This is a genomic window from Enterobacter hormaechei ATCC 49162, from assembly GCF_001875655.1.
In the GTDB taxonomy this organism is placed as follows: Bacteria; Pseudomonadota; Gammaproteobacteria; order Enterobacterales; family Enterobacteriaceae; genus Enterobacter; species Enterobacter hormaechei.
Window position 1 is genome coordinate 3784764 of the sequence record NZ_MKEQ01000001.1, and the last position, 47157, is coordinate 3831920.

Below are 47157 nucleotides of genomic sequence, written 5' to 3' on the forward strand. Positions count from 1 at the left end.
GAGTTACCACACTATTCCCATGGTGGCTGACAGTACGTTAACGGAGCGCAGTGACACGCTGTATGACGCAGTCGTGTTGCCCGGTGGGCCGCAGGGGAGCATGAATCTCGCGGCTAACCGTGAGGTGATCCGCTTTGTTTCCACGCATGACGAACACGGCAAACTCATCTGCCCGATCTGCTCTGCGGCCGCGCGGGTGCTGGGCGGGAATGGATTACTGAAGGGGCGTCGCTACGTCTGTTCCGGCGATCTGTGGGAGACCGTTAATGACGGGGTTTATGTGGATGCGCCCGTCGTGGAGGATAAAAACCTCATCAGCGGCAAGGGTCTGGGGCACGCTTTTGATTTTGCGCTGACGATCTCTGCGCGTCTGTTGGGTGACGATGCCCCCGTGCGCGATCATGCTGAACACATCTATTATCCCTGGTAATTTTTCTGCCGGGCGCTAAGGCGTCCGGGTTACAGGGACTTCTTGGCTGACCTTATGGATAATTCTGCTTAATCCCTTCCCATTTGTAGGACAATTACGCCTTTTTTTATGTCATTTTTCGCTGAATTTATGTACGCAATTACTGTAATTCTGCGGTGTGATGTCGCTCTCTTATGGATGATTAATTTCCCGCTAAAACTATCTCCAGCAATAACGCTTATAACGAGGTAAGCGCTAATGCCTTGTTTTAAGTCCGATTAAATACGTTGTTCGCCATTATTCCCTACAGATAAGAATGCTAAAGCTGGAGTTTACCATGCACAAATTTACTAAAGCGCTGGCGGCCATCGGCCTGGCTGCCGTTATGTCACAATCCGCTATCGCTGAAAATTTAAAGCTCGGTTTTCTGGTTAAACAGCCTGAAGAGCCGTGGTTCCAGACCGAGTGGAAATTTGCTGATAAAGCCGGAAAAGATTTGGGATTTGAGGTAATTAAAATCGCCGTACCTGACGGCGAGAAAACGCTGAACGCCATTGATAGCCTGGCGGCCAGCGGCGCGAAAGGTTTCGTTATCTGTACCCCGGATCCAAAACTGGGTTCAGCTATTGCTGCAAAAGCGCGCGGTTACGACATGAAAGTCATCGCGGTGGACGATCAGTTCGTCAATGCCAAAGGTAAACCGATGGATACCGTTCCGCTGGTGATGATGGCGGCTACCAAAATCGGTGAGCGTCAGGGCCAGGAGCTTTATAAAGAGATGCAAAAACGCGGCTGGGATGTCAAAGAGACTGCCGTGATGGCTATAACCGCAGACGAGCTGGATACCGCCCGTCGTCGTACTACCGGATCCATGGACGCCCTGAAAGCGGCTGGCTTCCCGGAAAAACAGATCTACAAAGTCCCGACCAAATCCAACGATATTCCGGGCGCCTTTGATGCGGCCAACTCCATGCTCGTCCAGCATCCGGAAGTGAAGCACTGGCTGGTGGTGGGGATGAACGATAACACCGTGCTGGGCGGCGTGCGTGCAACGGAAGGTCAGGGCTTTAAAGCACCGGACGTGATCGGCATCGGCATCAACGGGGTCGACGCCGTGAGCGAACTGTCTAAAGCGCAGGCGACCGGCTTCTACGGCTCTCTGCTGCCAAGCCCGGATGTCCACGGCTATAAATCCAGCGAAATGCTCTACAACTGGGTGACCAAAGGGGTTGAGCCGCCGAAATTCACCGAAGTGACCGATGTGGTGCTGATCACCCGCGATAACTTCAAAGAGGAGCTGGCGAAAAAAGGACTGGGCGGTAAGTAATACGCGGTGATTGCGCCCCTCACTGACCGTGAGGGGCCAGATGTACACACTACAGGAATCACGGAGTCGTTATGCAACAGTCTGATCCGTATCTCTCTTTCCGCGGCATCGGTAAAACGTTCCCCGGTGTAAACGCGCTGACCGATATCAGCTTTGACTGCTATGCCGGCCAGGTTCACGCCCTGATGGGGGAGAACGGCGCGGGAAAATCCACGCTGCTTAAAATTCTCAGCGGCAACTACACGCCCACTACCGGCACGCTGGCCATTCGCGGCGAAGAGGTGGCCTTTGCCGATACCACGGCCGCGCTAAACGCGGGCGTCGCCATCATCTATCAGGAACTGCACCTTATTCCCGAGATGACCGTGGCGGAGAACATCTATCTGGGCCAGCTTCCGCATAAAAGCGGGGTGGTCAACCGCTCGCTGCTCAACTATGAAGCGGGCTTGCAGCTTAAGCATCTTGGGCTGGATGTCGATCCGCAAACGCCCCTTAAGTATCTCTCCATCGGCCAGTGGCAGATGGTGGAAATTGCTAAAGCACTGGCGCGCAACGCCAAAATTATCGCTTTTGACGAGCCAACCAGCTCGCTCTCGGCGCGTGAAATAGAAAATCTCTTTCGTGTCATCCGCGAACTGCGCAAAGAGGGCCGCATCATTCTGTACGTCTCTCACCGTATGGAAGAGATTTTTGCCCTAAGCGATGCCATCACCGTGTTTAAAGATGGCCGCTACGTGCGCACCTTCACCGATATGCAGCAGGTCAACCACGATCAGCTGGTACAGGCGATGGTTGGACGCGATCTGGGGGATATTTACCACTGGAAACCGCGCGAGTATGGCCCGGAGCGTTTGCGTCTGGATAACGTTAAAGCCCCAGGCGTCCGCACGCCCATTTCACTCTCGGTGCGCAGCGGCGAAATCGTCGGGCTGTTTGGTCTTGTAGGGGCAGGGCGCAGCGAGCTGATGAAAGGGCTGTTTGGCGGGACGCGCATTACCCAGGGCCAGGTCTTCGTCGACGGGAAAAAGGTTGATATTCAGAAGCCTGCCCAGGCGATTAACGCCGGTATCATGCTCTGCCCGGAAGATCGCAAGGCCGAAGGCATCATTCCGGTGCACTCGGTGCGCGACAACATCAACATCTCTGCCCGGCGCAAGTTCATCCGCGCGGGATGCCTGATTAACGACGGCTGGGAGGCGAGCAACGCGGATCACCATATCCGTTCGCTGAACATCAAAACCCCCGGTGCGGAACAGCTGATCATGAATCTGTCCGGCGGCAACCAGCAGAAGGCGATTCTGGGCCGCTGGCTGTCGGAAGATATGAAGGTCATTTTGCTGGATGAGCCAACGCGCGGTATCGACGTGGGGGCGAAACACGAAATCTATAACGTTATCTATGAGCTGGCAAAACGCGGCGTGGCGGTTCTGTTCGCCTCCAGCGATCTGCCCGAGGTGCTGGGCGTTGCCGACCGCATTGTTGTGATGCGTGAAGGTGAAATTGCCGGTGAATTGCTGCATGAACAGGCGAATGAACAACAGGCGTTGAGTCTCGCCATGCCTAAAGTTAGCCAGGCTGTCGCCTGAGTAAGGAGTCAATGATGTCCTCTGTTACTACATCCGGAGCGCCGAAGTCGGCTTTCAGTTTTGGCCGCATCTGGGACCAGTACGGCATGCTGGTGGTCTTTGCTGCCCTGTTCGTCGCCTGCGCGATTTTTGTGCCGAACTTCGCCACCTTCATCAATATGAAGGGGTTGGGGCTGGCCATCTCCATGTCCGGCATGGTGGCCTGTGGCATGCTTTTCTGCCTGGCCTCCGGCGATTTTGACCTGTCGGTCGCCTCGGTGATTGCCTGCGCTGGCGTCACCACCGCCGTGGTGATCAACATGACCGAAAGCCTGTGGATCGGCGTTCTGGCCGGGCTGATGCTCGGCGTGTTGAGTGGCCTGGTGAACGGGTTTGTCATTGCGCGCCTGAAGATCAACGCCCTGATCACAACGCTGGCAACCATGCAAATCGTGCGCGGTCTGGCCTATATCATCTCCGACGGTAAAGCGGTGGGGATTGAAGATGAGCGTTTCTTTACGCTGGGCTATGCCAACTGGCTGGGCCTGCCTGCACCAATCTGGCTGACGGTAGCCTGTTTGATCCTGTTCGGATTCCTGCTTAACCGCACCACCTTTGGCCGCAATACCCTGGCGATTGGCGGGAACGAGGAAGCGGCACGCCTGGCGGGTGTCCCGGTCGTGCGAACCAAGATCATTATCTTCGTACTTTCCGGGCTGGTATCGGCGGCGGCGGGGATTATTCTGGCGTCGCGTATGACCAGCGGTCAGCCAATGACCTCTATCGGTTATGAGCTGATTGTCATTTCAGCCTGCGTTTTGGGGGGCGTATCCCTCAAGGGCGGCATCGGAAAAATCTCATATGTGGTGGCGGGGATCCTGATTCTGGGGACCGTGGAGAACGCCATGAACCTGCTTAATATTTCTCCGTTCTCTCAGTACGTCGTACGAGGCCTGATCCTGCTGGCAGCGGTGATCTTCGACCGTTACAAGCAAAAAGCGAAGCGAACCGTCTGATTCATTTTCAACCACTAATATGCTCAACTATTAACCATAGTTGAGCCTCTGACCGGCCCGCCAGTTTTGCTGACGGGCCGGTTGCTAAATGGCGAGCACCGTCACACTGTCTATACTTACATGGCTGTTTTATTCACTGTAAGGAGGATTAGGGTGGCTGACTTGTTAACCGCACCGCCTGTACTGCCCGGAAAATTTGCTTTCTTTTTTGACCTCGACGGGACGCTCGCCGGGATTGAACCGCACCCGGATGACGTTGTTGTACCGGATACGGTGTTAGAGAATTTGCAGCAGCTCTCCCGACAGAACGAGGGGGCACTGGCATTGATTTCAGGGCGCTCAATGGCCGAGCTGGATGTGCTCGCCAGTCCTTATCACTTTCCGCTGGCCGGTGTGCACGGAGCGGAGCGCCGCGATATCCATGATCAACTGCATATAGTTTCACTCCCCGATACGCTGATTCAGGCGCTGCATGCGCAACTCTCTTCGGCTCTGGAAACGCTTCCCGGTACGGAACTGGAAGCCAAAGGCATGGCCTTTGCGCTGCACTACCGTCAGGCGCCCCATCATGAAGCGGCGATCTTTGCGGTAGCAAGAAGCGTGGCGGACGCCCATCCGGAGCTGGCCTTACAGCCGGGTAAATGTGTGGTTGAGATCAAACCGGCAGGAATTAATAAAGGCGCTGCCGTTGCAGCGTTTATGGCGGAAGCGCCGTTCAAAGGGCGTACACCCGTCTTTTTTGGGGATGACCTGACCGACGAGGCCGGGTTCAGGGTGGTAAACCAGGCCGGAGGCATGTCTGTCAAGGTTGGTCCTGGTGAAACCATTGCCGGATGGCGGCTGGAAAATGTCGCCAGCGTATGGCAGTGGATATCTGACGTCGCTAACCAGCAACAACAACAAATAGCGCAAAACAACGGGAGAAATCATTATGGGTCGCTTAGTCGTCGTCTCTAATCGCATCGCACCGCCGGATGATAAAAAAGCCAGTGCCGGTGGCCTGGCGGTCGGGGTATTAGGTGCCCTTAAAGCCGCGGGTGGTCTCTGGTTTGGCTGGAGCGGGGAAATCAGTAATGATGAGAAACCGCTAAAAAAGGTGTCACGGGGCAATATCACGTGGGCCTCCTTCGCACTCAGTGAGAAGGACTACGATGAATATTATTCCGAGTTCTCTAACGCCGTGCTGTGGCCAGCGTTTCACTATCGTCTGGATCTGGTGAAGTTCCAGCGTGAATCGTATGAAGGCTATATGCGCGTCAACGCGCTGTTGGCAGATAAACTGCTGCCGCTGATCGAAGAGGACGATATTTTATGGATCCACGATTACCATCTGCTGCCCTTCGCCAGGGAGCTGCGAAAACGAGGTGTGAATAACCGGATCGGCTTCTTCCTGCACATTCCGTTCCCGACGCCGGAGATTTTCACCGCGCTGCCGCAGCATGATGAAATTCTTGAAGCGTTGTCCGATTATGACCTGCTCGGGTTCCAGACGGAAAATGACAGGCTGGCCTTCCTCGACAGCGTGTCGGGTAAAACCCGGCTGGTCACGCACGGCGGGAAATCGCACACCGCGTGGGGACGAAACTTCCATACCGAAGTCTACCCGATTGGTATTGAGCCAGACGAAATTGCCGAGCAGGCCTCCGGTCCGCTGCCACCGAAGCTTGCCCAGCTCAAGGATGAACTCAAGCACGTTAAAAATATCTTTTCGGTTGAACGGCTGGATTATTCCAAAGGTCTGCCGGAGCGGTTCCTCGCTTACGAAACCCTGCTGGATAAATTCCCGCAGCATCACGGCAAGATCCGCTATACCCAGATTGCGCCGACCTCACGCGGCGAGGTTCAGGCCTATCAGGATATTCGTCACCAGCTGGAGACCGAAGCAGGGCGCATCAACGGGCGCTACGGGCAGCTCGGCTGGACCCCGCTTTTCTATCTGAATCAGCACTTTGAGCGCAAAATTCTGATGAAGGTGTTCCGCTATGCGGACGTCGGGCTGGTCACGCCGCTGCGCGACGGGATGAACCTGGTGGCAAAAGAGTATGTTGCAGCACAAGATCCTGCTGACCCGGGCGTGCTGGTGCTGTCGCAATTTGCCGGTGCGGCAAACGAGCTAACCTCAGCGCTGATTGTTAACCCTTACGATCGCGATGACGTGGCCAATGCCCTGAACCGCGCGTTAACCATGCCGCTTGCGGAACGTATTTCACGTCATTCGGAAATGATGGAGACCATCGTTAAGAATGATATCAACCACTGGCAGGCACGTTTTATTGACGATTTACGCGCGATCCAGCCGCAAAGTCAGGAAGGTAACCTGCAAAAAAAGATCGCGACATTCCCTAAACTCGCCTGATTTTCTCCGGGGGCATTATTTGCCCCCGAGAGGCACCAGCAGGACATCAACCTGGCTTGACGAAACGATAGTTTTTGCCGAGCACGCCGCACGAGAAAAAAAGCTCTGGTTATGATTGCCGCAAATCACCAGGTCAATATTCTGTTTCTGGCACATGTCGAGAATATGTCCACTTAATTCCCCCGTGGCAATCACCGTCTGATGGACAGGATAGTTTGCCCGCTCAACCAGTTCGCGCAGAAATTGCTGCGTTTCCTCCTGAAGAACCTCACGAATATCTTCCAGCATCGGCGCTGCCAGTTGATTATACATCTCGGGTTCAGCGGCCAGGGTGATCAGACTAATGCGGGCGTTGTTCGGGCGGGCAATTGACACGGCACGGGCGACGAGTTGATGGCTTTCTGGGGAAACAGCAACAGAAACAAGAAGATGGGAGTAACTCATCACACACTCCTTTGATGTCAGAATGACTCGTTTCTCAAGCTTTACCGCGAATCTGCCGCTTCTGCAAGAGGTGCATGCGACAATAGTGTGAACCTTATCATAATTATTCATTAATTATTCTTATAAGAAGAATAACGAAAAGCGGGCGGCAAATGAAAATAATTAACAACTTAACGTAAATCACACATTTAGCCTTCCGTGCTGTTAAATCGTGTTAACCGATCGTCAACGCAAGCGTGACGGTTACGCAGCGAAACTTCTTTTACGAAAGGAAAAGATAACCTGCTGTTTTTACTTAATTAACTCCGGCTCTATCCTGACGTAAGTGTGCTTTGTCACACGCAAGGACAGTGCTTTTTCGAGTTAGCAATTTGCATACCCGATCCCCTCATCCTTCTGCATGAGTATTCGTCCCATAAGAATATAAACCAGCTTTGCTTGGTCAATAAATAGCCAAATTACAAGTCACGCTGATGGATTTATGGGTTACATTCGCGTAAATTATGTGACGAAGATCACATTTATTTTAAATTTCAGGGGGGGCTGCATTGTATGTGTCAAAACTGACGAGTAGAGTTTGCGTCGAATTAGGAAAAATCTTAGTTATTTGTAAGAAAAGATAAAATGTGTAACCGACATTTTGGCCATGTTAACCGGTCACGCGCTTTACGACGTACAAACCTAAATTCAACTATGCATTTGGCCTTTTCTTTTTATACCGGGTGATTTCCCGGCGACATCACGGGGTGCGGTCTTTCCGCATAAAAATAATAGTTGGTTATTCTGGATGGGAAAAATGCATACATCCGAGTTGCTAAAACATATTTATGACATCAATTTGTCGTATTTATTGCTCGCGCAGCGTTTGATTAGTCAGGACAAACCGTCAGCGATGTTTCGTCTGGGTGTTAACGAAGAGATGGCAACCATGCTGGGTGGATTAACACTTCCGCAAATGGTCAAGCTGGCTGAAACCAACCAACTTGTCTGCCAGTTCCGTTTTGATAACCCGCAGACCATTACGCGTCTGACTCAGGAATCCCGCGTGGACGATCTGCAACAGATCCACACCGGTATTCTTCTCTCCACCCGCCTGCTCAACGAAATCAGCCAGCCTGATGACGTAGCCCGGAAGAAAAGGGCTTAACAATGAGCGAAAAAAGCATTGTTCAGGAAGCCCGTGATATCCAGCTGGCAATGGAACTCATCACGCTGGGCGCGCGTTTACAAATGCTGGAAAGCGAGACGCAGCTGAGCCGTGGTCGTCTGATCAAGCTGTACAAAGAATTGCGTGGTAGCCCGCCGCCAAAAGGCATGCTGCCGTTTTCGACTGACTGGTTCATGACCTGGGAGCAGAACATCCATGCTTCCATGTTCTGTAACGCCTGGCAGTACCTGCTTAAAACGGGCTTATGCAGCGGCGTTGATGCTGTGATCAAAGCCTACAAACTTTACCTTGAGCAATGCCCGCAACAGGAAGAGGGACCCCTGCTGGCGCTGACCCGCGCCTGGACGCTGGTGCGTTTTGTTGAAAGCGGAATGCTCGAATTGTCGCGCTGCAACTGCTGTGACGGTAATTTTATAACCCACGCGCACCAGCCTGCGGGCAGCTTCGCCTGTAGTTTGTGCCAGCCTCCATCCCGAGCCGTAAAAAGACGTAAACTTTCCCGGGATGCTGCCGATATTATTCCACAACTGCTGGATGAACAGATCGAACACGCTGTTTAACCCGAACCTGTGGGCAAGATTCCAGCAGCGGTAAGCGATTACCGCTGCTTTTTTTTACCCTGCGTTCCGGTCACGCGCTCGAAATGAACGTCCTGCCATAGTCACTAGCGGAAGGATGATGTCGTGCTTATCTTATTAGGTTACCTGGTAGTTCTCGGTACAGTTTTCGGCGGTTACATGATGACCGGCGGGCACCTTGGAGCACTCTATCAACCGGCTGAACTTGTCATCATCGGCGGGGCAGGGGTAGGGGCTTTTATCGTTGGTAACAACGGTAAATCGATCAAGGGCACGCTGAAGGCGATTCCGCTGCTGTTTCGTCGCTCAAAATACACCAAAAGCATGTATATGGATCTGCTGGCGCTGCTCTATCGCCTGATGGCGAAGTCACGTCAGCAGGGGATGTTCTCGCTGGAGCGGGACATCGAAAACCCGAAAGAGAGCGAAATTTTCGCCAGCTACCCGCGTATTCTGGCCGACGCGATGATGCTCGATTTTATCGTCGATTACCTGCGCCTGATCATCAGCGGCAACATGAACACCTTCGAAATTGAAGCCCTGATGGACGAAGAGATCGAAACCCACGAGAGCGAATCTGAAGTGCCGGCTAACAGCCTGGCGCTGGTGGGTGACTCGCTTCCGGCCTTCGGGATCGTGGCGGCGGTCATGGGCGTGGTGCATGCCCTGGCCTCGGCGGATCGCCCGGCGGCTGAACTGGGCGCGCTGATTGCCCACGCGATGGTGGGGACGTTCCTCGGTATTTTACTGGCCTACGGCTTTATCTCCCCGCTGGCGAGCGTGCTGCGCCAGAAGAGCGCCGAAACCACCAAAATGATGCAGTGCGTGAAAATTACGTTGCTCTCAAACCTCAACGGTTACGCGCCACCGATCGCCGTCGAATTTGGTCGTAAGACGCTCTATTCCAGCGAACGTCCGTCGTTTATCGAACTGGAAGAGCACGTGCGTGCGGTGAAAAACCCAAACCAACAGACGACAACTGAGGACGCATGAAAAACCAGTCCCATCCGATCGTCATCGTAAAAAAGCGCAAGCATAAGGGGCACGGGCACGGTTCTCACGGCTCCTGGAAGATCGCGTACGCCGACTTTATGACCGCCATGATGGCCTTCTTTCTGGTGATGTGGCTGATCTCCATCTCCAGCCCGAAAGAGCTTATTCAGATTGCGGAATATTTCAGAACGCCGCTGGCGACGGCGGTCACCGGCGGGCCACGCATTTCGAACAGCGACAGCCCGATCCCTGGCGGCGGTGATGATTACACCCAGCAGCAGGGCGAAGTCAAAAAACAGCCAAACATCGACGAGCTGAAAAAACGGATGGAGCAGGCGCGCCTGAAAAAACTGCGCGGTGACCTGGATCAGCTGATTGAAGCGGACCCGAAACTGCGCGCGCTGCGCCCGCATCTGAAGATCGACCTCGTGCAGGAAGGGCTGCGAATTCAGATCATCGACAGCCAGAACCGACCGATGTTTAAAACCGGTAGCGCCGACGTGGAGCCTTATATGCGCGATATTCTGCGTGCGATTGCACCGGTGCTGAACGGTATTCCTAACCGCATTAGCCTGTCCGGACACACGGATGATTTCCCGTACGCCACGGGAGAAAAGGGATACAGCAACTGGGAGCTTTCTGCCGATCGCGCCAACGCCTCGCGTCGCGAGCTGGTGGCGGGTGGGCTTGATGATGGCAAGGTCCTGCGCGTGGTCGGCATGGCTGCAACCATGCGCCTTACCGACCGCGGGCCGGATGACGCCATCAACCGTCGTATCAGTCTTTTAGTGCTGAACCAGCAGGCGGAGCAGGCCATCCTGCATGAAAACGCCGAAAGTCAGAATGAGTCACTGGACGATTTAAAACAGCCTGGGGCCGTCCCTTCGGCTGCCGTTCCAACATCGCCACCAGCCAATCCGAGGTGATAGCGTGAGCATGGATATTACCGATTTTTACCAGACATTCTTTGATGAAGCCGACGAATTGTTGGCCGATATGGAGCAACACTTGCTGGATCTGGTGCCCGAGGCACCGGACTCAGAACAGCTCAATGCCATCTTCCGTGCGGCGCATTCCATTAAAGGCGGCGCCGGCACGTTTGGATTTACCATTTTGCAGGAAACCACCCATTTAATGGAAAACCTGCTGGATGAAGCACGACGCGGTGAGATGCAGCTCAATACCGACATTATCAACCTGTTTTTGGAAACGAAAGATATTATGCAGGAACAGCTCGACGCCTATAAAAGTTCGGCAGAGCCTGATGCCGCCAGCTTTGAATACATCTGCAACGCGCTGCGTCAGTTAGCGCTGGAAGCCAAAGGTGAGGCGTCTGCGCCCGTTGTCCCTGCGGCAAAACTGAGCGTTGTTGACGCCGTAGCCGAACCCGATACGGCGCCTGATGCGCCCGCAGGTAAACTGCGTGTGGTGCTGTCACGTCTGAAAGAGAACGAGGTCGACCTGCTGGAAGAGGAGCTGGGTAATCTGGCGACGCTCAGCAACGTGGTGAAGGGCAAAGACAGCCTGGCCGCGACGCTCGACGACGGGATCGGCCAGGATGACATCGTGGCGGTGCTGTGCTTCGTGATTGAAGCGGATCAGATTGCGTTTGAAACTGAAGCAGCGACCGCAGAAGCGCAAGCGCCTGCTCCGGCAGAAAAAGCTCCGGCGGTGGTCCCTGCTGCCCCTGCACTGAAAGCCGTGCCTAAAGAGTCGGCTGCTCCGGCCCGCGGTGAAAAACCGGCGGCGCGTTCCAGCGAATCCACGAGCATTCGCGTGGCGGTAGAGAAAGTGGATCAGCTGATCAACCTGGTCGGTGAACTGGTGATCACCCAGTCAATGCTGGCCCAGCGATCCAACGAACTGGACCCGGTCACCCACGGCGATCTCATCACCAGCATGGGCCAGTTACAACGTAACGCCCGCGATTTGCAGGAATCGGTGATGTCCATCCGCATGATGCCGATGGAATATGTCTTCAGCCGCTTCCCGCGTCTGGTGCGCGACCTGGCCGGTAAGCTCAACAAGCAGATCGAACTGACGCTAATGGGCAGCTCTACCGAGCTGGACAAGAGCCTGATTGAACGCATTATCGACCCGTTAACGCACTTGGTGCGTAACAGTCTCGACCACGGTATCGAGCTGCCGGAAAACCGCGTGGCTGCCGGTAAATCACCGGTGGGGAACCTGATCCTGTCAGCGGAACATCAGGGCGGCAACATCTGCATCGAAGTGACCGATGACGGCGCGGGGCTGAACCGCGAGCGCATCCTGGCGAAGGCGATTTCGCAGGGGATGGCGGTCAACGAAAACATGACCGACGAAGAAGTGGGCATGCTGATTTTTGCCCCGGGCTTCTCAACCGCAGAGCAGGTCACCGACGTTTCTGGTCGTGGCGTGGGCATGGACGTGGTGAAACGTAACATTCAGGAGATGGGCGGTCACGTTGAGATCCAGTCTAAGCAGGGCGCGGGCACCACAATTCGTATCCTGCTGCCGCTGACGCTGGCGATCCTCGACGGCATGTCCGTTAAAGTGGCGGACGAAGTCTTTATTCTGCCGCTGAACGCGGTGATGGAATCGCTCCAGCCGCGCGAAGAAGATCTGCACCCGCTGGCGGGCGGCGAGCGCGTACTTGAAGTGCGTGGCGAATATCTGCCGCTGGTGGAACTGTGGAAAGTGTTCGAAGTGGACGGGGCAAAAACCGAGGCCACGCAGGGTATCGTTGTGATCCTGCAAAGCGCCGGACGCCGCTACGCGTTGCTGGTCGATCAGCTGATTGGTCAGCATCAGGTGGTGGTTAAGAACCTGGAAAGTAACTACCGCAAAGTGCCGGGGATCTCTGCTGCCACCATCCTGGGTGATGGTAGCGTCGCGCTGATCGTCGATGTATCGGCACTTCAGGGATTAAATCGTGAACAACGTGTGGCGAACACAGCCGCCTGATTAAGTAAAAGGTAATAACATGACCGGTATGAGTAACGTAACGAAACTGGCGGGCGAGCCATCTGGGCAGGAATTCCTGGTTTTCACTTTAGGTGATGAAGAGTACGGTATCGACATCCTGAAAGTGCAGGAAATCCGTGGTTACGACCAGGTAACGCGCATCGCGAACACGCCAGCGTTTATCAAGGGTGTGACCAACCTGCGCGGTGTGATTGTGCCTATCGTGGATCTGCGCGTGAAGTTCAGCCAGGGCGATGTGGAGTACAACGATAACACGGTGGTGATTGTCCTGAATCTGGGGCAGCGCGTGGTGGGGATCGTCGTGGACGGCGTGTCTGACGTGCTGTCACTGACAGCCGATCAAATCCGTCCTGCGCCGGAGTTTGCGGTCACGCTGTCGACGGAATACCTGACGGGGCTGGGTGCGCTCGGCGAGCGTATGCTGATTCTGGTAAATATTGAGAAGCTGCTGAACAGCGAAGAGATGGCGCTGCTGGATATCGCGGCGAATCACGTGGCATAAAACAAAGCCGGGTGGCGCTGACGCTTACCCGGCCTACGTGTTCGAGCCATTCGTAGGCCGGGTAAGGCGATGCCGCCACCCGGCTTGTTTGTATCCTTACGCCTCCTGCCCCACCAGCGCTGCTTCCGCTTCCCGCGCCCCTTCATTCTGCGACAGCATCGCCGTTGCAATCCCGTTCCCCAGCACGTTAATGGCGGACCGCCCCATATCCAGGAAATGGTCGATACCCATCAGCAGCAGGATCCCGGCCACCGGAATGTTAAAGCTCGGAATGGTTGCCGCCAGCACCACCAGCGACGAGCGCGGTACGCCCGCAATCCCTTTCGAGGCCAGCATCAGCGTTAACATCAGCACCGTCACCTCGGTGAAACTCAGGTGAATGTTGTACGCCTGGGCGATAAACATCGAGGCGAACGAGCAGTACACCATCGAGCCGACCAGGTTAAACGAGTAGCCGATCGGCAGGACGAAAGAGGCGATATTCCGTGAACAGCCGAAGCGCGCTAACTGCTCCAGGGTTTTAGGGTACGCCGCTTCTGAACTGCTGGTGGTAAACGCCACCAGCACCGGATCCTTCAGCATCGCCACCAGCCGGAAAATCTCTTTCTTCAGCACCATGTAACCTACCGCCAGCAATACCAGACAGGTCAGGAGGATCGCCACATAGTAACCGCCAATAAACGAGGCATAGTTCAGCAAAATGCCCAGACCCTGGGTGGCAATCACGGACGAAATCGCGGCAAAAATGGCCAGCGGCGCAACGTACATCACGTAGCCCGTCACTTTAAGCATAATGTGTGACACCACATCCAGCGCCGCCACCAGCGGGGCGTTGAATTTTTGGCCTAATGACGCGCCGCCAATGCCGAAGAACATTGAGAAGACCACAATTTGCAGGATCTCATTGTTCGCCATTGCGCCGGCAATGCTGGTTGGAATGGTGTGTGACAGGAAGGCTTTCAGTGACATCCCGCTAACGGCCAGGCCGGTATCAACCGCCTCTGTCGGAATGCTCAGGTTCAGGCCGCTGCCGGGTTGCTCAAGGGTAACAATAAACAGCCCCACCAGAATGGAAAGCACGGATGAGCTGATAAACCATACCATCGCTTTACCCCCGACGCGTCCAATCGTCGACGTTTCACCCAGCTTCATAATGCCCACCGTCAGGGTGCTGAACACCAGCGGGGCAATCACCATCTTAATCAGCCGCAGGAAAATATCGGTCAGCAGCGTAATGTTCTCCGACCAGGCCTGTATCGCATCGGACGACGCATATTCATGGATCGCCGCACCTGAAAGAATACCCGCCAGCATGAAAATCACGATGAAGAGCGTGAGTTTATTTGCACTTGCCACAAAAAAAATCCTCTATGCGCTAAAAGAGTTTCCTGCGTCAATGCATACAAAATTTTTATTTAAGCGCAGGAAAATATTCGGGGGATAAATTGAAGTAAAGCTGCGTGAGTTACAACTTGTTTTTAATTTTTATGAAATTCGTTGTTTTTAACATGACGATATATTGTGATGCAGATCACATTACAGGCGATATATTCTCAGACTAAGCAAGAATAATGCCCGTTTTGTTTTGCTAACTCTTTGTAATGTTTGTTAATGGTCTGTTAACTGAAGGAGTGATCTCTCCCATCCGCTGAAAGTGGTTGAAGCGTTAACCATAAACTAAATTCTCAGTAACCGCGCCGGGGAATGTTTAAGCGGGGCTAACATACTGAACAGTATGAATAAAATATGGCAAGCGAACCATTATTTCTTCTGGAGGGTGGTAAATGAAAAGAAAACTTCTTTTTATCTGCGCGGGTACGCTGCTGACGGCGGCGACCGTTGGTCAGGCGCTGGCAGTCACCAGTAGCGGCACTATCGGGGCAACGCTGACGCTGACAAACGGTTGTTTGATCAACGGCTCGCCAACGCAAAACGGCATTAACTTCGGGACACTCGATTTCGGGACCCATCCTGCGACATTCTCTACCCTGACAACCCAGTTAACCGGGGCCAGCGGAGGAAACACCTTTACCATTCAATGTACCACTGCCAGTTATACGGTGGCGATCACCGGCAACACCAACGCCACCGCACCCGGAACCGTTGTCGGCACCCCTGGAACGCCTGCCCGCTATCTGGTCAACACCGCCAATGCGGCACAGGGCGTGGCATACAGCCTCTATAGCGATAGCGGGTACAACAACGTGATCGCTAACAACGCCGCGTTGCCCGTTGCCTCCACGGCGGGCGGGGTGAACAGTTATACCCTCTACGGGCGCATAACGGGCGGCGGCAATAGCGTAACGGTGGTACCGGGAACCTATACCGACACGATTAACGTCAGCGTCACCTACTGATTCAGCCATGAAGGCATTGTGTTTATGTCTGCGCGAAAGCGCAGAGGGCGTCGTGCACCCTTTTTTCGCCCTGATCGTCGGGCTGATGATGAGCCCCGGCGTCGGGGCGGTGACCTCCCAGTCCTTCAGGGTGAGCGCGACGGTAGTACCGGGATGCTCGGTGAGCACCGGCACGGGCGGGCGCTTTGGGATGCTGGATTTTGGAACCCGCAATGGCGTGGACAGCACGCCGGTCAGCACCAGCTTTGTCGCCGACGGCGCGTTGTCCATCGCCTGCACGCCGGGCGTGGCGCTGAGCATGACCATTGACGGCGGCCAGAATTACAGCTCGGTGCGACGGATGACGCGTTCAGGCGGGACCGAAGTGGTCGGTTACCGGCTCTACAGCAGCAGCTCTCTGGCGGCGAACAGCGAAATTGGGGTTAACCAGGCAATACCGATTACCTATACCAACAGCAATAACATCGCGCTGCCTCTTTTTGGCGTCGCGCTCCTGACGGGATTTAGCCTGCCGGGAACATATTCAGATCAACTCACCGTGACCTTGTCATGGTAGGAAAGGGAGAACATCGATGAAGCCATTTTTCAGGCGGTCAGGCCTGGTGGGTCTGTTGGGGGCGGTGGCTCTGGCAACGGGCCAGGCGCATGCAGCGGCAACCATTCTTCTGTGGCCCATCGATCCGTGGCTTCCGGCAGAGGCCAGAGCAACTGAGTTGTGGATCCAGAATCAGGGCAACAGCGCCACAACAATGCAGGTACGTATTGTGCGCTGGAAACAGGAGGGCGGATACGAGCGTTACACCGCCCAGCAGGATGTGGTCGCCAGCCCGCCGATCGTGACCATCGCCAAAGGCAGTAAACAGCTTATTCGCCTGATCAAGCAGGGGACGATCCCGACGGGGGTTGAGCAGGCCTACCGCATCATTGTGGATGAAATTCCCCAGCCGGATGCCAAAGCGGAACCGTCCATGGGCCTCAAACTGCAAATGCGCTATTCCATTCCCCTGTTTGTTTATGGGCAGGGGATCCCCACCCTCAACGAAGGGGCGCACCACGCGCTGGCGAACACCCAACAGCTGAGCTGGCGGGTCGTGCAGGAGGAGGGGAAACCCGCGCTTCAGGTCAGCAATCAGGGGGATGTACACGTCCGGCTCAGCCAGGTTGCGGTTGAGCAGGGCGGGCAAAAGCGCACGGTTGCCGAGGGGCTGCTGGGTTATGTGCTGCCAGGCAGCACCCGAAGCTGGCCGCTTCCGGCAGGCATTTATCAGCCGAATCGGATGAGCGCGCAAATTAATGCCAGGGATACGCAATGGCAATCGACGCCCGTCAACTGAAACCGGCGATGATGATCCTGCTTTGCGTCAGTACCAGCGCCTTTGCCGAAACCGGCGACGATAGTTTACCGCCGCCGCCGGATGCGCGGACGATGAACGGCGAAGCAGTATTCCAGCTCGCCCTGGTGCTGAACCACTATGACACAGGTCTGGTGGTGCCGGTGACGCAACGCGAGGGCGCCTGGTTTATTTCGGGCGCGGATTTGCTCCGCGCCGGGCTACCGCCCGCGCATGTGCCTGCCGGAGAGGTAAATCTCTCGACGCTTTCGTCGGTACGCGCAGAGTATGACAGCTCGGCCCAGCGCCTGTTGCTGACGGTCCCCCGGGACTGGGTTGCCGCGCGGGTTACGCCGTTCAGCGAACAGAGCGCGCAAAGCAAACCGCACTATGGCCGCGGCGCGCTACTCAATTACGACGTTTATACCAACCATTCCGAGCACACGGGCGGCCAGGCGTCGGTGTGGCATGAGTTCCGCTATTTCAATGAGGACTATTCGTTTTCATCGACGGGGTACGCCCGGCAGAACTTCACCGGTAGCAGCGGGCAGCAGGAAGGGTACGTGCGCTATGACTCAACGTTTCTGATCACCAACGAGGAGGATGCCACCACCTGGACCGCCGGGGACGTCATCAGCGATGCGCTGAGCTGGAGCACCAGCGTGCGCATGGGCGGGATCAGCTACGGGCGCGACTTCTCCCTGCGTCCGGATCTGGTGACCTGGCCGCTGCCCGCGTTTTCCGGCGAGGCGGCCGTCCCGACCTCGGTCGATCTGTTTATTAATGGCTACCGTTCCGGCTCCACCCGCCTTCAGCCGGGGCCGTTTACCCTGACTAATCTGCCGTATATCAACGGTGCCGGGGATGCGGTGCTGGTTACCACCGATGCGCTGGGCCGTCAGGTGAGTACCACGCTGCCATTTTATGTCACCAGCGATCTGCTGAAGCAGGGGTTAAGCGACGGCGCCGTGACGCTGGGCAGCCTGCGGCGTAACTACGGTATTGAGAATTTTGACTATGGCCCGGCGGCGGGCAGCGGATCGTATCGCTACGGGGTAACCGACTGGCTGACGCTGGAGGGGCACGCGGAAGGGGCGGAGTCGCTGGCGCTCGGCGGCGCGGGCACGGTGCTGAAGCTCGGGCGTTTTGGGGTGGTGAATACCTCCTGGACCCAAAGCCGCATGCGCGGCGATAGCGGCGGCCAGACAAACTGGGGCTATCAGTACAACACCAGCGAGTTTAGCGTAGCGACCCAGCATACCCGACGCGATCGTGGCTTCGGCAACCTCGCCCTGTACGATCAGCCCACCGTTTATGATGAAAATGATAACCCCGTTGCCAGCCTGAGCCGCAATACCGACCAGTATTCCTTAACCTTTAACCTCGGGGAATACGGCAATATCGGCGCGGCATGGATCGGCGTTGAGAGTTTTGACAGCCAGAAAACGGAACTGCTCAACCTCTCCTGGAGCCGCAATCTGTGGGGCTCAAGCAGTATTTATCTGGCTGCCAGCCGTGATCAGCAGCGGGGCGACTGGACGGTTGCGCTGTCGTTGCAGGTCCCCCTTGGCGAACGTGACAGCGCCGCCGTCACCTTTGAAAACACCCCTGACGCAGGCAGCACTCAACGCATTAACTACAACCACTCGATGCCGTCTGACGGCGGCTTTAGCTGGAACATGGCCTGGGCCAACCAGTCGCGGTCGAGTGACTATCAACAGGCCACACTCGGCTGGCGGAATAACAACGTTGAACTACAGGGCGGCGGCTACGGTGAGAAGGGCATGATGACCTGGTGGGGCGAGGCGATGGGGTCTGTCGTGCTGATGGACGGTGAGCTGTTTGCGGCGAACAAAATCAACGATGCGTTTGTGGTGATCAGCACCGACGGACACCCGGATGTTCCCGTCAGCTACGAGAACCAGCCGGTGGGTAAAACCAATAACAAAGGCTATCTGCTGGTGAGCGGCGTTTCCGCCTATTATCCGGCAAGCTACCGCATTGACACCCTGAACTTACCCGCGGATACCCGGCTGAAAGAGACCGAGCGTCGGGTGGCGATACGTCGGCATAACGGTTATCTGGTGGATTTCCCGATGGAGCAGGAGCGGGTTGCCAGCGTCATCCTGCATGATGCGCAGGGCAATGCGATCCCGGTGGGAAGCCAGGTTAAACGTGCCTCCCGCAGCAGCGCCGTTGTCGGCTATGACGGCCTCGCCTGGCTGGAAAACCTCAACGATGTGAATCCGCTCGAGGTCATCACCCCGGAGGGTAAACGCTGTACGGCAACGCTGACCGTTGGCGCAAACCCTGAGCATAAGCTGCAAACCTACGGTCCGCTGACCTGTCGGGAGACGCCTGTTCGTTGCGCTCCTGCTGCTATTTTCTGGCGGCAGCTGGGCGGCCTGTACCGTCAGTACGGTCAATGCCTCGTTTGGCAGCGTCACCTCGTTCGCGCTGAGCGGCACCGGGGAAGTGGAAACGACGGGCACGCTGGTGGTGACCTGTGATACCGTCCTCAACCTGTTAACTAACGACTCGGTGACGCTGAATTACACGTCGGCATCCGTCTTCGCGAATAGCCGTGCCACCATGAAGCGTACGGACAACGCGGCTATCACCGATGTCATTCCCACGCGCCTGTGCGGGGCGTCCGGCTGCGGCGGAAACAGTGAAGTACAAATCAGCAAAGCCTACACCTGGAGCGGAAACACCCTGCTCGGGCTGCTGGGTTCAAGGCGCTACAACATTCCCCTTTATTTTCGGACCGTGATGGGGCAGAACGTCACGGCCGGGCCGTACCAGGTGTTGTTAACGTTCAGCATCAACTACAACGTGTGCGCCATCGGTGCGGTCGGGGCGTGCCTGACCCCGCAAACCGGCACGGCAACCACCTCTATCCTCCTCAACATGACCGTCACCAATGATTGCAGCACCATGACCACGCCGGACGTCAATTTTAACAGCGCGCCGCTGGTGCAAAATTTCCCCACCGTTTCACAGTCGGTCGCCGTCACCTGCACCAAGGGCAGCACCTACACCATAGGCATTAACAATGGGGCAAACGCCCTGAACAACGTGCGTCGTATGGTCAGCGGCAGCAACTTCATGAGTTACGACATTTACAAAGAGGCGACCAGCAACCGCTGGGGTGGCAGCGGCAGCGAGCGCTGGGCCAGCGCCAGCTCATCGCAGGTCAGCACGGACGGGCTTTTACGCACCTACAACTACACCGCTAAGGTCCTCACCAGCCAGGCCACGCCGCCTGCCGGAACCTACACCGACACGCTGATTGTCGACGTCGCATTCTGACCTCCACGCTTTTCCCTTTCGCAAATGTAAAGTTCCTGTGGCCTGTGCCGATAACACCGTTAATCAATCTATGAGAAGGTGTTGTATGTTGAACCGTATCCGCGTTGTCACAATGCTTATGATGGTGCTGGTCATTTTCGCACTTCTTCAGCTTATTTCTGGCGGCCTCTTTTTCTCGTCGTTAAAACAGAACCAGGACAGCTTCGCGGCCTCGAACGATTTGCGGATGCAGCAAAGCGAGCTGACCACGACCTGGGATCTGATGTTGCAGACGCGTATCAACCTGAGCCGCTCTTCCGCCCGCATGATGATGGATCCGAACAACCAGCAGAGCAGCGCAAAAACAGAACTGCTGAAGAATGCGCGCGCCACGCTGGCAGACGCGGCGAAACACTACGACGCCTTCAAAAAAATCGCCCCTCAGCCCGCCATGGCGCAGGCGAGCGCGAACATAGATGAAAAATATCAGGCCTACTTCGCCGGGCTGACGGAGCTGGTGCAGTTCCTGGAAAATGGCAATATGGACGCCTATTTCGCGCAGCCGACCCAGGGAATGCAGAACGCCCTCGGCGCGGCACTCGGCGAGTACGCCAAAGCCAGCGGCGAGCTTTATCACTCCGCGTTTACGCAAAGCCAGAACGACTACCGTTTTGCGAAATGGCAGATGGCGGTTCTTGCCCTCGCGCTGGTTATCGTCCTGGTGGCCGTGTGGTACGGCATTCGTCATATCCTTCTTAACCCGCTTGGCCGCGTCATCGCCCATATCCGTGATATTGGCCGGGGCGATCTGACGAAAACGCTGAACGTGTCTGGCCGCAACGAGATCACCGAACTGGCAACCAGCGTCGACCATATGCAGCGTTCGCTGATTGATACCGTCGCCAACGTGCGTGAGGGGGCGGATGCCATCTATACCGGCACAAGTGAAATCGCGATGGGCAACAACGATCTCTCGTCCCGCACCGAACAGCAGGCCTCCGCTCTGGAAGAGACGGCGGCCAGCATGGAGCAGCTCACCGCGACCGTGAAGCAGAACGCCGACAACGCTCGTCAGGCGTCGCAGCTTGCCGAAAGCGCGTCCGACACCGCCCAGCGCGGTGGTCGGGTGGTCGACGGCGTGGTGAAAACCATGCATGACATTGCCGACAGCTCCAAGAAAATCGCCGACATCATCAGCGTTATCGACGGTATCGCCTTCCAGACCAATATCCTGGCGCTGAACGCGGCCGTTGAAGCGGCGCGCGCGGGCGAGCAGGGGCGCGGGTTTGCCGTGGTCGCAGGCGAAGTACGTAACCTCGCCAGCCGCAGCGCCAATGCGGCGAAAGAGATCAAAGCCCTGATTGAAGACTCTGTTTCACGCGTGGATACCGGCTCGGTGCTGGTGGAAAGTGCGGGTGAAACCATGAATGACATCGTGAATGCCGTGACGCGCGTGACGGACATCATGGGTGAAATCGCCTCTGCATCGGATGAGCAGAGTCGTGGTATTGACCAGGTCGCCCTGGCGGTATCGGAAATGGATCGTGTGACGCAGCAAAACGCCGCCCTGGTGCAGGAGTCCGCTGCGGCGGCCGCTGCGCTGGAGGACCAGGCGAGCCGCCTGAAAATGGCCGTCTCGGCGTTCCGTCTTACTTCAAAAACGACAAATACGGTCAGCTCGCGGTCGGCGTACAGCGAAGTAACCCCGGCGCCCGTGGCAACACGTACGCGCGCAGCGGTGACCGGACAAGATGAAAACTGGGAAACATTTTGACTGACAATTAAACCGCGGCTGCTTGCCGCTTGATGGGAGCGTGGATGTTAAATCGTATTCGTATCTCGACCACACTGTTTTTGATTCTGATCCTGTGTGGGGTTTTGCAGGTTGGCAGTAACGGGTTGTCTTTCTGGGCGTTTCGCGATGGCTATCAGAATTTGCAGGAAGTTGAGACGAGTAATCAGCAGCGCTCCACACTGGCACAAACGCGTGCCGTGCTGTTGCAGGCAAGCACGGCGCTGAACAAAGCAGGGACGTTAACCGCGCTGAGCTATCCGCCGGATGATATTAAGGCGCTGATGGTCGTGGCCCGCAGCAGCCTGAAGCAGGCCGACGCGCAGTTTAAGGCGTTTACGGCGCAGGAGGCGGTGAGTGAGAAACAGAAAGCGCTGAACGTCGCCATGAAAAAGAACTTTGATGCGTGGTACAGCGATCTTGATCATCAGGCGACGTGGCTGGAGAACAACCAGCTTTCTGATTTCCTGACCGCGCCGGTGCAGGCGTCTCAGGCGGCGTTCGACGGCAGCTTTAACGCCTGGCAGCAGGATATTAACCAGTTTGTGGCGCGTGCCGGTGCGGACAGCCGCACCAGCTACCGCATGTCAGGGGTGATATTCCTGACCATGGTGATCCTGGCGGCCCTGCTGACCGGCGGCTCGCTGTGGTGGTCGCGCAAAATGATCGTCCAGCCGCTGGCCATTGTCAGCAGCCACTTCGACAGTATTGCGAAGGGCAACCTGGCGCGTCCGGTGGCCGTGTATGGCAGGAATGAAATATCAGCGATTTTCGCCAGCCTGAAGGCGATGCAGGGATCGCTGCGGGAAACCGTCAGCAACGTTCGTCAGGGCAGTTACGCCATGCATACCGGGATCTCAGAGATTGCGGCAGGCAATAACGATCTGTCCTCCCGCACCGAACAGCAGGCGGCATCGCTGGCGCAGACGGCGGCCAGCATGGAGCAGCTGACTGCGACCGTAAGCCAGAACGCCGATAACGCGCGTCAGGCGTCCGACTTGTCAAAACAGGCGGCGATGACGGCGAAACGTGGGGGGGACCAGGCTTCACACGTCGCCAGCACGATGCAGGAGATTGCCGCCAGTTCGCAGAAAATTGGCGACATTATCAGCGTCATCGACGGTATCGCGTTCCAGACCAATATTCTGGCGCTGAACGCTGCGGTGGAAGCGGCGCGTGCCGGGGAGCAGGGGCGCGGGTTCGCGGTGGTTGCCGGTGAAGTCCGTAACCTCGCCAGCCGCAGCGCCAACGCGGCGAAAGAGATCAAAGGGCTGATTGAAGAGTCGGTCTCCCGCGTTCAGCAGGGTTCCGCGCTGGTGGATACCGCCGCGCAGACCATGCACGAGATTGTCACCTCCGTGACGCGGGTGAACGACATTATGGGCGAGATTGCCTCGGCGTCTGATGAACAACGCCGTGGTATTGATCAGGTGGCGCAGGCCGTAACACAGATGGATCAGGTTACCCAGCAGAACGCCTCACTGGTAGAAGAGGCGGCGGCGGCTACCGACCAGCTGGCAAACCAGGCGGATCACCTTACCGGGTTAGTCGCCGTTTTTAATGTGAAAGAGCACGTTGAAGCAGTAACAGAAGTCGGACGGTCACAGGCCGTGCCCGTTGTATCCTGAATGTGATAAAGAAGGCGCTATGACATCACCCATGCCCTCAGGGCAAACGTCATTATTGTTACAGATGACACAGCGCCTCGCGCTGTCCGACGCGCATTTTCGTCGGATATGTCAGTTAATCTACCAGCGTGCGGGGATCGTGCTTGCGGACCATAAGCGAGACATGGTTTACAACCGGCTGGTGCGGCGCTTGCGCACGCTGGGGCTGGATGATTTTGGCCGCTATCTGAGCATGCTCGAAGCGAACCAGAACAGCGCCGAATGGCAGGCATTTATCAACTCATTAACCACCAACCTGACCGCGTTTTTCCGCGAGGCGCATCACTTCCCGGTGCTGGCGGAACACGCCCGTCGCCGTAGCGGAGAGTATCGCGTCTGGAGCGCGGCGGCCTCTACCGGGGAAGAGCCGTACTCGCTGGCCATCACCCTGGCGGACACCCTGGGCATGGCGCCGGGCCGCTGGAAAGTGTACGCCAGCGACATCGACACCGAAGTGCTGGAAAAAGCCCGTAACGGCGTTTATCGCCAGGATGAGCTGAAAACGCTGTCGCCGCAGCAGCTACAGCGTTACTTCATGCGCGGCACCGGACCGCATGAAGGACTGGTGCGCGTACGCCAGGAGCTGGCGAACTGCGTGGAATTTGCCCCCGTCAATTTACTGGATAAGCAGTACAACGTGCCGGGGCCATTCGACGCCATTTTTTGCCGTAACGTGATGATCTATTTTGATAAAACGACGCAACAGGACATATTGCGTCGCTTTGTTCCGCAGCTCAAGCCTGACGGTTTACTGTTTGCCGGGCACTCGGAAAACTTTAGCAACCTCGTGCGTGAGTTTAGCCTGCGTGGGCAAACGGTATATGCGCTGAGTAAGGAAAAAGCATGAGTAAAATCAGGGTATTGTCTGTCGATGATTCGGCGCTGATGCGTCAGATCATGACCGAAATCATCAATAGCCACAGCGATATGGAGATGGTGGCGACAGCGCCCGATCCGCTGGTCGCGCGGGATTTAATCAAAAAATATAACCCCGACGTGCTGACGCTGGATGTCGAAATGCCGCGCATGGATGGCATCGATTTTCTGGAAAAATTAATGCGCCTGCGCCCGATGCCGGTGGTGATGGTGTCATCTCTGACCGGGAAAGGCTCGGAGATTACCCTGCGCGCGCTGGAGCTGGGGGCGGTGGATTTTGTCACCAAGCCGCAGCTCGGCATTCGCGAGGGGATGCTGGCCTACAGCGAGATGATCGCCGAGAAGGTCCGCACTGCATCCCGGGCGAAGCTTGCCGCGCACAAACCAATGGCGGCCCCGGCAACGCTGAAGGCGGGGCCGTTACTTAGCTCTGAAAAGTTGCTGGTGATTGGCGCGTCAACCGGAGGAACAGAGGCAATTCGTCATGTACTCCAGCCATTGCCGCTCTCAAGCCCGGGTATCCTGATCACACAGCATATGCCGCCAGGTTTTACCCGCTCGTTCGCGGAGCGTCTGAACAAGCTGTGCCAGATCAGCGTGAAAGAGGCGGAAGACGGCGAGCGCGTGCTGCCGGGACATGCGTATATCGCCCCGGGCGACAAGCATATGGAGCTGTCGCGCAGCGGCGCGAACTATCAAATCAAAATTCATGACGGGCCGCCGGTGAACCGGCACCGTCCGTCGGTGGATGTGCTGTTTCATTCGGTGGCGAAACATGCGGGGCGCAACGCCGTGGGAGTGATCCTGACGGGGATGGGCAACGACGGCGCCGCCGGAATGCTTGCGATGCACCAGGCTGGCGCCTGGACCATTGCGCAGAATGAAGCAAGTTGTGTGGTGTTCGGCATGCCGCGCGAAGCCATCAATATGGGTGGCGTGAGCGAAGTGGTCGATCTTAGCCAGGTAAGCCAGCAGATGCTGGCGAAAATCAGTGCCGGACAGGCAATACGTATTTGACTCAGGAGTATTATTTTATGGCGGATAAAGAGCTTAAGTTTTTGGTTGTGGATGACTTTTCCACCATGCGTCGCATTGTGCGCAACCTGCTGAAAGAGCTGGGCTTCAACAATGTTGAAGAAGCCGAAGACGGCGTGGATGCGCTGAACAAACTCCAGGCTGGCGGGTTTGGTTTTGTGATTTCCGACTGGAACATGCCGAACATGGACGGTCTCGAACTGCTGAAAACCATCCGCGCGGATGCAGGCATGGCCTCTCTGCCGGTGCTGATGGTGACCGCGGAAGCGAAGAAAGAGAACATTATTGCCGCTGCACAGGCGGGCGCAAGCGGCTACGTGGTGAAGCCATTCACCGCGGCGACTCTGGAAGAGAAGCTCGGGAAGATCTTCGAGAAACTCGGCATGTGAGGTGGTAGTGATGATGCAACCTGCTATGAAACCCGTTGAAGAACATTCGCCGAGCGACATTATTGCCCGCATTGGTAGCCTGACGCGCATGCTGCGCGACAGCCTGCGTGAGCTGGGGCTGGATCAGGCTATCGCCGAAGCGGCGGAAGCCATCCCTGACGCGCGTGACCGTCTGGACTACGTTGTGCAGATGACCGCGCAGGCGGCCGAGCGTGCGCTGAACAGCGTTGAAGCCTCGCAGCCGCACCAGGATGCGATGGAGAAGGGGGCGAAAGCGCTGAGCAAACGCTGGGATGAGTGGTTTGAGAACCCTATCGAGCTGGCGGATGCCCGCGAACTGGTCACGGATACCCGTCAGTACCTGGGTGATGTCCCAGGCCACACCAGCTTCACCAATGCCCAGCTGCTGGACATTATGATGGCGCAGGATTTCCAGGATCTCACCGGTCAGGTCATCAAGCGCATGATGGACGTGATTCAGGAGATTGAACGTCAGCTGCTGATGGTGCTGCTGGAGAACATCCCGGAACCGGCTGCCCGTCCGAAACGCGAGAACGAAAGCCTGCTCAATGGTCCACAGCTTGATACCAGCAAAGCGGGCGTGGTGGCAAGCCAGGATCAGGTGGACGATCTGCTGGACAGTCTTGGCTTCTGATGGCCCGTTCTGCCTCAGGTCGTTAGCGCGGCCTGAGGCAGCACAGGACAAAAACAGCGAAAAGAGCCCTAATAATCGGGCTTTTCCCGCCATTGGATTTTCTCTGCGCTGGCATGATACCCGTGAATTAATGGGCTGCGAGCAGGCACAGTGGCAGAAGAGAACGACGACAAAACAGAAGCCCCCACACCCCACCGACTTGAAAAAGCCCGTGAGGATGGGCAGATCCCCCGATCCCGAGAGCTGACATCCCTGCTGATCCTGGTGGTGGGCGTCTGCATAATCTGGTGGGGCGGGGAGATGCTCGCCCGCAGACTGGCGGGAATGCTCTCTGCTGGCTTACGTTTTGATCACAGCATGGTCAATGACCCCAATCTGATCCTCATCCAGATCATCAACCTGGTGAAAAGCGCGATGATCGCTCTGCTGCCGTTGATTGCTGGCGTGGTGATCGTGGCCCTTGTTTCGCCAGTCATGCTCGGTGGCCTGGTGTTCAGCGGTAAATCGCTGCAACCGAAATTCTCTAAGCTCAATCCGTTCCCCGGTATTGCGAAAATGTTTTCCGCGCAAACCGGGGCTGAGCTTCTTAAAGCGATCCTGAAATCGCTTCTTATGGGCAGTACTGCCGGTTTTTTTCTGTGGCACCACTGGCCGGAGATGATGCGCCTGATCAGCGAATCCCCGATGACGGCGATGAAGAATGCTCTGAACCTGGTCGGGTTATGCTCGTTGCTGGTGGTACTCAGCATTATTCCGATGGTGGCGTTCGACGTTATCTTCCAGATCTATTCCCATATCAAGAAGCTGCGAATGTCGCGTCAGGACATCCGCGATGAATATAAACAGATGGAAGGCGACCCGCACGTTAAGGGCCGTATCCGCCAGATGCAGCGTGCTGCCGCGCGTCGTCGCATGATGGAGGATGTGCCGAAAGCCGATGTGATCGTCACCAACCCGACCCACTACTCCGTGGCGCTTCAGTACGACGAAAATAAAATGAGCGCGCCGAAAGTGGTGGCGAAAGGGGCAGGGCTGATTGCGCTGCGCATTCGTGAAATCGCGACGGAAAACCGCGTACCGATCCTTGAAGCGCCGCCGCTGGCCCGTGCCCTGTATCGCCACGCGGAAATTGGACAACAGATCCCGGGCCAGCTTTACGCCGCTGTCGCAGAGGTGCTGGCCTGGGTGTGGCAACTGAAACGCTGGCGTTTAGCGGGCGGTCAACGACCTGTAAAACCTGAGAACCTTCCGGTGCCTGAAGCACTGGATTTTTTGAACGAGAAGGACACTGATGGCTAATCTGGTGGCAATGTTGCGCCTGCCCGGCAACCTGAAATCGACGCAATGGCAGATCCTTGCCGGACCGATTCTGATCCTGCTAATTCTGTCGATGATGGTGCTGCCGTTACCGGCATTTATCCTCGACCTGCTTTTTACCTTCAACATTGCGTTGTCCATTATGGTGCTGCTGGTGGCGATGTTCACCCAGCGCACGCTGGAGTTCGCCGCGTTTCCAACGATCCTGCTGTTCACCACGCTGCTGCGCCTGGCGCTGAACGTCGCCTCCACGCGAATCATCCTGATGGAAGGGCATACCGGCGCGGCGGCGGCGGGTAAGGTGGTGGAAGCCTTCGGTCACTTCCTGGTGGGCGGTAATTTCGCCATCGGTATCGTGGTGTTTGTCATCCTCGTTATCATCAACTTTATGGTTATTACCAAAGGTGCGGGGCGTATCGCGGAAGTGGGTGCGCGTTTTGTGCTGGACGGGATGCCGGGCAAGCAGATGGCGATCGACGCCGATCTGAACGCCGGGCTTATTGCCGAAGATGAAGCGAAAAAACGCCGTGCGGAAGTGACCCAGGAAGCGGACTTCTACGGTTCGATGGACGGTGCGAGTAAGTTTGTGCGCGGTGACGCCATCGCGGGCATCCTGATTATGGTGATTAACGTCATCGGCGGCCTGCTGGTGGGGGTATTGCAGCACGGCATGGACATGGGGCATGCGGCGGAAAGTTATACGCTGCTGACCATCGGTGACGGTCTGGTCGCCCAGATCCCGGCGCTGGTGATCTCCACGGCGGCGGGTGTGATTGTGACCCGCGTCAGCACCGATCAGGACGTGGGTGAGCAGATGGTGGGGCAGCTGTTCAGCAACCCGCGCGTTATGCTGCTCTCCGCGGCGGTGCTGGGTCTGCTCGGTATGGTGCCAGGCATGCCGAACCTGGTGTTCCTGCTGTTTACCGCCGCGCTGCTGGGGCTTGCCTGGTGGATGCGTGGGCGTGAAACCCAGCCTAAGGCAGAGCCAGCCCCGGTGAAAATGCCGGAGAACACCCAGGCGGTAGAAGCGACCTGGAACGACGTTCAGCTGGAAGATTCGCTGGGGATGGAAGTGGGGTATCGCCTGATCCCCATGGTGGATTTCCAGCAGGATGGCGAGCTGCTTGGCCGTATTCGCAGTATTCGTAAAAAATTCGCCCAGGACATGGGCTTCCTGCCGCCGGTGGTCCATATCCGAGACAACATGGATCTCCCGCCTGCGCGCTACCGCATCCTGATGAAAGGGGTGGAGATCGGCAGCGGCGATGCGTATCCCGGACGCTGGCTGGCGATTAACCCGGGCACGGCCGCAGGCACGTTGCCGGGTGAGCAGACGACCGACCCGGCCTTTGGTCTGGCGGCCATCTGGATTGAGAGCGCCCTGAAAGAGCAGGCGCAGATCCAGGGTTACACGGTTGTTGAGGCCAGTACCGTGGTAGCGACGCACCTCAACCATTTGATTGGTCAGTTCTCCGCCGAACTGTTTGGTCGTCAGGAGGCGCAACAGCTGCTCGACCGCGTAACACAGGAGATGCCGAAGCTGACCGAAGATTTGGTCCCGGGCGTGCTGACCTTAACCACCCTGCACAAAGTGCTGCAAAATCTGCTCGACGAGAAAGTGCCCATTCGCGATATGCGTACCATCCTTGAGACGCTGGCCGAACATGCGCCGCTGCAAAGCGATCCGCACGAACTGACGGCGGTGGTGCGCGTGGCGCTCGGACGCGCCATTACCCAGCAATGGTTCCCGGGAACCGGCGAAGTGCAGGTGATTGGCCTCGACACGCCGCTGGAACGTCTGCTGCTTCAGGCGTTGCAGGGCGGCGGCGGGCTGGAGCCGGGTCTGGCGGACAGATTACTGGCGCAAACCCAAGAGGCGCTGGCGCGCCAGGAGATGCTGGGGGCGCCGCCGGTGCTGCTGGTGAATCACGCGCTGCGTCCGCTGCTGTCGCGCTTCCTGCGCCGGAGCCTGAATCAGCTGGTGGTGCTGTCGAATATGGAGCTGTCCGATAACCGCAATATTCGCATGACGGCGACCATAGGAGGGAAATAATGCGTAAGTGGCTGTGGATTTTACTTTTCCCGCTGGTGGCACAGGCCGCAGGCGAGGGGGCATGGCAGGCCAGCAGCATCGGCTTAACGCTCAACCATCGGGGGGAGGCGATCTCCTCCCGTCCGCTGTCCGCCGCTGAGCCGGTGTCCGGGCTGATGACGCTGGTGGCCTGGCATTACACGCTGACGGGACCCACACCTGCCGGATTGCGGGTGCGGCTGTGCTCGCTGACCCGCTGCGCGGAAATCGAGGGACAAAGTGGCACGACCCAGGCCTTCAACGGGGTCTCTGCTCAGGAACCTCTGCGCTTTATCTGGGAAGTGCCAGGCGGTGGACGGCTGATCCCGGCGCTGAAGGTTCAGCGCAATGAGGTGCTCGTCAACTACCGCTAACTGCCTGCCTTTTCGCCAGTCTTCAGGCATTTATGAAGGCTGGCTCGCAAAATTGACCCTCCCTTTTGATACAAAAGAAACGCTGTTTTATAAATCAGTGACACGCGTATTGACACTCTTTGCATTTTTGCCATTCACCACTTTGTGATGGCAGAAACAGAAAGGTATCAACAGGTCGATACTTTTACTGTAGCCGTGTAAAAACTCCCGGACGAGGTTTGCTTACAGGGAGTCTCCCAAAACTGATTAGGGTTGACGGCAATGAAAACACGTAAAATTGGACTCGCAAATTATCTTGCTTACGGGTCAGGCGACTTCCTCGGCGCGGGGACTACCGCCCTGACGGCCGCCTGGCTTTTATATTTTTATACCACTTTCTGTGGACTCACACCGATTGAAGCAACCTTTATCTTCGCCGCCGCAAGGGTGCTGGATGCGGTTGTCAGCCCGTTAATGGGCTTTTTAACCGATAACTTTGGCACCACCTGGCTGGGTAAGCGTTTTGGCCGTCGTAAGTTCTTCATCCTGCTCGGCATTCCCTGCGTGTTTAGCTACTCGCTGATGTGGGTAGGGGACATGAGTTTCTGGTACTACCTGCTGACCTATCTGATCTTTGATATCGTCTACACCATGATCCTGGTGCCGTACGAAACGCTGGTGCCGGAGATGACGGACGATTTCAAGCAGAAAACCAAATTCTCCGGGGCGCGTATCTCTATGGCGCAGATGTCCGCCATTCTGGCCTCCTTCCTGCCGGGGATCCTGCTTACGCACTTCGGCAAAGACAACGCGATCTCCTTTTTCTATGCAAGCCTGGTCTTCTCCGTACTCTGTGCGCTGATGCTCACTTTCGTCTGGTTCTTCACCTGGGAGCGTCCGCGTGAAGAGTGGTCTGAAGCGGCCCTGCTGGCCGAAGAAGAGAAGAAAAAGCTGACCCTGGGCCAGAGCCTGAATCGTCTTTTTGTCGAGTTAAGTTCGACGCTGCGTATCAAGATTTTCCGCCAGCACCTTGGCATGTACCTCGGCGGCTATATTGCCCAGGACGTGTTTAACGCCGTATTCACCTACTACGTGGTGTTTGTGCTGATGCAGGAAGCGTCAATGGCGTCCAACCTGCTGGGCACGATGGCCATCTTCCAGTTCCTGGCCGTGATCGGGATGATCCCGCTGTGCATTCGCTTCGGACCTGCGCCGTCTTACCGCATGGTGGTCGTGCTGTTTGGCCTGGCTTCGCTCTCTTACGCGGTGCTTTATTACGCGGGCCTGAGCGACGTTTACGCTCTGCTGCTGCTGATCTCTGCGGTTGCCGGGCTTGGTCGCGGGGGGATCAACTATGTTCCGTGGAACACCTACACCTACATTGCTGACGTGGACGAAGTGATCACCGGTCAGCGTCGCGAAGGGATCTTCGCAGGCATCATGACCCTGACCCGTAAAGCGTCTCAGGCTGGCGCGGTAATGCTGGTGGGGATCGTGATGCAGATGTCCGGCTTTGTCAGCGGTCAAAAAGTGCAGCCTGCGGAAGTGAGCCACACCATTCTGATGATCCTGAGCGTTGGCACAATCCTGGTGTTGTTCTGCGGCTTCCTGGTCTCCCTGCGCTTCAAACTCAATTTACAGACCCACAGCACCCTGCGTGAAGAGACCGCGAAAATGCGCGAGTCCGGCCACGCCATGCCCGAAGCGGCGACACCACAGGCCCGCGCTACCGTGGAGATGCTGGCCGGTATGCCGTATGAATCCCTGTGGGGCAACAACAATATTGGTTATCTGAATCGCAATAAACCGGCGGCCCCTTCGCTGAAGGATCGTGCGGTACTGAATTCGACATACAACAGAGGTTAAGATGATGAAAGTTTGGCCTGTCAAACATAGCCCGTTACTGCGTCAGCCTGAGCGCTTTATCGCCAGGGATGAGCTGAAATCGCTGATTCAAAAGGTGACGCATAACCTGGTCAATATCCATGACAAAACGGGTGAGTTTTTGCTGCGGCTGGACGACGGGCGCGTGATCGACACCAAAGGCTGGGCCGGATGGGAATGGACGCACGGCGTCGGTTTATACGGTATCTGGCAGTATTACTGCCAGACCGGTGACGAAGGGATGCGCGAGATTATCGACAGCTGGTTTGCTGACCGTTTCGCAGAAGGTGCAACCACTAAAAACGTGAATACCATGTCGCCGTTCCTGACGCTGGCGTATCGCTATGAAGAGACCAAAAACCCGGCCTGGCTGCCGTGGCTGGAAAGCTGGGCGGAATGGGCGATGAATGAGATGCCGCGCACCGAGCATGGCGGCATGCAGCACATCACCCTGGCGGAAGAGAACCATCAGCAGATGTGGGATGACACGCTGATGATGACGGTGCTGCCGCTGGCGAAAATCGGCAAGCTGCTGAACAAGCCGGAGTACGTAGAGGAGGCGATCTATCAGTTCCTGCTCCACGTACAGAACCTGATGGATCGGGAGACGGGGCTGTGGTTCCACGGCTGGAATTACGAAGGCAATCACAACTTTGCCAACGCCCGCTGGGCGCGCGGCAACAGCTGGCTGACCATCGTGATCCCGGATTTCCTCGAGCTGGTGGATCTGCCGGAAAACAACGCCGTCCGTCGTTATCTGGTGCAGGTGCTGAATGCGCAGATCGCCGCGCTGGCAAAATGTCAGGACGAGAGTGGATTGTGGCATACGCTGCTGGACGATCCTGATTCTTATCTGGAGGCATCGGCCACCGCAGGGTTTGCCTACGGCATTCTGAAAGCCGTGCGCAAGCGTTATGTCGGCGCAGAGTATGCAGCGGTGGCGGAGAAAGCGATTCGCGGTATCGTGCAAAACATCTCGCCGGAAGGGGAGTTGCTGCAAACGTCCTTCGGGACGGGGATGGGCAGCGATCTGGCGTTTTACCGTCAGATACCGCTGACGTCGATGCCGTATGGACAGGCAATGGCGATTCTGTGTCTGACGGAGTATTTGCGGAAATATTTCTGATAATAAAAAACCCGGCTTTCGCCGGATTTTTTTACATACGTTCTACGGTTTCGATACCCAGGGTATCCAGACCCAGTTTCAGGGTCTTCGCCGTCAGCTGTGCCAGCTTCAGGCGGCTGTTGCGTACCGCTTCGCTCTCGGCAGAGAGAATAGGGCAGTGTTCGTAGAAGCCAGAGAACAGACCGGCCAGATCGTACAGGTAAGCACACATCACGTGTGGCGTACCGTCGCGCGCGACCACGAAGAGGGTCTCTTCGAACTGAAGCAGGCGCGCGGCCAGCTGCGCTTCACGGTCTTCGGTAAGGGTCACCGTGGCGTTCGCCAGCACGCTTTCGTCGATATTGGCTTTACGGAAGACGGAGAGTACACGGGTATAAGCGTACTGCATGTATGGCGCCGTGTTGCCTTCAAACGCCAGCATGTTGTCCCAGTCGAAGATATAGTCGGTGGTACGGTTTTTGGAGAGATCCGCGTATTTCACCGCACCGATCCCGACCGCATTAGCCAGTTTTTCCAGCTCGTCAGCAGGCATATCCGGGTTCTTCTCGGCCACCAGGCGACGCGCGCGCTCCAGCGCTTCATCCAGCAGATCGGAAAGCTTCACGGTGCCGCCCGCACGGGTTTTAAACGGCTTGCCGTCTTTACCCAGCATCATGCCGAACATGTGGTGTTCCAGCGGCACGGAATCCGGCACGTAACCCGCTTTACGCACGATAGTCCACGCCTGCATCAGGTGCTGGTGCTGACGGGAGTCGATGTAGTACAGCACGCGGTCCGCATGCAGGGTTTCGTAACGGTATTTCGCACAGGCGATGTCGGTGGTGGTGTAGAGATAGCCGCCATCCTTTTTCTGGATGATCACGCCCATCGGTTCGCCTTCCTTGTTCTTATACTCATCAAGGAACACCACCGTTGCGCCTTCGCTCTCTACCGCCAGATTTTTAGCTTTCAGATCCGCCACAATGCCTGGCAGCATCGGGTTATACAGGCTTTCACCCATCACGTCGTCGCGCGTCAGGGTCACGTTCAGACGGTTATAGGTAAGCTGGTTCTGGGACATGGTGATGTCAACCAGCTTGCGCCACATCTCAAGGAAGTATGGGTCGCCGCCCTGAAGTTTCACCACATAGCTGCGCGCGCGCTCGGCGAAGGCTTCATCTTCGTCATAGTGCTTTTTGGCTTCACGGTAGAAACCTTCCAGGTCCGCCAGCGCCATTTCGCCTGCGTTTTCCTGCTGCTGCTTTTCCAGATACGCGATCAGCATGCCGAACTGCGTGCCCCAGTCGCCTACGTGGTTCGCGCGGATCACCTTGTGACCAAGGAACTCCAGGGTACGCACCGCTGCGTCACCGATGATGGTGGAGCGCAGGTGACCGACGTGCATCTCTTTCGCCACGTTTGGCGCGGAGTAGTCAACCACCACGGTCTGCGCTGCTGGCTGAGCCACGCCCAGACGGTCAGATTTCAGTGCCGCGTCAACGTGGCTTGCCAGGAACGCAGGCTCAAGGAAAATGTTGATAAAGCCCGGACCGGCGATTTCAGTTTTGCTGGCGATGCCGGTGAGATCCAGATGCGTCAGTACCTGCTCAGCGAGCTGTCGCGGCGGCATGCCCAGTTTTTTAGCCACTGCCATCACGCCATTAGCCTGATAGTCGCCAAACTGTACTTTCGCTGACTGACGAACCTGTGGTTCGCAATCCGCAGGCGCACCTGCGGCAATCAGTGCCTGACTGACTTTTTCTGAGAGAAGAGCCTGAATATTCACCTGGATACCTTACGTTTTTGATGCGGGTAAAAAAACACCCACGCCAGTTTAAGAATTTAGGGCGGGAGTATACTGCAAATGCCTTCGGGCGTCAGCCCTGCGGGGGGCGAAGATCGCTCAGAATCCAGGCGAAGACGGTATGCATAATCATGCAGTCGAAAAAACAGTGATTCTGCGGTTGGTCGAAAGAAAGCAACAGAGTAAATTAGCGGCTTTGCGATACGAAACGAGACTGACCTATGGCGAACTGGCACTCCATTGACGAACTGCATGATATTTCCGCAGATTTACCGCGCTTCACCCAGGCGTTCACAGAACTTGCCACCCGTCTCGGGCTGGAAATCGCGCCCCTTGACGCCGATCACATCTCTTTGCGTTGCCATCAGAATGCCACCGCCGAACGCTGGCGGCGTGGGTTTGAGCAGTGCGGAGAACTGCTGTCGGAAAATATCATTAACGGTCGCCCAATTTGTCTGTTCAAACTTCACGAGCCGGTAACGGTGGCCCACTGGCAATTCACCGTGGTGGAACTGCCCTGGCCGGGTGAAAAGCGTTATCCGCACGAAGGCTGGGAGCATATCGAAATTGTTCTGCCGGGGGAGCCAGAGACGCTGAACGCCCGTGCGCTGGCGCTGCTTTCCGACGAGGGCTTAAGCCAGCCGGGGATTTTCGTGAAAACCAGCTCACCAAAAGGGGCGCGCGAGCGTTTGCCAAACCCTACGCTTGCCGTAACGGACGGTAACGTGACGGTGAAATTCCATCCCTGGACTATCGAGCAGATCGTCGCCAGCGAAGCGTAAGCATTGTGAGCGTCGATCCAGACATGAGTCGGGCAACATGCCACGATGGTACGTTGAGTGAAATTTAAGGAGGATGACATGGCGCTGCTGGAAATTTGTTGTTACAGCGTGGAGTGTGCCGTCACTGCGCAACGGCAGGGGGCCGATCGTATTGAGCTTTGCGCGGCACCGAAAGAAGGGGGATTAACTCCGTCCTTTGGGGTGCTGAAATCAGCCCGCCAGGCCGTGACCATCCCGGTGCACCCGATTATTCGCCCGCGCGGCGGTGATTTTTGTTATACGGCGGCTGAGTTCAGTGCCATGCTTGAGGATATCGCCCTCGTCCGTGATTCCGGTTTCCCGGGGCTGGTGATCGGTGTGCTGGACGAAGACGGCAACATCGATATTCCGCGTATGCGTCAGATTATGCGCGCCGCCCAGGGGATGGCGGTCACTTTTCATCGTGCGTTCGATATGTGTCAAGATCCGATACAAGCCTTTGATACGCTGGCAGAACTGGGCGTGGCGCGCGTTCTGACGTCGGGCCAGCAGTCCTCGGCTGAAAAAGGACTGAAATTAATTACGGAACTAAAAGCACATTCCGGTGTTCCAATAATCATGGCGGGCGCAGGAGTACGCGCCAGCAATCTGGAACTGTTTTTAAACGCAGGGGTGGAAGAGCTGCACAGCTCGGCGGGTAAATGGATACCTTCGCCCATGCGTTATCGCAATACAGGGTTGTCAATGTCGACGGATGCTGAAGCGGATGAATACTCACGCTACGGTGTGGATGGAGAGTCGGTTGCGGTAATGAAATCGCTGATTGAACGTCATCACGTGTAGCAACGTACCGATTTTTACCGCGCATCATGTCGCCCAATATGATGCTTGCTTGTACCAGGCCCCTGCAATTTCAACAGGGGCCTTTTTTTATTCCCCTCACCCTAACCCTCTCCCCAAAGGGGAGAGGGGACTGCTCGGTGCTGTCTTTTCACCCTCGCCCCTTGGGGAGAGGGCCGGGGTGAGGGGTAATACTACGGCTTCGTCGCAATCAGCACCACACGCATCGGTGCAGGATAGCCTTCGATGGTTTTGCTGTGATCGTCCGGGTCGAGGAACTGCTCCAGCGATTCGGTGATCATCCAGTCGGTGCGGCGCTGCTCTTCAATAGACGTCACGCAGACATCGGCGATGCGTACATCGACAAACCCACATTTCTCCAGCCAGTTCTTCAGCGCCAGCGCGGACGGGATAAAGTAAACGTTGCGCATCTGCGCATAGCGATCCCCCGGCACCAGAACGGCATGTTCATCGCCTTCGATAACCAGCGTTTCCAGCACCAGTTCGCCGCCGCTGACCAGCTGATCTTTCAGCTGCCAGAGATGCTCCAGCGGGGAACGACGGTGGTACAACACGCCCATTGAGAACACGGTATCAAACGCTTTCAGGGCAGGGAGTTGCTCGATGCCCAGCGGCAGCAGGTGCGCGCGCTGATCGTTGCCCAGCAGTTTACGCACCGCTTCAAACTGGCACAGGAACAGCTGCATCGGATCGATACCCACCACCAGATGCGCGCCTGCGCCGATCATGCGCCACATGTGATAGCCGCTACCGCAACCCACGTCCAGAATGGTGCGCCCGGTCAGATCGGACAGATGAGGCAGAACGCGATCCCACTTCCAGTCGGAACGCCACTCGGTATTGATGTTCACGCCATACAGCGAGAACGGCCCTTTGCGCCACGGCATCAGGTTACGCATCAGCGTTTCGATACGGTTGATCTGCCCGGCCGGGAGCGGCTCTTCACTTTCCGCCGTCACGCTGTGCAGTAAATCCAGACGATGAGGCGTCAGTTCCGGCAGAAACTCCACGGCGTTGGACCACTGCTTCAACAGCCCATGTTGCTGATCGCGCTGCCAGGTGGCAATTTGCGCCGGCAGGGTTTCCAGCCAGTGGGAGAGGTGGTTTTTGGCAATCAGCTGATAGAAATTCCCGAACTCGATCATGCTGCGTCTCCGCCTTTCAGCGCCACCAGAGAGCCAAAGTTAAAGCACTGGAACCACAGTTCGCTGTGTTCAAATCCGGCGTTGCGCAGGCGCGCTTTATGGGTTTCCACGGAGTCCGTCAGCATCACGTTCTCCAGCATGCTGCGCTTCTGGCTGATCTCCAGCTCGCTGTAGCCGTTTGCACGTTTGAAATCATGGTGCATGTTGAACAGCAGTTCGCCCACGCTGGCGTCTTCAAAGCTGAATTTCTCAGACAACACCAGCGCGCCGCCCGGGTTCAGGCCCTGATAAATTTTATCCAGCAACCGCTGACGGTCGTCCGGCACAAGGAACTGAAGGGTAAAATTCAGGACCACCATCGAGGCGTTCTGGATGTCGATATCGCGGATATCGCCTTCCACCACCTCAACAGGCGTAGGGGCTTTATAGGCGTCAATGTGGCGACGGCAGCGTTCAACCATGGCCGGAGAGTTATCGACAGCGACGATCTTGCAGCCTTCGTGATGAACGTTACGACGAATGGACAGCGTTGCCGCACCCAGCGAACAGCCCAGGTCATAGACCTGCGTACCGGGTTGAACAAAACGCTCCGCCAGCATGCCGATCATGGAAATAATATTGGAATAACCGGGAACAGAGCGCTGGATCATATCCGGGAAGACTTCGGCTACCCGTTCATCAAAGGTCCAGTCGCCCAGGCTGGCGATAGGCGCGGAAAAAAGCGTGTCGCGATCTGACATAACGTAAAAATCCGGGAAAAATAAAGGGGCATATTGTGCGCTAATGGAAGGAGAAAACCAACTCCCACGGCATATACCAAAGGTTAGCCAGCACCATCAGCAAAAGCGAGCACCAGGTCGCGCTCATGCCGGAACGACGCCAGCGGATCAGGCGGTGGTGAAAACCGTAATAATGCATCAAACGACCTGCTATCAGCAGCAGCCCACAGACGTGCACCATCCAGGTTTCTGCGCCATCCATCTCCATTAACAGCAGTAAAATTAACGCGACGGGAATGTACTCGACTGCGTTGCCGTGGATCCGGATTGCGCTTTGCAGTTCAGAAAAGCCCCCGTCACCGTAGGAAACGCGGTACTGCATTCTCAGGCGCACAACATCAAACGAAAATTTAATCAGCAGTAATGCACCTAACACCGCATACAGCGCGCTGACCATACTAACTCCCTGTTTTTGGCAGATGGCACGTCTCTATGATAAGGGGTGATTTCAGAAAAGAGAAGATTGTTGTGGGATGGACGGCGCGGGGCCAACCGACGGAACCGCCTGCTGCAAGGCCTGCCAGAGAGCATCGACCAGTTCAGGTGCCTGGGCGATATCCGGCGTATGTAAAAAGAGGTACGGTGTGGTGGTGTGCTCCCATTTCGCTAACGTTTGCAGCCAGACGGCGAACATCTCTTCATTTTGCAGCATATTATCGCTGCCGATAAACCGGACCATTGGGTTTTGTGCCGTTACGATCGCGTGAACGGGCACTTTTGGTTTTTTGCGCTGGGCATCAACGACGGCTTCGCTGTGCGGGATTGCGCTGTGCACGGGGCGGCTGTCGAGGATCACACGGTTGACCGAACGCTCATGCAGGCCGCGATTCAGCGCTTTCTCCGCGTCGCCTTTGGCAAAGAATTCCGGATGCCTCACTTCCACGCCGTAGGTGAAGCCACGGGGCAGGGCATCCAGAAATTGCCAGAGGGCTGGCAGGTCGCGGGGACCAAACGTCGCGGGAAGCTGGAGCCAGTACTGGCCAATACGGTTGGCCAGAGGCGACATCCGGCTGAAAAACTCATGGGTTAAATCATCACAGTTGCGCAGCGCGGCGTTGTGGGAGATGGTCGCCGGGAATTTAAAACAAAAGCGGAAGTCGTCGGTGGTCTGCTCGCGCCAGCGTTCGACGATCTCTGGGCGGGGCAGGGCGTACAGCGTGGTGTTGCCCTCCACGCAGTTAACATGTCGGGCGTTATTAACTAACTTACTGATTTCAATAATACTCTGGCGCTGCTATGTATGCTTTGGGGCATCTGTGGGGCAAAATCCGCGAGCCTCTGATTCAGCATTGCGATCTGCTCACTACTGCTGTCTGCCATCCACGCACCGTATACGTTAAAGACCATCTGGGCGCTCGCATGGCCCATCTGACTGGCAATGAAGCTGGGGTTAGCGCCAGCTGACAGGGACCAGCATGCATACGTGTGACGCGACTGATATGCTTTCCTGTGCTTTATCCCTGCTCGCTTCATAGCCGCGTCCCATAAATCACCTATCGAGTCAACTTTGTAGATAATCCCCACCTGCTGACATCTTCTGACCAGCTGAGGGTTGAAAACAAATGTACACTCGTGGCTCTCAGTTCTGCCGTACTCGCGCAGCTGAACATCGATCTGATGCTTTTTTCCAAGCCTGGTCATTTCCGCCTGATTCCTCAGGACGCTGATCGCAGGCTGAATGAGGTGTATCACTCTGTTGGTACTGGCCTCAGTTTTCGGTAGAGTGAATTCACCCAGTTTTGTATAATTGCGCCTGATTGTTATTGTTCCAGCTTCAAGATCGATATCCTCCCAGGCCAGGGAGGTCAGCTCCCCATGACGGACCCCTGTGTATACTGCTAGTGACCACAGGTTTTTCGTCTGCTGATGCCGGCATGCATCAATCAGGCGAATAAATTCGTCACGAGTTAGCGGATCTGGCTCTGCCCTGGCTTTTTTAAGAGGCTTGATCCCGTCGAATGGGTTCGCCTCTAAGTAACCGTGATCTGTGGCAAACTGAAACATTCCGGCAATAGTTGTCATGTAATAATTTACGGTGACAACACTTCGTCCCTTTGCCGGGACCTTCCCCTTCATTGGCATCTGGTGACCAGTCAGTAAATCTTTCCTGATATACAGTAATTCCTCTTTCGTTACCGCCGACACCAGCCGATTACCCCCGATCCTTGGCACCATATTCCTTGCGACTGACTCATAACGGTTGAGTGCGTTCGCGCAGATTTCCATTCTCTTCAGATCCAGCCACTTTTCGGCAAGCTCTGACACTGTAATTTCTTTCTTACCCACCCCAAAAGTCTTGAGGTTAGGGGAGTCCGGAAACTGTGACGCGTACTCAAATGTGCCTGTTCTGATGGCAAAACATACCGATGTCCGCAGTTCCCCGGCGATCTTCCTGTTCTTAGCGGTGTCAGGGACACCGAGGTTCTCCCTGACACGCTTACCTTTGAAATTAAACCAGATGCGCAATGTGCCACCGTGGTTTTCGACGCCTGTTGGATATGTAACTTTATCCATTGATTCCTCCAGACGCCCAAGAGCGATATGAGATTACCTTTTTCATGGCCTCAGATCACCCAGGCTGTTTGTTTTTCATTGAGGCCACCCACGCATCGACCGCTTTACGGTTATACATGCACTCGCTGGAAGGTTTCGGATTTCCGTCAGGTGAAACATGCACATATTCCCGCCCAACCAGCCAGCATTCTTTTCTGGCCCGGAGGATGGTTCCGGGCTTGAGCCCGGTAACCGCAATCAGAACCTTTTCACTAACCCAGTCATTCGGTACCAGAAGAACAACGTCGCTCATAATCACCTCACATCACACTCAGACCACGGCAGCGGCACCACGCATTATTCAAATCGACCATTTCACCCATTGGCGGCCTCCTTGCTAAATCCGGCGTTGATAACGCTTTTGGCTATTTCGCTGGCGGTGGCGTAGGCCAGCTCTCCATCCTCACCAATAACTGCTTTCATCAGCTCATTCTGGAGAACGCTGTCATAATCGCGGGGCCAGAAATCTGTCGGCATATCGAACGCCATGCAGTAGAAGAAGGTGTCGATAGTTATTTTGGCCGCCTCCTTCTCGCTCCTTTCGGGCTGGCGATAACCGGCCTCCCATAATGCATCGACTATCGCTGACGGATCGCTCTTTGCTGCCTTGATCAGCGCCACCAATTCAAACAAGTTGGATTCACTCACTGGCGGCCTCCAGCTTTGTTTCTGCGCGGTGTACGCAGCGCAGGAAAGAAGAGGGCGTGACAATCTCCCGCAGCTCTGCAATCAGATAGCTGTCACGCGTGTGATGCATCTGCCGGTTATGCTCTTTCTCCTGATGGCGAAGCACAGATAAACGAGCGGTGATGATTCGCTTCTTTTGCCCAATGGTCCGGCGGGCATTCTCTGCCCGCTTGCGCCAAGCCTGATCGGCATCATGCTTTAACAGTTGGCCGTCGATTACGATAAGGCCTTCTTCGGCCAGCGCCAGCTGCTCGAGGCATTCCCCAATTGTGTTCAGGGAGTCGGTCTTGATCATTGCACGGTCCATCATTTCACCTCGCTGTCTGCGTTCGCCACGACGTTATTCCACCCGCCAAAACTATTAACCATCTCTCCCAGCCTTGAGAAACAGGCATTCATCCAGCGGATGCCCCTTGGGTTTAGAGCTGGCACAGTTCCCCAATCGACGAAGTCCGCATTGCTGCGATGCATATATTTGATCAGGTCCAGCATCCGGATGTAATGTGCACGGCGACGCTCCATACTCCATCCCTTATCAGCGAGGTACGAGTCGATGAATCCCTGTAATGCTGTCTGATTAAGCGAAATATCACCGTACTGGTGGCGATATACAGGGCGACGGTGCAGGCTGACCAAATGAAACAAGTAGGCATCACATACACATGTCAGAGCCTGCCGGTGGGCCAGCTCAATAGAGCCAGCCGGATTCCAGATATCATTATTCACTTCAGAAGCCCTCCGGCTTAATGATCTGAAATCGCCCCACTGATGGGTGCTCAAGAATTTGGTATGAATCTGTCGCTTCTTTCGGCCGTGGTGCTCGCTGGTTCCAGATGGCCGCAGCCATATCACGAGCTTGCGGAGCTAGACTCACACTGCAGCAATCGCAACGGACTACAAACATTGGCTCGCCTTCATAAAGCACAGAATCGAAATCTATTTCATCGTTGCCACAAAGTGGGCAAGGAAGCAGTTCCATTATTTGGCCTCCGGTGAATAAATCGCTTTGTCGTGGCTGTACTCGCCATTCCAAGTCTTTTTCATTGGCAGCTCACCTTTCATGTACAGCTGATACAGACGGTGACAGCCTTTCTCCAGCAGTACTGGCGTAAACTTCGTGAAAGCATCCTTGCCGTGCGGGGTGATCTGCGTCTGGTCTTCCGTCAGATATTTGTCGCGGGCATATGAGGCGACGCGCCAGCGCGGATCTTTCTCTGGGTCGCGTTGCTCGTTAAACACCCAGCCACGCTCGGACGCCCACCACATCATTTTGTTGATGTTGACGCCGTTCAGCGCCTTGCTGAATGCTGGGATCGTCATGCCTTTGGTGAAGTGCTTCTCCAGGCTTTCAACAGTGGCGCTGAGGGTCCTGGTTTCGAGTGCAGCGGCTTCGGCGCGTTCTTCGGCTTCAATTACCATCAAGGCAAGTTCTTTTCGGCTAAGTGTCAGCGGTGTTGCCGGCGTTGCAATAGAGGCGCGGCGGGTGAAATAAAACTCAGCCATATCGTCGTAGAATTCCCAGGACTGATCTGTCTCGAGAATTTTGGCGTGGTTAGCTGCACCGCGTTCAGTCCAAAGAGTCAGGGTGCGAGCTTTGCTTGAGATTTGCAGTCCGCTGAAAGAGTTGCGCAAAATTTCAACATCTCCGCCAGAAAGCTTGAAGTAATGTTTACCTTCAACGAACCGGGATTTGTTGCGGTTGAAGTTGTTGGTGATCATCTGCTCGGTTGCGCCATATCCTGCCGCCAGCTGTTCAGTGGTCACAACTCGCTGACCGCGATACTCGATGATCTGCAGGTCACGGGCCGCTACTGGTGCTAATTCTGCTTTCATTGCCATCTTCATTGCTCCTTAATGCAAAACGTGATTGGCTGGCATTGTTTTACCGGTGCGCAGCTGGGCAGCGAGATCTACAAAAATCTCGTCGAGAAACTCTGCGAACCACGAATGACCGACTTCTTTCAGGCGCTGATCGTTGGCGTAGTAGAACTGGTAAACCGCCAGATAGCGTTCCTCAGGCTTGTGCTCGATCAGTGCGCACTCCACATGCTTAATCAGCAGATTTTCAATAAGTTCCCGGGTTAAGCCGAAGGTAAACTCCTCGGTTTTAAACTGGTATTGCCCGTCACGGAGTCCCCAGCGGTTTTCGCAGCTGATGAGATAAAGAAGGGCGACCGTACCGCGCATGGACTGGACGACGGTTTGAGCCCACTCATGCTGCTCTTCTAAAGTAAGGGAGCCCTTGCCATAGCGGTTTTCGTCAAGCATCCAACCAGGAATCGTTACGTCGGATTGCTTCTGGATTTCCTTCAGGCGAGCAACAAGCTGCTTCACGTTATCTTTTTCAAAGTCAGTCATCTGTCTTTCTCCCGGTTATAGGTTTCATGGCTCATTACTTCCCAGTTCTTGCCGCCATCGCGGGATAGTAGCCGCCAGCGGTGATTTACCTTCAGGCTCAGATTCCCGGTGCCGATCATGCGGCAGGGGTGAATCCTCCTCGCTCTGAACTGGCTTAAAACGTGTGCTGCTTTGAGGTGAACCCACTCAGGAATTCGTATCGCTGTAAGAGCCATCAGATCCCTCCATTTCATGACCCTCCGTTTTCGGAGCCTCCACTTTTTGTTTTTTGACGAACTCGACCAGCTCAGAAATGAGCTCGTCGATTAACTCCTTCCCGCTATCCGTAAGGAATTCACCGCTGCCATTAACATCAACAGCGCTGCTGTAAATTCCCTTGATAGCTTTTACGCCTTCGACATTCCCGTACTCACTGATCGCAAGCCTTTCGAATTTTCTCAATAATCCATCGAGAAGAATCTCTGTTAACTCGACCGTGTTAATGCCGCCTTTATTGAGCTTAATAACAAGGCAGTTACTGCCTGTTTTACGCTGGTGGCGTAATAACGCTGCTTTTAAAATTCGGCGGCGATATGTCTCGATTAATTTATCCATTGCGGCGAGCCTCCTCCTCTAAGCTCATAACAATTTCCTCTTCTTTTTCGGTCCAATCATGAATTTCGCCAGCAATGTCATAAACAAGAGAGCAAATAGTTTTAAGTTGGAAATGGTCCCAGTTTGTCGTGATATTCAAATAATGTTTGCGATAAACCAGCCAGTTGCTCGGCTTTGATGTTCACAACCTGAATGTCTTGCCTTTTTAATAAGCTCATAATTACCGACCATATGCTTTTTAAGATAAAGACGAAGCGATTACCTCGTAACCGCAGGCCGCATAAAGGCATGCTGTTCTATATGCCGATTTATCAATGATGAAAGTCATACGAAGCGCCTCACAGCCAAAGAAGCCACCACCCGACCGTGAATTTTGATTTCTTTCTGTTCATCGGTATTAAGGGTGAAAGTTTCGTATATGATGGTTATCAGAAATGATTTTTAATGGAGCCATCAGCTAATGGCTCAATTCTCTTAATGAAAAGACATGGGCGACCAAAAGCATCCATTGTGTAAACATAAATGCCAGAGGTAAGCGCACGTCCACCGCAATCAACGAAAGCCACAACCTCACATGGTTCGATGGTCGGCTGCATTGAATCACCTTCCATCCGGCAGCTTTGTACGCGGTTGCCAAAGTCATTGATGTTGTCAGAATCCGAACAGCATTTGAGGCGTTTTAACTGGCTGATTAACTGCGACGGAATTTTGCATTTTCATTTCCTAAGGGTGAGTTTGTCCCCACCAAGAAAGGTGTTAATAAATAATGTTAATTAATTTTAAATTTTGTCGGCTTGCTTGCAGATGGTTTCTTGCAAGTCGTCTAATTTTTCATAAACGATAGTTAGTGTACCGATAGCCGACAATTCCGGAGGCATGCAATCCATAGCGTTAGATAAAGCCATTCTGCAATTGGCCAATATCAGCAGACCATGAGTTAAGTTGATTGGACGTTATAATACTTGTTGGTTCTGTAAATTCACCGGCACTGCTCGTTTCCTGAAATGAGCCACAGAACATCAGAATGAAGAATGTTAGCCAATTGGATTAACTGGTCAGCAAACGGAACAGTTTTTTCCGTTTCCCAGTTGTTAATGGTTTCGGTTGTTAAACCAAGATGATCAGCCAAAAAATCCTGAGAGAGTCGAAGCGAAGATCTTTGATTTAATATTCTTTTGCCGATGGTTTTGGCTACGGTGATTTGAGTATTCATTTCATTGGCTCCGTTGTTTGCCGATGAATGAAACTTTATCTCAAAGATAAATTTTGGGTAAATATCTTTTTGATAAATTATGATAAATTAATGGTTATGATATTGATATATATAGTAAATTATTTTGTGCAGGGCATAAAAAAACCAGCCGAAGCTGGTTTTTATATGTATGAGTCTCACCCCAAACGGTTGTATGACATTTGCCATCTACCGACAACTAAGCCCTGAATGTGAAACTCGCTTTGATCAGTTTCAGATACAAACCATTTTTCGTAAGTTGAATTATCGCTGATGACTACCAGCTTGTCCTTAAGCAGCTGTAAGCGTTTGATATGAAAGTTGTCACCATAAACGAACGCATAAATCCCATCACCTATCAACCGGTTTACCGTAACGTCTATAACGACAAGATCCCCAGGGAAAAATAGTCCCGAGCATGCTATCGCCGACAACCGTGCAGATTTTCAGGGAGGTAGGGCTACGCCCACCAAACATCCTTTTAGCCTCCTCTGGATCAAGTTCAATCGATTTAACTATTTCAGGATAGTCCATGTTCATCCTGCCACTTCCGCAACTGAACTCAGTGTCCAGCACCTCAATTCGGTATTGTTGCTGATTTTTTGTCAGTGGATTTATGAAAAAGTTAGGCTTGGTACCAGATGCATCAACATCTGCTCTCTTTGAATCCATCCAGCCATGGGGCAGGCCCATACTTGACTCAATTCTCCTAGCTATTATGTCACCAATGTTACGAGAGGCGTTAGAGCCAGATAACTGACTCAGTTGAGAAGGGTATACCAATTTTTTCAGCAATTTGTGCCTTGGTATAACCTTCCACGATGTACTCACCAATCAACCTGTTTAGGTTCTGACGTCGAATGTTTTTTATGTCCATGACCAAATACTCCCACTTTTTAGCAATATGATAAATACCCAATTTGATAAATTTATCTT

Annotated in this window: 50 protein-coding genes and 1 pseudogene (1 of these 51 cut by a window edge); 30 read left to right on the forward strand and 21 right to left on the reverse strand. The window is 55.2% G+C overall.

The features are described from left to right. The 6 genes from BH712_RS18660 to otsA all read left to right on the forward strand — a co-directional run. On the forward strand, positions 1 to 430 hold the 3' portion of the coding sequence (locus tag BH712_RS18660) for a DJ-1 family glyoxalase III (protein ID WP_032673922.1). The gene continues 128 nt to the left of window position 1, outside the view; 430 of the gene's 558 nt are visible here — the last part of the coding sequence; its start codon lies beyond the left edge, outside the window; the stop codon is at positions 428 to 430. 316 nt (positions 431 to 746) lie between these two features. After that, positions 747 to 1736, forward strand: coding sequence for an arabinose ABC transporter substrate-binding protein AraF (gene araF / locus BH712_RS18670; protein ID WP_017384422.1), 990 nt, complete (start codon positions 747 to 749; stop codon positions 1734 to 1736). 71 nt (positions 1737 to 1807) lie between these two features. Then, positions 1808 to 3322 carry an L-arabinose ABC transporter ATP-binding protein AraG gene (gene araG, locus BH712_RS18675; RefSeq protein ID WP_003859688.1) on the forward strand — a complete coding sequence of 505 codons (1515 nt, stop codon included), beginning with the start codon at positions 1808 to 1810 and terminating at the stop codon, positions 3320 to 3322. A gap of 14 nt (positions 3323 to 3336) precedes the next feature. Continuing rightward, the gene (gene araH, locus BH712_RS18680) at positions 3337 to 4317 is read left to right on the forward strand and encodes an arabinose ABC transporter permease AraH (RefSeq protein ID WP_022648516.1); all 981 of its coding nucleotides are present in this window, start codon (positions 3337 to 3339) and stop codon (positions 4315 to 4317) included. A 153-nt stretch (positions 4318 to 4470) separates the two neighbouring features. Then, positions 4471 to 5274: a trehalose-phosphatase gene (gene otsB, locus BH712_RS18685; protein ID WP_032673921.1), complete on the forward strand. Its 804-nt coding sequence runs from the start codon at positions 4471 to 4473 to the stop codon at positions 5272 to 5274. Then, positions 5249 to 6673 carry an alpha,alpha-trehalose-phosphate synthase gene (gene otsA / locus BH712_RS18690; protein ID WP_006811113.1) on the forward strand — a complete coding sequence of 475 codons (1425 nt, stop codon included), beginning with the start codon at positions 5249 to 5251 and terminating at the stop codon, positions 6671 to 6673. The genes otsB and otsA overlap by 26 nt, the downstream gene beginning before the upstream one ends. A 15-nt stretch (positions 6674 to 6688) precedes the next feature. Here otsA and uspC read toward each other — a convergent pair whose 3' ends face one another. Beyond that, positions 6689 to 7117 carry a universal stress protein UspC gene (gene uspC / locus BH712_RS18695; protein ID WP_032673920.1) on the reverse strand — a complete coding sequence of 143 codons (429 nt, stop codon included), beginning with the start codon at positions 7115 to 7117 and terminating at the stop codon, positions 6689 to 6691. A gap of 796 nt (positions 7118 to 7913) precedes the next feature. Between uspC and flhD the strand changes: the two genes are divergently transcribed. The 6 genes from flhD to cheW all read left to right on the forward strand — a co-directional run bounded on the left by flhD (position 7914) and on the right by cheW (position 13325). Beyond that, on the forward strand, positions 7914 to 8264 hold the full coding sequence (gene flhD / locus BH712_RS18700) for a flagellar transcriptional regulator FlhD (RefSeq protein ID WP_003859693.1): 351 nt from the start codon (positions 7914 to 7916) through the stop codon (positions 8262 to 8264). Between the two features lie 2 nt (positions 8265 to 8266). Beyond that, entirely contained in the window at positions 8267 to 8845 is a 579-nt protein-coding gene (flhC, locus tag BH712_RS18705) for a flagellar transcriptional regulator FlhC (protein ID WP_003859695.1), read from the forward strand. Positions 8846 to 8968: 123 nt separating this feature from the next. After that, positions 8969 to 9856: a flagellar motor stator protein MotA gene (gene motA / locus BH712_RS18710; RefSeq protein WP_003859696.1), complete on the forward strand. Its 888-nt coding sequence runs from the start codon at positions 8969 to 8971 to the stop codon at positions 9854 to 9856. Beyond that, the gene (motB, locus tag BH712_RS18715; RefSeq protein ID WP_003859697.1) at positions 9853 to 10782 is read left to right on the forward strand and encodes a flagellar motor protein MotB; all 930 of its coding nucleotides are present in this window, start codon (positions 9853 to 9855) and stop codon (positions 10780 to 10782) included. The genes motA and motB overlap by 4 nt, the downstream gene beginning before the upstream one ends. Before the next feature lie 4 nt (positions 10783 to 10786). Beyond that, positions 10787 to 12802 (forward strand): chemotaxis protein CheA, encoded by a 2016-nt coding sequence (gene cheA / locus BH712_RS18720; protein WP_032673919.1) that lies wholly within the window; start codon positions 10787 to 10789, stop codon positions 12800 to 12802. A 19-nt stretch (positions 12803 to 12821) separates the two neighbouring features. After that, positions 12822 to 13325, forward strand: coding sequence for a chemotaxis protein CheW (gene cheW / locus BH712_RS18725; protein WP_003859699.1), 504 nt, complete (start codon positions 12822 to 12824; stop codon positions 13323 to 13325). A 96-nt stretch (positions 13326 to 13421) separates the two neighbouring features. On the opposite strand, the gene BH712_RS18730 is transcribed toward cheW, so the two are convergent. Beyond that, complete coding sequence (locus BH712_RS18730) at positions 13422 to 14681, reverse strand: dicarboxylate/amino acid:cation symporter (RefSeq protein ID WP_006811109.1); 1260 nt, start codon at positions 14679 to 14681, stop codon at positions 13422 to 13424. A gap of 428 nt (positions 14682 to 15109) precedes the next feature. Between BH712_RS18730 and BH712_RS18735 the strand changes: the two genes are divergently transcribed. From BH712_RS18735 to bglB, 16 genes are all read left to right on the forward strand, one after another. After that, positions 15110 to 15682, forward strand: coding sequence for a Csu type fimbrial protein (locus tag BH712_RS18735; RefSeq protein ID WP_003859701.1), 573 nt, complete (start codon positions 15110 to 15112; stop codon positions 15680 to 15682). Positions 15683 to 15689: 7 nt separating this feature from the next. Continuing rightward, positions 15690 to 16238 carry a Csu type fimbrial protein gene (locus BH712_RS18740; protein ID WP_006811108.1) on the forward strand — a complete coding sequence of 183 codons (549 nt, stop codon included), beginning with the start codon at positions 15690 to 15692 and terminating at the stop codon, positions 16236 to 16238. Between the two features lie 16 nt (positions 16239 to 16254). After that, entirely contained in the window at positions 16255 to 17016 is a 762-nt protein-coding gene (locus BH712_RS18745; protein ID WP_006811107.1) for a fimbrial biogenesis chaperone, read from the forward strand. Next, a complete protein-coding gene (locus tag BH712_RS18750; protein ID WP_006811106.1) occupies positions 16992 to 19523 on the forward strand; it encodes a fimbria/pilus outer membrane usher protein in 2532 nt (843 codons plus the stop codon). Before BH712_RS18745 ends, BH712_RS18750 begins: the two co-directional genes overlap by 25 nt. Further along, positions 19471 to 20325, forward strand: a complete 855-nt coding sequence (locus BH712_RS18755) for a Csu type fimbrial protein (RefSeq protein ID WP_420890502.1) — start codon at positions 19471 to 19473, stop codon at positions 20323 to 20325. The genes BH712_RS18750 and BH712_RS18755 overlap by 53 nt, the downstream gene beginning before the upstream one ends. An 85-nt stretch (positions 20326 to 20410) precedes the next feature. Beyond that, a complete protein-coding gene (tar, locus tag BH712_RS18760) occupies positions 20411 to 22078 on the forward strand; it encodes a methyl-accepting chemotaxis protein II (protein ID WP_006811104.1) in 1668 nt (555 codons plus the stop codon). Positions 22079 to 22122: 44 nt separating this feature from the next. Continuing rightward, a complete protein-coding gene (gene tap, locus BH712_RS18765) occupies positions 22123 to 23724 on the forward strand; it encodes a methyl-accepting chemotaxis protein IV (protein WP_032673915.1) in 1602 nt (533 codons plus the stop codon). A 19-nt stretch (positions 23725 to 23743) separates the two neighbouring features. Further along, the gene (cheR, locus tag BH712_RS18770) at positions 23744 to 24610 is read left to right on the forward strand and encodes a protein-glutamate O-methyltransferase CheR (protein WP_032673913.1); all 867 of its coding nucleotides are present in this window, start codon (positions 23744 to 23746) and stop codon (positions 24608 to 24610) included. Beyond that, positions 24607 to 25656: a protein-glutamate methylesterase/protein-glutamine glutaminase gene (locus BH712_RS18775; RefSeq protein WP_006811101.1), complete on the forward strand. Its 1050-nt coding sequence runs from the start codon at positions 24607 to 24609 to the stop codon at positions 25654 to 25656. The genes cheR and BH712_RS18775 overlap by 4 nt, the downstream gene beginning before the upstream one ends. Before the next feature lie 17 nt (positions 25657 to 25673). Next, complete coding sequence (cheY, locus tag BH712_RS18780) at positions 25674 to 26063, forward strand: chemotaxis response regulator CheY (RefSeq protein WP_000763862.1); 390 nt, start codon at positions 25674 to 25676, stop codon at positions 26061 to 26063. A 10-nt stretch (positions 26064 to 26073) separates the two neighbouring features. Then, a complete protein-coding gene (cheZ, locus tag BH712_RS18785; protein ID WP_000983500.1) occupies positions 26074 to 26718 on the forward strand; it encodes a protein phosphatase CheZ in 645 nt (214 codons plus the stop codon). Positions 26719 to 26868: 150 nt separating this feature from the next. Next, positions 26869 to 28017, forward strand: coding sequence for a flagellar biosynthesis protein FlhB (gene flhB, locus BH712_RS18790; RefSeq protein ID WP_006811100.1), 1149 nt, complete (start codon positions 26869 to 26871; stop codon positions 28015 to 28017). After that, on the forward strand, positions 28010 to 30088 hold the full coding sequence (gene flhA / locus BH712_RS18795) for a flagellar biosynthesis protein FlhA (RefSeq protein ID WP_006811099.1): 2079 nt from the start codon (positions 28010 to 28012) through the stop codon (positions 30086 to 30088). Before flhB ends, flhA begins: the two co-directional genes overlap by 8 nt. After that, complete coding sequence (gene flhE, locus BH712_RS18800; RefSeq protein ID WP_006811098.1) at positions 30088 to 30480, forward strand: flagellar protein FlhE; 393 nt, start codon at positions 30088 to 30090, stop codon at positions 30478 to 30480. The genes flhA and flhE overlap by 1 nt, the downstream gene beginning before the upstream one ends. Before the next feature lie 261 nt (positions 30481 to 30741). After that, positions 30742 to 32325: an MFS transporter gene (locus tag BH712_RS18805; RefSeq protein ID WP_006811097.1), complete on the forward strand. Its 1584-nt coding sequence runs from the start codon at positions 30742 to 30744 to the stop codon at positions 32323 to 32325. A 4-nt stretch (positions 32326 to 32329) separates the two neighbouring features. Continuing rightward, positions 32330 to 33469: a beta-galactosidase BglB gene (bglB, locus tag BH712_RS18810; RefSeq protein WP_032674122.1), complete on the forward strand. Its 1140-nt coding sequence runs from the start codon at positions 32330 to 32332 to the stop codon at positions 33467 to 33469. 31 nt (positions 33470 to 33500) lie between these two features. Here the strand turns inward: bglB and argS are convergent, their stop codons facing one another. Continuing rightward, positions 33501 to 35234, reverse strand: coding sequence for an arginine--tRNA ligase (gene argS, locus BH712_RS18815; protein ID WP_006811095.1), 1734 nt, complete (start codon positions 35232 to 35234; stop codon positions 33501 to 33503). A gap of 239 nt (positions 35235 to 35473) precedes the next feature. Here argS and BH712_RS18820 point away from each other — a divergent pair, with 239 nt between their 5' ends. Together BH712_RS18820 and cutC are read left to right on the forward strand one after the other, a co-directional pair. Beyond that, positions 35474 to 36034, forward strand: coding sequence for a VOC family protein (locus tag BH712_RS18820; RefSeq protein ID WP_006811094.1), 561 nt, complete (start codon positions 35474 to 35476; stop codon positions 36032 to 36034). A 78-nt stretch (positions 36035 to 36112) separates the two neighbouring features. Continuing rightward, positions 36113 to 36856, forward strand: a complete 744-nt coding sequence (cutC, locus tag BH712_RS18825) for a copper homeostasis protein CutC (protein WP_032673910.1) — start codon at positions 36113 to 36115, stop codon at positions 36854 to 36856. A gap of 191 nt (positions 36857 to 37047) precedes the next feature. Here the strand turns inward: cutC and cmoB are convergent, their stop codons facing one another. From cmoB to BH712_RS25215, 18 genes and pseudogenes are all read right to left on the reverse strand, one after another. Further along, positions 37048 to 38019 (reverse strand): tRNA 5-methoxyuridine(34)/uridine 5-oxyacetic acid(34) synthase CmoB, encoded by a 972-nt coding sequence (gene cmoB / locus BH712_RS18830; protein WP_006811092.1) that lies wholly within the window; start codon positions 38017 to 38019, stop codon positions 37048 to 37050. Further along, positions 38016 to 38759 (reverse strand): carboxy-S-adenosyl-L-methionine synthase CmoA, encoded by a 744-nt coding sequence (gene cmoA / locus BH712_RS18835; RefSeq protein ID WP_006811091.1) that lies wholly within the window; start codon positions 38757 to 38759, stop codon positions 38016 to 38018. Before cmoA ends, cmoB begins: the two co-directional genes overlap by 4 nt. Positions 38760 to 38799: 40 nt before the next feature. Next, entirely contained in the window at positions 38800 to 39195 is a 396-nt protein-coding gene (locus BH712_RS18840; RefSeq protein WP_003859737.1) for an MAPEG family protein, read from the reverse strand. Between the two features lie 51 nt (positions 39196 to 39246). Further along, positions 39247 to 40020: a DUF72 domain-containing protein gene (locus BH712_RS18845; protein WP_050806420.1), complete on the reverse strand. Its 774-nt coding sequence runs from the start codon at positions 40018 to 40020 to the stop codon at positions 39247 to 39249. Beyond that, positions 39999 to 41312, reverse strand: coding sequence for a tyrosine-type recombinase/integrase (locus BH712_RS18850; protein WP_006811089.1), 1314 nt, complete (start codon positions 41310 to 41312; stop codon positions 39999 to 40001). Before BH712_RS18850 ends, BH712_RS18845 begins: the two co-directional genes overlap by 22 nt. Positions 41313 to 41367: 55 nt before the next feature. Further along, positions 41368 to 41604, reverse strand: coding sequence for an excisionase family protein (locus tag BH712_RS18855; RefSeq protein WP_006811088.1), 237 nt, complete (start codon positions 41602 to 41604; stop codon positions 41368 to 41370). 62 nt (positions 41605 to 41666) lie between these two features. Continuing rightward, on the reverse strand, positions 41667 to 41999 hold the full coding sequence (locus BH712_RS18860; protein ID WP_006811087.1) for a hypothetical protein: 333 nt from the start codon (positions 41997 to 41999) through the stop codon (positions 41667 to 41669). Continuing rightward, entirely contained in the window at positions 41992 to 42333 is a 342-nt protein-coding gene (locus BH712_RS18865) for a hypothetical protein (protein WP_226869021.1), read from the reverse strand. The genes BH712_RS18860 and BH712_RS18865 overlap by 8 nt, the downstream gene beginning before the upstream one ends. 11 nt (positions 42334 to 42344) lie before the next feature. Then, a complete protein-coding gene (locus BH712_RS18870; RefSeq protein WP_006811085.1) occupies positions 42345 to 42764 on the reverse strand; it encodes a hypothetical protein in 420 nt (139 codons plus the stop codon). A gap of 1 nt (position 42765) precedes the next feature. Further along, positions 42766 to 43017 carry a Lar family restriction alleviation protein gene (locus tag BH712_RS25385; RefSeq protein ID WP_006811084.1) on the reverse strand — a complete coding sequence of 84 codons (252 nt, stop codon included), beginning with the start codon at positions 43015 to 43017 and terminating at the stop codon, positions 42766 to 42768. After that, on the reverse strand, positions 43017 to 43877 hold the full coding sequence (locus BH712_RS18880) for an ORF6N domain-containing protein (protein ID WP_023337029.1): 861 nt from the start codon (positions 43875 to 43877) through the stop codon (positions 43017 to 43019). The genes BH712_RS25385 and BH712_RS18880 overlap by 1 nt, the downstream gene beginning before the upstream one ends. Before the next feature lie 12 nt (positions 43878 to 43889). Then, positions 43890 to 44396, reverse strand: a complete 507-nt coding sequence (locus tag BH712_RS18885; protein WP_006811082.1) for a hypothetical protein — start codon at positions 44394 to 44396, stop codon at positions 43890 to 43892. Then, positions 44393 to 44629 (reverse strand): ParE family toxin-like protein, encoded by a 237-nt coding sequence (locus BH712_RS25390; protein WP_420890500.1) that lies wholly within the window; start codon positions 44627 to 44629, stop codon positions 44393 to 44395. Before BH712_RS25390 ends, BH712_RS18885 begins: the two co-directional genes overlap by 4 nt. Continuing rightward, positions 44583 to 44990, reverse strand: a complete 408-nt coding sequence (locus tag BH712_RS18890; protein WP_006811080.1) for a hypothetical protein — start codon at positions 44988 to 44990, stop codon at positions 44583 to 44585. The genes BH712_RS25390 and BH712_RS18890 overlap by 47 nt, the downstream gene beginning before the upstream one ends. Before the next feature lie 428 nt (positions 44991 to 45418). Continuing rightward, a complete protein-coding gene (locus tag BH712_RS25205) occupies positions 45419 to 45586 on the reverse strand; it encodes a hypothetical protein (RefSeq protein ID WP_242431996.1) in 168 nt (55 codons plus the stop codon). Between the two features lie 383 nt (positions 45587 to 45969). Beyond that, a complete protein-coding gene (locus BH712_RS18905) occupies positions 45970 to 46203 on the reverse strand; it encodes a helix-turn-helix domain-containing protein (RefSeq protein WP_071850062.1) in 234 nt (77 codons plus the stop codon). A gap of 176 nt (positions 46204 to 46379) precedes the next feature. Then, complete coding sequence (locus BH712_RS25210; RefSeq protein WP_338322496.1) at positions 46380 to 46655, reverse strand: S24 family peptidase; 276 nt, start codon at positions 46653 to 46655, stop codon at positions 46380 to 46382. 308 nt (positions 46656 to 46963) lie between these two features. Then, positions 46964 to 47157, reverse strand: a pseudogene (locus BH712_RS25215) (hypothetical protein); the annotation flags it as partial.

Excerpts from the sequence above, each read along its gene's own strand:
- BH712_RS25390 (WP_420890500.1), bottom strand. The coding sequence starts at position 44,629 with ATGAAATGGAGGGATCTGATGGCTCTTACAGCGATACGAATTCCTGAG.
- flhA (WP_006811099.1), top strand. The coding sequence starts at position 28,010 with ATGGCTAATCTGGTGGCAATGTTGCGCCTGCCCGGCAACCTGAAATCG.
- BH712_RS18880 (WP_023337029.1), bottom strand. The coding sequence starts at position 43,877 with ATGGCAATGAAAGCAGAATTAGCACCAGTAGCGGCCCGTGACCTGCAG.
- cheY (WP_000763862.1), top strand. The coding sequence starts at position 25,674 with ATGGCGGATAAAGAGCTTAAGTTTTTGGTTGTGGATGACTTTTCCACC.
- BH712_RS18905 (WP_071850062.1), bottom strand. The coding sequence starts at position 46,203 with ATGAATACTCAAATCACCGTAGCCAAAACCATCGGCAAAAGAATATTA.
- flhE (WP_006811098.1), top strand. The coding sequence starts at position 30,088 with ATGCGTAAGTGGCTGTGGATTTTACTTTTCCCGCTGGTGGCACAGGCC.
- BH712_RS18820 (WP_006811094.1), top strand. The coding sequence starts at position 35,474 with ATGGCGAACTGGCACTCCATTGACGAACTGCATGATATTTCCGCAGAT.
- BH712_RS18865 (WP_226869021.1), bottom strand. The coding sequence starts at position 42,333 with ATGATCAAGACCGACTCCCTGAACACAATTGGGGAATGCCTCGAGCAG.
- BH712_RS18885 (WP_006811082.1), bottom strand. The coding sequence starts at position 44,396 with ATGACTGACTTTGAAAAAGATAACGTGAAGCAGCTTGTTGCTCGCCTG.
- BH712_RS18890 (WP_006811080.1), bottom strand. The coding sequence starts at position 44,990 with ATGGATAAATTAATCGAGACATATCGCCGCCGAATTTTAAAAGCAGCG.
- BH712_RS18840 (WP_003859737.1), bottom strand. The coding sequence starts at position 39,195 with ATGGTCAGCGCGCTGTATGCGGTGTTAGGTGCATTACTGCTGATTAAA.
- cutC (WP_032673910.1), top strand. The coding sequence starts at position 36,113 with ATGGCGCTGCTGGAAATTTGTTGTTACAGCGTGGAGTGTGCCGTCACT.
- tap (WP_032673915.1), top strand. The coding sequence starts at position 22,123 with ATGTTAAATCGTATTCGTATCTCGACCACACTGTTTTTGATTCTGATC.
- cmoB (WP_006811092.1), bottom strand. The coding sequence starts at position 38,019 with ATGATCGAGTTCGGGAATTTCTATCAGCTGATTGCCAAAAACCACCTC.
- BH712_RS18735 (WP_003859701.1), top strand. The coding sequence starts at position 15,110 with ATGAAAAGAAAACTTCTTTTTATCTGCGCGGGTACGCTGCTGACGGCG.
- motB (WP_003859697.1), top strand. The coding sequence starts at position 9,853 with ATGAAAAACCAGTCCCATCCGATCGTCATCGTAAAAAAGCGCAAGCAT.
- BH712_RS18745 (WP_006811107.1), top strand. The coding sequence starts at position 16,255 with ATGAAGCCATTTTTCAGGCGGTCAGGCCTGGTGGGTCTGTTGGGGGCG.
- flhC (WP_003859695.1), top strand. The coding sequence starts at position 8,267 with ATGAGCGAAAAAAGCATTGTTCAGGAAGCCCGTGATATCCAGCTGGCA.
- cheW (WP_003859699.1), top strand. The coding sequence starts at position 12,822 with ATGACCGGTATGAGTAACGTAACGAAACTGGCGGGCGAGCCATCTGGG.
- BH712_RS18775 (WP_006811101.1), top strand. The coding sequence starts at position 24,607 with ATGAGTAAAATCAGGGTATTGTCTGTCGATGATTCGGCGCTGATGCGT.
- tar (WP_006811104.1), top strand. The coding sequence starts at position 20,411 with ATGTTGAACCGTATCCGCGTTGTCACAATGCTTATGATGGTGCTGGTC.
- araF (WP_017384422.1), top strand. The coding sequence starts at position 747 with ATGCACAAATTTACTAAAGCGCTGGCGGCCATCGGCCTGGCTGCCGTT.
- bglB (WP_032674122.1), top strand. The coding sequence starts at position 32,330 with ATGAAAGTTTGGCCTGTCAAACATAGCCCGTTACTGCGTCAGCCTGAG.
- araG (WP_003859688.1), top strand. The coding sequence starts at position 1,808 with ATGCAACAGTCTGATCCGTATCTCTCTTTCCGCGGCATCGGTAAAACG.
- BH712_RS25385 (WP_006811084.1), bottom strand. The coding sequence starts at position 43,017 with ATGGAACTGCTTCCTTGCCCACTTTGTGGCAACGATGAAATAGATTTC.
- BH712_RS25205 (WP_242431996.1), bottom strand. The coding sequence starts at position 45,586 with ATGCAGCCGACCATCGAACCATGTGAGGTTGTGGCTTTCGTTGATTGC.
- cheZ (WP_000983500.1), top strand. The coding sequence starts at position 26,074 with ATGATGCAACCTGCTATGAAACCCGTTGAAGAACATTCGCCGAGCGAC.
- BH712_RS18850 (WP_006811089.1), bottom strand. The coding sequence starts at position 41,312 with ATGGATAAAGTTACATATCCAACAGGCGTCGAAAACCACGGTGGCACA.
- flhD (WP_003859693.1), top strand. The coding sequence starts at position 7,914 with ATGCATACATCCGAGTTGCTAAAACATATTTATGACATCAATTTGTCG.
- uspC (WP_032673920.1), bottom strand. The coding sequence starts at position 7,117 with ATGAGTTACTCCCATCTTCTTGTTTCTGTTGCTGTTTCCCCAGAAAGC.
- BH712_RS18855 (WP_006811088.1), bottom strand. The coding sequence starts at position 41,604 with ATGAGCGACGTTGTTCTTCTGGTACCGAATGACTGGGTTAGTGAAAAG.
- cmoA (WP_006811091.1), bottom strand. The coding sequence starts at position 38,759 with ATGTCAGATCGCGACACGCTTTTTTCCGCGCCTATCGCCAGCCTGGGC.
- otsA (WP_006811113.1), top strand. The coding sequence starts at position 5,249 with ATGGGTCGCTTAGTCGTCGTCTCTAATCGCATCGCACCGCCGGATGAT.
- BH712_RS18740 (WP_006811108.1), top strand. The coding sequence starts at position 15,690 with ATGAAGGCATTGTGTTTATGTCTGCGCGAAAGCGCAGAGGGCGTCGTG.
- cheR (WP_032673913.1), top strand. The coding sequence starts at position 23,744 with ATGACATCACCCATGCCCTCAGGGCAAACGTCATTATTGTTACAGATG.
- BH712_RS18805 (WP_006811097.1), top strand. The coding sequence starts at position 30,742 with ATGAAAACACGTAAAATTGGACTCGCAAATTATCTTGCTTACGGGTCA.
- BH712_RS18750 (WP_006811106.1), top strand. The coding sequence starts at position 16,992 with ATGGCAATCGACGCCCGTCAACTGAAACCGGCGATGATGATCCTGCTT.
- araH (WP_022648516.1), top strand. The coding sequence starts at position 3,337 with ATGTCCTCTGTTACTACATCCGGAGCGCCGAAGTCGGCTTTCAGTTTT.